We start from the raw sequence: 57,671 nt of genomic DNA, 5'->3' as shown, positions 1-57,671 counted from the left end.
CAGAAAATCCCGGTCAACGCGAGAGGCCCGGATCTTCAAGAAGATCCGGGCCTCTCACTCTGGTAGCGGGGACAGGATTTGAACCTGCGACCTCTGGGTTATGAGCCCAGCGAGCTACCGAACTGCTCCACCCCGCGTCGGTGTGTGTCTTAAGACTACCCGGCTTTGACGGTGGAGGCGAATCAAATGGCTCACTGGGTCCGTGAACTCTTTAGGGGCTCGGTGATGGGGTCGGTGTCGGGCTCCCGGAGGGAGCCGGGGCCGGAGACTCCGACGGGGCCGGAACAGGCGTGGTCGTCGAGGCCACGGCACCTTCCAGCTTCTCCAGTGCCTTCTGCAGCTCCTTCTGAGCCTCGCCGTACTCGGCCCAGTTCGGCGGGTTGGCTGCCAGTGCCTTCTGCGCCTTGTCGTACGCCTGCTGCGCCTCGGTGATCGCCTGGCTCAGCGTGGTGTTGGACTGGACCGGCGTGTTCGGCTTGGTGACATCCGGTTTCGCCTGCTGGGTGTGCTCCCCGAAGACCTGCTTCAGAGCGCCTTCCAGCGTGTCGGCGAAGCCGACCTTGTCCCCGTAGGAGGCCAGGACCCGGCGGAGGATCGGATACGGCTCCTGCCCCGAGGAGGCGGCGGTCTCCACGTATACCGGCTCGATGTAGACCAGGCCGCCGGCGAACGGCAGGGTCAGCATGTTGCCGTAGCGGATCTTCGCCCCACCGATGCCGAGCAGGTTGAGCTCGCCGGAGAACTTGTTCTGGAAGTTGTTCTGCACCTGGCCGGGGCCGGGGATGGTGGTGTTGGAGGGCATCCGCAGGATGCGCAGCTTTCCGTAGTCCGGCCCCGGGTTGGCGTCCACGGCCATGAACGCGGCCAGGTTGGGGCCCTGGCGCGGCACGAACGTGGTGGTCAGGGAGAACGTCGGTTCCTCCGTGTCGGGCATCTTGACCGACAGGTAGTACGGGGGCTGCTTGATGTCCCGGCCACCCGAGGACGGGTCGTTGGGGACGTTCCAGAAGTCCTGACCGCTGTAGAACGCGTTCGGATCATCGATGTGGTAGCGGGACAGCACGTCGCGCTGGACCTTGAACAGCGCCTCCGGGTAACGCAGGTGCTGCTTGAGGCCGTCCGACATCTCGCTCTCCGGCTTGATGATGCCGGGGAAGGCCTTACGCCAGGTCCGCAGGATCGGGTCCTTCTCGTCCCAGGCGTACAGCGTGACCGTGCCGTCGTAGGCGTCCACCGTGGCCTTGACCGCGTTGCGCATGTAGTTGATCTGATCGCGCGGCTGCGGCACCACCAGGCGCGGATCGGTGACCAGGTCCCGCGTCATCGCCTCCAGGCTCCTGCTGTCGGAGTAGGGGTAGGCGTTGGAGGTGGTGTAGGCGTCGACGATCCAGACCACTCTGCCGTCGACGATGGCCGGGTAGGGGTTGTCGTCCAGGCTCAGGAACGGCGCGACCTTGGCGATGCGCTGCTGCGGGTTGCGCTCATAGAGGATCTTGGACTTGTCGTTGATGTCGCTCGACAGCAGCAGGTTCTTCTCGCTGTACTTGGCCGCGTAGAGGAGACGGTTGAGGAACGAGCCGACGGGGACGCCGCCCTTGCCGTCGTAGGTGGTGTTCTGCTGACCGGTGCCGCTGCTCAGCGGGTAGTCGAGCTCCTGCGCCTTGTCGCCACCCACGATGACGTAGTCGGGCGCTCCCGGGGACTCGCCGAAGTAGATCCGCGACTCCTTCAGCCCCGTCCGCTCGACCAGCGGACCGGTCACCGGCATGTCCTTGGCGTCGAAGTTGGGCAGGCCCTGCGAGTCGACCTCGTTGCCCGGCGCGGCCACGAAGCCGTAGCCGTGGGTGTAGACCAGGTGCCGGTTGATCCAGTTGTTCTGCTCGGCGGGCGGCCCGGCGAGCTCTCGCACCGCCACCACGGTGTCGCGCATCTTGCCCGATTCATCCGGGTAACGGTCGACGTCGAGCGGGTCATGGAAGTCGTAGAAACCGCGGATACGCTGCTTCTGCTGGTAGGTCTTGGCGACCAGGTTGGGATCGAGCAGTCGCACGCCGGAGATCGAACTGTCGGCGGTGACGTTGACCTTGGAGACGTCACCCTGCGCCGCGTAGTCGATGACATCGGTCTTGTCGACGCCGTAGGCCTTCCTGGTGGCGTCGATGTTGCGCTTGATGTACATCTGCTCCTTGTTCTGCTGGTTCGGCTTGACCTGGAACTGCTCGACCAGGGCCGGATAGACCCCGCCGATCAGGACGGCCGAGAGCACCAGCAGGCCGAAGGAGACGCCGGGCAGCATGCCGCCGGGCCGTACGACCCCGGCGAAGAAGAGAACGGCACAGATCAGGGCGATGATCGCCAGGATGGTCTTGGCGGGCAGCACCGCGTTGACGTCGGTGTAGGACGCGCCGTACGCGAATCCGCGGTCGGAGAAGACCAGGCCGAAGCGGTCGATCCAGTAGGCGACCGCCTTGAGCAGCACGAACACACCGAGCAGCACCGACAGGTGGATCCGGGCGGCTCGGGAGGCGTGCACGCCGGGCGACTGGAGCCGGAACCCGCCGTACAGGTAGTGCACGAGTGCCGCCGTGATGGCCGACAGCACCACCGCGGTGAACAGGAAGTCCAGCACCATCCGCAGGAACGGGTAGGTGAACATGAAGAACGACACGTCGTACTTGAACAGCGCGTCGGTCTCGCCGAACGGCGTGGCGTTGACGAACTCCAGCCAGGTCTTCCACTGGCCGGAGAACGACGATCCCGCGAACAGGGCGAGAACGGCGACACCGATCAGGAAGATCAGCTTGCGGTGGGGGTCGAGGGCCATCCGGTAGCGGTCGGCGCCACTGGCGCCGCCGAACATGCCCGGGCCGAACATCGGCCGCATCCGGTAGGCGAGCAGCATGTTGCCGCCCACCAGGCCGGCCATCAGTACGGCGCCCACGATGAAGAGCAGGATCTGTGTGATGATCACACCGGAGAAGACCGACGTGTAGTTCACCGAGTCGTACCAGAGGTAGTCGGTGAAGATGCCAGCGAAAAGGAAGAACAACACAACGAGCGCGACGATGGCGATCGCGACGGGAAGTAGCAGTCGTGGCCGGCGGGGCAAGCGCATTGCCCTACCGGCTCCGGGGGTCCGGAAGCTCAAGGCCAACCCCTTGTCGTAAGAGCACGGTCCGTGTTTGGCAACCTACACCGGAGGGGGTTGGGTCGCGCTCAGCCTCTTGGCCACGGTCCGGCCACAACGCCCCACAGGTATCGAATCCACCACTGTCAACGCACGAGACACCGAATCGGTGCCCGGACGCGCGATCTGGTCACCTCGGTGCTGCTGGTGCTCCTGCCGTCAACCGGCGGAACAGCTCGGCGCGGTGCCGGAACCGGTGCGGACCACGTCGATCGCCTGTACGGCGTCGTGAAGGGTCTTCACCTTGATCAGCTTCAGCCCGTCGGGGATCGCCTTGACCGCCTCGGCGCAGTTGGCCGCCGGGGTGAGGAAGACCGTGGCTCCGGATCTGCGGGCGCCCACCATCTTCTGCTGGATGCCGCCGATCGGGCCGACCTCGCCCTCCGCCGTGATCGTCCCGGTCCCGGCGATCGCCTGGCCTCCGGTCATCGAACCCGGGGTGAGCTTGTCCATGATGCCGAGGGAGAACATCATCCCCGCGCTCGGGCCGCCGACGTCGCCGACGTTGATCTTCACCTTGAACGGGAATCTGTATTTGATCTGCATGGTGATGCCCACGATGGACGTGCCGTCCGTATCCGCCGCCGTGGGGATGGCCAGAGTCGTGCTCTGGCCGCCGCGTTTGACGACGAAGGTGACCGTCTGGCCGGGCTTCTGCTTGCGGACGGTCGCGGAGATGGTCTCGCGGTCGACCGCGCGGACCCCGTTCACCGAGACGATCTCGTCCCCGGACTTGAACTTCCCGTCGGCCGGCAGGCCCTTCTGGACGGAGGCGACGCTCACGACGGCGGTGTAAGGGATCTTCAACTCGGACAGCGCCGCCGCGGTCGCGTCGTCCTGGGAGTTGGTCATCTCCTGGGTGTTCCGCTGCTCGACCTCTTCGGCCGTGCTCGTCGGCGGGAAGATCGTCTCCTCCGGCACGACCGCGACGGTCGGGTCGACCCAGCCTCTGAGCGCGCTGAACAGGTCGATCCTGTTGCCCGGCCCCCCCTGGTAGGCGACGGTGACGAGGCTGAGCATGCCCGAGGCCGGGTAGGTCTCGTGTCCCTCGATGCTGATCACCGGCTTGCCCTTGATGTCTCCGATGGTGTTCTCGGTCGGTCCAGGGCTCAGGACGACGTACGGCACGGGCAGCACGGCGCCGACGACGCCGAACAGAAGCGTGAGGAAGCCGGCCACCATCAGGGTCAGCGCTCGTCGGGACATGGACGCAGCCTATGCCGTGCGGCCGGTCAGGGAGATGCACGTACGCGCCGTCATATTCCGAATCGTACGGCTTGCACCTGATCTCACTCGCAAGCCCCGACCCATTCGGCCGAGCCGTCCGCGAAAAGCTGGTTCTTCCAGATCGGCACCTCGCTCTTGAGATCGTCGATCAGCCGCCGGGAGGCTGCGAACGCCTCGGCACGATGGGGACTGGCGACCGCCACGATGACCGCGATGTCGCCGAGTCCGAGGTCGCCGACCCGGTGCACCGCGGCCAGCGCCGTCACCGGGAAGTCAGTGGTGATCTTCTCAGCGACCCGGCGCAGCTCGTTCTCGGCGCTGGGGTGGGCCGAGTAGGACAGCTGTGTGACCGGTTTGCCGTGATCCTGGTCCCGCACGGTGCCGATGAAAATCGTCGTGCCGCCCGCGGCCTGGTCTCCGACGGCGGAGAGCACCTCGTCGACGGAGAGCGCCCGGTCGCGGATATCGAGCAAACGGATGACGTCCACGTCAGAGAGCGTACCGCCCCGGAAGCCGGGCTTTCCGGTCCGCACGGCGTACCGACGGGGTCCCGCGTACGCGCCACCTGCGAGAACGGGACCCGGCCGGGTCTGTCCCGCCGGGGGGAACGGGCACCGGGCGCGGAGCCTCACATACGTCGTTTCTTGCGGGCGACGCGGACGATCGCGGCGGTGCCGAGGACCGCGACGGTCGCGCCGGCCGCGGTGATCGTGGCCTCCTTGCCGGACAGGCGGCGGCCGACGACCGTGTGCCTGCCTTCGCGCAGTTCCAGGAGCTGCTCGAACGCGGCCTCGTTGCTCCACAGCGGTTTCCATCCGGCCGCGCGCAACCCGGCGCAGTCGACCACCCACGGGTAGACGACGTAGTGCAGGTCGGTGGCCGGGGCCGGGGTGATGCCCAGCCGGTGCAGGCGCTGGGCGGTGCCGAAGGTCAGTCCGGCGGGCAGCTCGAACCGGCGCAGGCCGGAGAGTTCCTCCACCTGGTCCTGCTCCAGCCAGCCGTCGCATCCGACGGCCACCACCCCAGAGACGGTGCCGAGCGCGGCCATCTCCAGCGCTGTGACCAGGTCGTCCATATGGCAGAACTGCCAGCGGGGGCTGCATCCCTTGACGCTGAGCAGCCTGGGCGCCTCGAAGTGGCGGGTGACCACGCTGTCCACGCCCGGTCCGACCACGGCGGCGGGGCGCACCACGGTCACCTCAAGGCCGGGATGGCTGCGCAGCGAGCGCCGGACCAGCGCCTCGATCTCCAGGTGGTCGCCGACGATGCCGGTGTCGGGTTCGGCGGCCACCGGGGAGTCCTCGGGCAGCGGAACGTCGTTGTCCGGCGCCGCGCCGTAAACCATGGCGCTGGTGACCAGCACGACGCGGCGTACCCGGGCGGCGGCGCTGGCGGTAAGCACCGTCTGGGCCGCGCGCAGGTTGTAGGCGCGTCGCTCTCCGGGGTCGGCGTCGAGCGCGTAGTCACCCCCCAGATGTACGAGAACGTCGATGTCGGAGATCCGGTTCGCCAAGAGCGGATCCCGGACATCAAGGACTCGCCAGGTGACGTCGGACACATCGCCGCGCTGGTCGTCGATGGCCACAACCCTGCGGAAAGCCGCAGACGAGGCGACCTTCATGAGGAATGCACGGCCGATACCCGAGGCCGCGCCGGTGACGGCGACGACCGGAGGTCGGAGGCGTTTCGAGGTAGGCACCAGGTCCTCACTTTGCACTGACCCGCCATGCGACGGATAACGTGGCGGATGTGGACTCCTCCATCCTGCACGAGGTAGAGCGGTGACTGACTTGCCAGGTCGGGAAAACGACCCCAACGAGAATCCGTTCGCCATGTTCGGCGACCCGGAGCAGATCGCAGCGGCCATGCGCCAGTTCGCCGACATGCTCTCCGCGCCACCGAGCTCAGGTCCCGTCAACTGGGACATGGCGAAGAACATCGCCCGGCACGTCGTGGCCGCCGAAGGCGACCCGAGTGTCATGGAAGGCGAGCGGCGTCAGATCGTGGACGCCCTCAATCTCGCCGACCTGTGGCTGAACGAGGCGACCGCGCTTCCAAGCGGGGTGGGCAATCCGCAGGCGTGGAGCCGGTCGGAATGGATCGAGAAGACCATTCCCGTCTGGCAGCAGCTCTGCGATCCGATCGCGGCCCGCATGGTCGAGACCATGAGCGGCACCCTCGGCGCCGCCGGTCTGCCGGCCGAGGCCCAGGCCATGGCCGGGCCGCTGATGGGCATGATGAAGCAGATGGGCGGCATGATGGTCGGCCAGCAGATCGGCCAGGCCATCGGCTCGCTCGCCCGCGAGGTGATCGGCTCGTCCGACATCGGCCTTCCGCTGTCCGGCGACGCCGCCCTGCTGCCCGGCGGCATCGCCACGTTCAGCCAGGGGCTGGAGACGCCCGGTGAGGAGATCCGGCTGTATCTGGCTCTCCGCGAGGCGGCCCACCACCGGCTGTTCCAGCACGTGCCGTGGCTGCGCGCGCATCTGCTCGGCGCCGTGGAGGAGTACGCCCGGGGCATCACGGTGGACGTGTCCGCCCTGGAGGAGCAGCTACGGGGGCTGGACATCAACAACCCCGAGCAGCTCCAGCAGGCGCTGAGCGGCGGCAACCTGCTCAAGCCCGAGGAGACCGACCGGCAGAAGGCCGCCCTGAGCAGGCTGGAGACCATGCTCGCGCTGGTCGAGGGCTGGGTCGGCACGGTCGTGGACGGCGCCGCCGACGGCAAGCTGCCCTCGTCGACCGCGCTGGCGGAGACGGTACGGCGCCGCAGGGCGACCGGCGGTCCCGCCGAGCAGACCTTCGCCACGCTCGTCGGTCTCGAACTGCGTCCTCGCCGCCTGCGCGAGGCGGCGGCTCTGTGGCAGGCGCTGGAGGCCGACCGCGGCATCGACGGCAGGGACGAGGTATGGGGTCACCCTGACCTGATGCCGACCGCCGACGACCTCGACAATCCCGCGGGATTCGTCCGGGGAGAGCCCCAGTTCGACCTGTCCGGCCTGGACGCGTCCCTGGAGGAGCCCCCCACCGAGGACGACGGCAGGGACGGCAAGGACGACTCCGCGTGAGTCTGCGCGCGCACGCACAGAGCGTGCTCGCCGGCTGGACCGCGCCGACGGCGCAGGAGGAGCTTCTGCGCAAGGAGTTCCTGCGGCATGTGGAGACCCACGAGGACGCCATGTGGCGCGAGTGCGTGCCGGGGCACCTGACGGCCACGACCGCGGTGCTCTCCCATGACGGCGAGCGGGTGCTGCTCACGCTGCACCCCAAAGCCGGCATGTGGCTGCCGATGGGAGGCCACTGCGAGCCCGGTGACATCTCGCTCCAGGCCGTGGCCCTGCGGGAGGCCACCGAGGAGTCCGGCATCCCCGGCCTGCGGCTGCTGCCCGGTCCGCTCGCCCTTGACCGGCACCGGGTCTGGTGTCACCCGCCGCACAGCCATCATCTGGACGTGGAGTACGGCGCCGTCGCCCCGGCCGACGTCGAGGCCGTGATCAGCGACGAGTCGCTCGACCTGAGGTGGTTCCCGGTGGAGGAGATCCCCGAGCTCTCCGATGAGGCGACCCGCCGTCTGGCGCGCCGCGCGCGAGACCTCATGCACTCGCTGTAGCCGGGCTGTCTTACGCTCGTCTCACGTCCCCCTGAGTATCGTCCCGCTCACTGGCGCGACGAGCGGAGCGGGGAAGCGTGAGCGTGGACATCGCAGCCGACGATGGTGTGGGCGGTTCGATCGTGACACCGTCACGGCGGCGTCGGCGGCTCCCCAGAGCCCTCGTCTGGGCGCTGGTCACCCCGTTCTCCGCCTGGGCCGTGGCCAGGGTGGCCGGGCTGGAGCGGGGGTCGCCGGCCACCCAGCTCATGACCGGCACGCCGTATGTGGCGGCGGCCTCGCTCGTCCCCGTGCTCCTCGCCGCGCTGTCGCGCACCCGCGCGGCCGCGGGTGTCGCGCTGGTCACCACCGCGGCGCTCGGCTTCAGCGTTCTTCCACGGGCCTTCGGCTCCGCGGAGGCCGCCTCCGGGACGCCGCTGCGGGTGCTGACCCTTAACGCGTTCTTCGGCCAGGCCGACCCCGAGGCCGTGATGGACCTGGTCCGACGGCTGAACCCGGACGTGCTGAGCACCCAGGAGCTGACACCGGGGCTGGTGGAGAAGCTGGACGCGGCCGGGCTACGGGAACTGATGCCGCACCGGCTGCTGGCCGCGGAGTGGAGCGCGCGCGGCAGCGGCCTGTACGCCAGGTATCCGCTGACCCCGCTGGAGAAACTGTTCCGGCCGATCGGGCACAACATGCCCGCCGCCCTGATCAACCTCCCCGGTGTCAGACCCATCGAGTTCGTCGACGTGCACACCTACGCGCCACTGGGCGACCAGGTGCGCGAGTGGACGGCGGCGCTGGAGGCCTTTCCCTCAGCGGTGCCCGACAGGATCCGCATCCTCGCGGGCGATTTCAACGCCAGTCTCGACCACGCCGCGATGCGCCGCTTTCTCAGCCGGGGATACGCGGACTCGGCCGACAGGGCCGGGCAGGGGCTCACGCCCACCTGGCCCGCCAACAAGCGGGTTGTTCCGCCGCTCATCACCATCGATCACGTGGTGGTGGACCGGCGGGTGAAGGTGAACGAGGTCAGCGTCCACACCGTCCCCGGCACCGACCACCGGGGCCTCTTCGCCGACCTGCGACTGCCCCGGGACTGACGCGGCTCACACCGAGAGCAGCGCCCGGGTGCTGTCCCAGCCTTCCAGGCCGGGATCCAGTCTGGCGAGGTCGCCCGGTGTGCGCAGGCGGTGCCAGCCGGGGCCGGTGGCGACGGCCCGGGGGGCGGGCGCCGAGGCGCGCAGTGCCCTGACCGGGTCGTGGTGGTCGAAGCCCACGCCGGCCCAGTCGGGGTAGGGCAGGTGGGAGGCTATCGCCACGGCGCCGCCGTCGACGGCCGGGCAGACGGCCAGCTGTGCCCTGCCGAGCGCGCGGAAGAGCTTGCCGATCAGCAGGGGGGGCAGGTCGGGCGCGTCGCCGCTCAGCAGGACCGCCTGCTCGCCGTACGGCAGCGCCGCGAAGGCGGCCCGGACCAGGGCCTGCCCGGACAGGTCGGGGATCTCGACGACCGGGGTTCCCGGCCAGACGATCTCCTCCATCCCCGGCACGCTCGTCACCAGAACCGGCGTGACGAAATCGAGGCCGGCGACGAGCTCGTAGGTGTCCTCGGCCACGGCGGCCAGGAACTCGGCGGCGCCGACCCCCGGTGGGGCCGCTCCCGCCGTCGAGGACGTGACGACGACGGCCACCAGCCGCGCCTCCGTCACCATTCCTCCGCGGTGCCGTGGGCCGCCATGGAGAATCCCTCAAGGAAGCCTCGCGCCCGCTCGGCCTTGGGATACTGTTCCACCAGCGCCCAGAACCGGGGACCGTGACTGGGCACCAGCAGGTGCACGAGCTCATGCATGATCACATAATCGACCACCCATGAGGGCATGCCCCGCAGCCGCGTGGAGATTCTGATGGTGCCGTGATCAGGGGTGCATGAGCCCCAGCGGTGCTGCTGGTTGTCCACCCATCGCACGCTTGACGGGCTCGCTCTGCCGCCGAGATAGCGCGCCGACAGCTCGCTGGCCCGATCGAGCAGGTCGTCGTCGGAGGGACGTCTCCGTTGCTCCTTGGCCGCGAGCCGGTCGAGCATCCGCCGTACCCATTGCTCCTCGTCTGTGCTGCTCAATCCTGCGGGAAGCAGCACGATCGTTTTCTCGCCGTCGCGGTACGCGGAAACCGTCCGCCGGCGACGAGAACTTCGACGGACCTCGACTGTCTCGGGGGGCACATATGAACGGTAGCCGAGAATGACGAATTCACACCAGAGGTAGAAGGCGTTCTGGCTGGTCACTCCCTCGTTCGTTGATTTTTTGGCGAGACCGATTCGCTATGGCGGGGACTTATCGAAATAACACGTATATCGGCCGTCTCAGGAGTTGCCGAATCACGGGACCCGCCGTTCTCGCCGGGACCTGCCGTTCCCTCTGCGCCGGCAGCCCTCCGGACATGTCCGGTGAGGTCATGGCGTCCGGCTCGGCGAGAGACTCCCGGCGCAGTGCGCGGAGAGGTTGTCCACAGGGGGTGCGGGGGTTGTCCACAGGCGGCGGGAAACGCGCCCGGGACCGTGCGGGGGCGTGGCACGCTGGCACGCCTCTCCAGGAAAGGCAGCCGTATGAGACCACGTCTGAAGCCCGCGCTGCGCAGGGTGGCGCGTGACGGACGCACCCTGCAGTTCGGTCTGCACCCTCGGCACGCGGTGGTGCTGGCCGACCTCGAACCCGAGGTGCGCCACTGGATCGAGGGGCTGGACGGCATGCGGCATCTGCCGGGGGTGCTGGCCGGCGCGGCCGAAGCCGGGATCGGCGAAGAGCGTGGCAAGGCCCTGCTCGACCTGTTGGTGAGCCGGGGCGTGGTGGACGACGCGGGGACACCGCCTGGCCCGCTGCGCGGGCTCACGCTGGCCGAGCAGGACCGGCTCCAACCGGATCTGGACGTGCTCTCCCTCTCCCCCGGCACGACCGACGGCGGTCTCGCGACGCTGGAGCGGCGGCGGAACGCCCAGGTGCGGGTGTATGGAGCGGGCCGGGTGGGCGCGCAGATCGTCGCGCTGCTCGCCGCCTCCGGGGTCGGCCGGCTCTGCGTCGTCGATCCCGGCACGGCCCGCCCTCAGGATGTCGTGCCCGGTGGGCTGAGCTGGGCGGACGTGGGGGTGGGCAGACAGGAGGGCGCGGTCGCGATGGCCAGGGCCGTGGCATCCTCGGTCACCGCGTGGACCGGTGACGGCGCCGCCCACCTCGCCGACGGTGCCCGCGCGCCCGACCTGGCGATCCTCGCGCCGGTGGAGCCGCTGGACGGCCTGCTGGTCGAGGAGCTCCTCGCCTGGAAGATCCCGCACCTGCTGGTGACCGCTTTCGAAGGATGCGGATCGGTCGGTCCGATGGTGTTGCCCGGGCGGAGCACCTGCCTGCAGTGCCTAGATTTGATCCGACGCGACCGCGACCCTGGCTGGCCGGTCGTCAGCGCCCTCCTCGGCGGCTTCCCCGCAGGCGAAATCGCCTGCGGCACGGTGATGTCATCGCTGGTGGCAGCGGCAGCGGCGGGGCATGCGCTTGCTCTGCTCGACGGGTGCGAGTCAAATGTGACAAACAGCACAATGGATATTTTGCCCGATATGAGATGGAGGCGGCGATCCTGGAGTGTTCACCCTCAATGTCGTTGCTTCCGCGACGGCATGGGTCCGCTGACAATGGTCACGTCGGCTATCTGCCGCTGATAGACACCACCCCGAAGGGAGGGAGCGGCGTCGCGCTGTACGGCGGACACGCCGCAGGCCAAAGGTGAGTGACCTTCCGCGCCGCGCCATTGAGCGCTCCGCCAAGCTGGCGGCCCTCCCGATCGGGTTCGCCGGCCGCACCGCCCTCGGGCTGGGAAAAAGGATCGGGGGCAGGCCCGCAGAGATCGTCGCCCAGGAGATCCAGCAACGCACCGCCGAACAGATCTTCAAGGTACTGGGGGAGCTCAAGGGCGGGGCGATGAAGCTCGGCCAGGCGCTGTCCATCTTCGAGGCCGCTCTGCCCTCGGAGGTCGCCGGACCCTACCGCGCGACTCTGACCAAGCTGCAGGATGCCGCCCCGCCGCTGCCGGCCACGACCGTGCACAAGGTCCTCGTCGAGCAGCTGGGCGATGACTGGCGGGAGAACTTCCAGTCGTTCGAGGACAGGCCGACCGCCGCCGCGTCGATCGGCCAGGTACACAAGGCCGTCTGGCACGACGGCCGGACGGTCGCGGTCAAGATCCAGTATCCGGGGGCAGGCAAGGCGCTGCTGTCCGACTTCACCCAGCTAGCCCGGCTCGGCAAGCTCTTCGCGGTGCTGCTGCCCGGTCTCGACATCAAGGCCGTGCTCGGCGAGCTGCGTCAGCGCGTGGCCGAGGAACTCGACTATCTCCGTGAAGCCGAGGCCCAGCACGCCTTCGCGCTGGAGTTCAACGACGACCCCGACTTCCTCGTCCCGGATGTCATCGCCGCCAACGAGCAGGTGCTCGTCTCCGAGTGGGTGGAGGGCACTCCGCTGTCGCGGATCATCCGCGACGGCACCAAGGAGGAGCGCGACCGAGCCGGGCTCCTTTTCGTCCGGTTCCTGTTCTCCTCCCCCGCGCGGGTGGGCATGCTCCACGCGGACCCCCATCCCGGAAACTTCCGGATCATGGAGGACGGGCGGCTGTGCGTGCTCGACTTCGGTGCCGTCAACCGGCTGCCCGACGGCTACCCGCCGGCCTTCGGAAAGCTGACCCGCATCTTCAACAACGGCGACATGGCGAGCGTGGTCCAGGGCCTGCGCGACGAGGGTTTCATCCTCCCGCACATCGAGGTCGACATGGAGGCGCTGCGCGCCTTCCTCGCCCCCTACGTCGAGCCGACCTCGGTGGAGGAGTTCACCTTCAGCCGGGAGTGGCTACAGCAGCAGGCGGCCCAGGTCACCGACCTGCGCCCCGGCAACGTCGTACGCCAGCTCAACCTGCCGCCCTCCTACGTGCTCATCCACCGGGTCCACGCGGCGGGCATAGGGGTGCTCTGCCAGCTCGGCGCCACCGCCCGCTTCCGCGAAGAGGTCGTCCGCTGGGTTCCCGGCTTCGCCGAGGAGGACCCCGAAGACAGCGTGGCCGTCGCGGGCTGAGTCCCCGCCGCGGACCCGATGACACACCGCCTACCGGCCAGGTGAACATGACCAGGCCCGATGACACACCGCCTACCGGCCGGTGAACAGGGGCGGCACAGCCGGAAGGGGTGGCCCGTTCGGACGGGCCACCCCTTGCCGGACTGTTTCTCCTGCCCGCCGATCCCTACCGGATCAGATGAGGCGCAGGAGCGCGTGACGGAGCCGCGAGGACGCGCGCTCCGCGTCCCGGCGGGCGCGGCGCAGACGCAGGACGCCCGAGACCAGACGCTGCTCCTCCGCTTCGCGGTGGAGCGTCCGTATTCGGTCGCGCACCAGTTCCTCTTGCATAGATGACATGTCCAGGCTCCGGGTGGTGAAGTAGCTCATCGGAAATGGTCCTTTCAGGAACGTTCAGGTTGTGGTTGATCAGGCAGCGAGCGGAGTCTTGCGGGGACGTCCGCGCGGGCGCTTCCGCGGCACGACGGCTCCGCGGAGGACGAGCTCGCCGCCCCAGACGCCCCAGGGCTCCTCGCGCTCGAGCGCGCGGGCCAGGCAGGCCTGCTGGATCGGGCAGCCTCCGCAGAGCGCCTTGGCGAACTCCACGTCCTCCGGAGACTCGGCGAACCAGAGGTCGGGGTCGGTACGACAGGGGATTGTGGCTTCGTCGATCAGGTCCATGACCGTCTGGGCCCCCATCTGTTTCACCTCTCTGTTAGGTGTTGATCTTTGGCTACCTCTGGGTGGGGGTCAGGAATAACGCGGACAAACAGAAAGGCCGCGGATCCTGGGTGCGGATCCGCGGCCTGAAGGCTTTTTCTCTCGGTCAAGTTATGACCGGAGGTCGCCTCCAGGGATACGGACCGCACAGCCCACCGTTTCGGGCGTGCTTGGTCGGTGCGTAGCCACCGGCATCCGGGGTCGGGACAGCCAGGGGTGCCGTCGTCGCGAATGCGGCGAGGGCGGCCACGTGGCCTGCCGGAACCTGGATGCGGGCAGACTGCTCCTGCCGGAGCTGAGCGGCCACGCCAGCCGTGAGGATGGCCTGACCGCCGCTGGGCAGAAGGGTGTTACGGCGCGTGAAGATGAGCCCGGACTGGGCGGACATCAGAATGCTCTTCACAGCGGACTCACCTCCATCTCTAGATCGTCGGACAGGACCGTCCGACTCGCTTGACCATGACCCTAAACCCGGTTCCCGGGGACGGGCAACATATTTTCTACCTGCAGTTTCACAACTAACTCACACGGATCATGGCCTCCTGCACCACCGACACCGCCAGTTCGCCGGAGCGCGTGAACATCTCCCCTCTGGCCAGCCCGCGCGCCGCTCCCGACCAGGGCGACTCCTGGGCGTACATCACCCAGTCGTCCACGCGGAAGGGCCGGTGGAACCACATCGCGTGGTCGAGCGAGGCCCCGGAGACGTTGGAGGACCCCCACGCGAGGCCGTGGGTCAGCAGCACGGTGTCCACCAGGGTGAAGTCCGAGGCATAGGCGGCGAGCACCACGTGCAGCAGCGGATCGTCGGGCAGCTCGGCGTCGTAGCGGAACCAGACATTCGTCTTCGAGCCACGCAACGCCGGGTCGCGCTGGGCCTCCCACGTCAAAGGGGTCACGTACCTGGCGTCCACCGGGCGCGGCCTGCCCAGCCACTCCCGCCACGGTGAGTCCTCCCCCACGGCCTCCAGGATCCGGTCCTGGAGCATGGGCAGGCTCTCCGGCTCCGCCACATCCGGCATGGTCGCGGCCTGGTGCTCGACTCCGGTCTCCATGACGTGGAAGGACGCCGACATGGTGAATATCACCTTGCCGTGTTGGATGGCCGAGACCCGGCGGGTGGTGAACGACCGGCCGTCGCGGACACGCTCCACGTTGTAGACGATCGGGATCGCCGGGTCTCCGGGCCGGATGAAATAGGCATGCAGCGAATGGACGTGACGCTCCGGCGGCACCGTCCGCCCGGCCGCCACCAGCGCCTGAGCGGCCACCTGACCGCCGAACACCCGCTGTATGCGCTCCTCGGGACTGCGGCCCCGGAAGATGTCGAGCTCGATCTGCTCCAGGTCGAGCAGGTCAAGCAGCTCCTTGAGAACCTCGTTCACACATACTCCGTCTAGTCTGCGGCCGCACGACAGAGGGCGAGCACCGCCTCGCCGTACCGCTCCAGTTTGATGCGGCCGATTCCGGTGATCGCCAGTAGGTCCTGCTCGGAGACCGGTGCCCGCTCGGCGATCGCCTGCAGGGTGACGTCAGTGAAGATCACATAGGTCGGGACCTTGATCTCCTTGGCGATGCTCGTGCGCCATGCCTTCAGGCGCTCCAGCAGGGCCTCATCGTAGTCGGCCGGGCAACCGGTGCATCTGCCGAGTTTCTGCTCGGCGGCGGCGGCGAGAGTCTTGGCGCAGATGCGGCAGCTCACCCGCGCGGCGACCATCCGGCGATCCCTGGGCGCGGGCGACGAGGTACGGCTCCGCGCACCCGGACGGCCCGCGAGACCGTCGAGGAAACGGGAGGGTCTCCTCGGACGTCCTCCCTGGGAGCGCGCCAGCGCCCACGACAGCGTCAGGTGGGCCCGGGCCCGGGTGATGCCGACGTAGAGAAGGCGGCGCTCCTCCTCGACCTGCTCAGGTGTCCTGGCATGGATGATCGGCAGCATGCCGTCCGTCACACCGACCAGGAAGACGGCGTCCCATTCCAGGCCCTTGGCGGCGTGCAGCGAGGCCAGGGTCACTCCCTCGACCGGCGGCGCGTGCTGCTCGCTGGCCCGGCGCTCCAGCTCGGCCACGAAGGCAGGCAGGTCCCCGCCCCGTGCGGCGAGGTCTTCGGCGAGGTCGGCCAGGGCTCTCAGCGACTCCCACTTCTCGCGGGCCTTGCCGCCTCCGGGAGCCTGGGGGGTCAGGCCGATGCCGGCGAGGATGTGGTGGACGGTCGGGACCAGCTCGTCGTCGTCCGCCGCGGAACGGGCGGCGCCGCGCAGCAGCACGACGGCCTGGCGGACCTCGGGGCGCTCGAAGAAGCGGTCGGCCCCGCGCAGCAGGTAGGGGATGCCCGCCTCGGCGAAGGCCTGCTCGTAGGCCTCGGACTGGGCGTTGACCCGGAACAGCACGGCGATCTCACGGGCCGGCACGCCGCTGTCGGTGAGCTTCTTCACCGCGCGCGCCACCCCCTCGGCCTCGGCGGGCTCGTCGTCGTACTCGGCGAAGACGGGTTCGGGGCCGTCGGGGCGCTGGGCGATCAGGGCGAGCCGGTGCGGGGTCTTCGCCGTCTCGAGCACCCGGTTGGCCAGGGAGACGACCTGGGGGGTGGAACGGTAGTCGCGGACCAGCTTGATCACGGCGGCGTCGGGATGCTCGATCGAGAAACCGGTCAGGTAGCGGGGGGTGGCTCCGGTGAAGGAGTAGATCGTCTGGTTCGGGTCGCCGACCACGCACAGGTCCGAGCGCCCGCCGAGCCAGGTGTCGAGCAGCAGCTTCTGCAGCGGGTTGACGTCCTGGTACTCGTCCACGACGAAGTAGCGGTACTGCTGGCGGATCTGGGCGGCCACCTCGCGGTGCTCGGTCATCACGGCGGCGGTGAGTTCGAGAATGGTCTCGAAGTCGACCAGGTGCCGGTCGCGGCGGAGCGTCTCGTAGGCGTCGTAGAGCCGGAAGACCTCTTCGGCCGGGACCGGCGGGGTCCGGCCCGCCTTCCCCGCGGCCTCGGCGTAGTCCTCAGGACCGACCTGGGTGACCTTGGCCCACTCGATCTCGGAGGCGATGTCCCGCAGCTCGGACCGGTCCGGATTCCTGCGGATGGCGCGGCAGGCGTCGATCAGCAGCGGAAGCTTCGACTCGATCACCCGGGGCGGGTCACCGCCGATGACCCGCGGCCAGAAGTAGGTGAGCTGGCGCAGCGCCGCGGCGTGAAAGGTGCGCGCCTGCACCCCCGGCGTGCCGAGCTGCCGCAGCCGCTGCCTGAGCTCTCCCGCCGCACGTGTGGTAAATGTCACAGCCAGAACGCTCTGGGCGTCGGTCACCCCGCTGTGCACGGCATGCGCGATGCGATGCGTGATCGCCCGCGTCTTCCCGGTGCCCGCCCCCGCGAGCACGCAGACCGGACCGTGAAGAGCCTGCGCCACCTCACGCTGTTCGGGATCCAGCCCCACCAGAACGTCGTCGGGCTCCACGGAGACTCCTTCACGCTGTCAAGGGGTTGGATGAAACATCCTCCCAGCCAGTGGCCAAACATCGTTCATTCTGTCAACATGCCGCCGTCAACCTATGTCGTTCGCCGAGATGCGCAAACAGACCATTCCCCCCACAATGGGGGTGAACTGTGGCCTGGGGGAAGGAAGAGACTCGTGCGAACTGTGGCAACCGTGAGTGCGCTCGCCCTGGCGGCGTTGATGATCGGCCCCACCGCGGTGCACGCGTCTTCGGTGGCACACGCGGCCTCCTCTCTCTCACCGGCCAGCGCCACCGTGACAGCCGAGAGCGCCGGTAAGGGAAGGCAGGGCGAGCCGACGCCCACCGCCACCCCAACTCCCCCTCCGGCGACGGCGACCGACCCGCTGGTCCAGAGCGTCTCCGTCGACACCATCGCGTACGGCCCGCACATCCGGCAGCGGATGGACGTCTGGCACCAGACCGACGGCCTCGTGCGTCCGGCCGTCTTCGTGATCCACGGCGGCTGGTGGTCGTCCGGGGACAAGAAGCAGCTGACCGCGGTGGCCCAGAGCTACGTCGAACAGGGCTACACGGTCTTCAACCTCAACTACCGCCTCTCCGGTGACGCGGCCTGGCCCGCCCAGCGCACCGACACGTTCAACGCCATCGCGACGGCGCGCAGGACCGCCCCCATGTGGGCCTTCGACCCGGACAACTACGTGGTCGTCGGCTTCTCCGCCGGAGGCCACCTGGCCACCGCGGTCGGCACCTACAAGGACGGCCAGCCCGGCCTGCGCGGCGTGGTCGGCATCTCCCCGGTGATCTCCCCGATCACGGCCTACAACGAGGGCGCCGACACGGTCGACGCGAACAGCCGCAAGCTACGCGAGTCGGCCATCCGTCTCGCCGGGGGCTGCGAGCCCGCCAAGTGCCCCAAGATCTGGAACAGCATGGAAGTGCCGCTGCACGCGAGCCGCGGCGACGCACCCGTCCTGACCTTCCACGCCGAGGACGAGTTCGTGTCGGTGGAGCACAGCCTCCGCCTCCAGACGCGCCTGGCCCGGTTCGGCGTGCACATGACGGTGCGGACCGAACCCGGATCCGATCACAGCTCGCTGGTGTACCGGCTCCCCGGCGTGGCCGAGACGGTGCACGCCTGGATCGCGGCCAGACTTCACTGACGGCGGGAAGATGAACGGCTCTCACTTTGTTGCCAGTGAGCGCCGAACATCACATGAGGGGATTTCCACAAAATGGCGCTCACTGTTTACACCACCACCTGGTGCGGCCCCTGCAAGCGACTGAAGTCCCAGCTCACCCGCGAGGGCATCTCCTACCAGGAGGTCGACATCGAGCGGAACCCCGAGGCCGCGCAGTTCGTCATGAGCGTCAACAACGGTAACCAGGTCGTCCCGACCGTGCTGTTCGAGGACGGCACGGCCGTGACCAACCCCTCGGTGATCGAGGTCAAGGCCCGCCTGCGCGTCTGATCACCAGTCGCCGGTCAGGCGCCCGCCGTACCAGGTCTCGATCAGCCTGCGAGCGATCGAGACCTCGGACGGCAGACGCACCTCACCACTCTCCAGGGCGGCCAGCAGCTCGGCACGGCTGAACCAGCGCGCCTCGGCGATCTCCTCGGGATCGAGGACGAACTCCGTCGAGGTGGCCCGAGCGAAGAAACCGAGCATCAGGCTGCGAGGGAACGGCCAGGGCTGGCTGCCCAGGTAACGGGGGTCCGTGACGTGCACGCCGACCTCCTCGACCACCTCGCGGGCCACCGCGTGCTCCAGCGACTCACCCGGCTCGACGAACCCGGCGAGCACCGACAGCCGGCCCTCGGGCCACTGCGGGCCCCGGGCCAGCAGACACCGGTCCTCCTCGTCGTGGACCAGCATGATCACCGCGGGGTCGACCCGGGGAAAGTGCTGGCTGCCGTCATTGGGGCAGACGCGCACGTGCCCACCCGCCCGCACCTCGGTGCGGCTCCCGCAGCGCGGGCAGAACTCGTGGCTGGAGTGCCATGCCTCCAGCGCGACCGCGTAGACCAGCAGCCCGGCGTCCAGATCTCCCAGCAGCGACCCGACCTGGCGGAGCCCGGCGACGACGGGCTGTCTCTCCCGCAGCGCGGAGGGAGTGAGCGGGGTGACGCCCCTGCTGGACGAGCCTCCGTGGGCGACGCCCGCCAGCGGCGCCGACACGGCGAAGTAGACGACACCCTCGGCGTCCACGCCGAGCAGGTAGCGCTCACCCTCGGGTGCTTCGGCCGTGGGCAGCAGCACCAGCGCCGCCTGCTCCCCGTTCCAGCGGATCAGCGCCTGCCCGTCGTCGACGACCACGACCCGGCTCGCGCCGTCCGCCCACGCCCGCTTGAGCCACTCGGCGTCGCCTCGGAGCATCGCCGAACGGTCGATCGCACTGCGCGCGAGCAGCAGCGGCCCCAGTAGTCCTTCTTGTGTCGTGATATCCACGCCGTCCCCGCTTCCCAGACCGATTGGACATCCTACGCCGCAGAGCAGGGCCGCCCTCCGGTGTCCTCGTCATCTCCTCGGGTCGTCCCGCAGTGCCTCGTCTCGCCGCCGAATACGCGATCGCACCCCCGCGATGATCTCGGTCAGGTTAGGATGCTCCAAGTTAGGTTAGGCTTACCTGATATCGGAGGTCCCTGCATTGCGGCTGTACCTCACCGCGCTCAAACCGACCGACGCGGTCACGGACGGGTTCCTCCCGGCGGCACGCGCGCTGGGCTGCGACGTCACGATCCTGACCGACCGGCCGGAGCACCATGTGGACACGGGGACCGAGGTGCTCCACTGCGATGTCCGCGACGCGCGAGCGATGATCGACATCATCGCGCATCATCACACGCCGGATGCTGTTTTCTCCAACTCCGACCACATCCAGGCGGAGACCGCCCTCGCCGCCGCCTACTTCGGCCTGCCCGGCAAGGACTGGCGGGCCTGCGTCGCCACGAAGAACAAGGCGCTCACCCGGCGCCGGCTGGCGGCGGCCGGAGTCGAGACCGTCCACTCCGTCCGGCTGGCCCCGGGCGACCCGGTGCCACCGGACCCGCCGTTCCCCGCGGTCGTCAAGCCGCGCGAGGGCGTGGCCAGCGAGGACGTCGTGCTGGTACGGGACCTCGGCGAGCTCACCGCGGCCGTGCGGGCGATCCGGAACCGGCGGCCGGGCGAGACACTGGTCGTGGAGGAGTATCTCGACGGCCCCCTGCACACACTGGAGACCCTCGGCGACGGCAAGAGCGTCCAGGTGCTGGGCGGCTTCCGGACAACCCTGGGGCCACTGCCGTACTTCGTGGAAGAACGGCTCGACTGGGAGCCCCCACCCGCGCGCGACCACGTGCTGCGAGCACTGGACGCGCTGGGGGTGGGCTTCGGAGCCTGCCACACCGAGTACGTCATGACGTCCGCCGGACCGCGGATCATCGAGGTCAACTACCGGGTGATCGGCGACCACTGCGACTTCCTGCTCGGCAACCTGCTGGGCGTCCCGCTGTTCGAGCACATCCTCGGCGTCCACCTGGGGGCCGGACTGCCCGAGCCCGGCAGGCCCGAAGGGCACGGGACCATACTGAGCCTGGTGGCGGACCGGCCCGGGACCGTGGCAGCCACCCCGGGCACGGTCGTGCCGGCCGACGGCGACCGGGTCCGGCTCTGGCACCGTCCGTTGCGCGCCGTGGGCGACCGGATCGACCTGAGCCACACCAACCGCGACTACCTGGGCATCGTCCGCGCGACCGGGCCCGACCGGGCAGGCGTCGACGCGGCCGTCACCGCCTTCACCGCCCAGCGCCCCTGGGTGATCGCTTGACCGGCGGACGCTCGCCAAGCGGGCGCGAGCCGGACAGACGTGAACCACGCAGGCGGAAGCCCCGCGGACGCGAGCCGTACCTGGCCGCCCGCGTCCTGAACGCGCTGCTGCGCGAGGACTACGGCGGCCTGGCCGGGCGGGTGACCCGCAGCCGGCACGGCATAGCGCTGCTGCTGCCGGGCGGTCGCCGGGTACGGCTGACACCGGGCTCGCTGTTCCAGGACTTCGTGGTGGCCCCGGAGGAGTCACTCCGCCTGGAGGAGGTCCTGCGCACCCTGAGGGAGATCGCCGCCCCGGCCGACGCCGCCGGAGTCGAGGCGTTCACCCGCGAGTGCCACGAGGCACTGCGCGCCCTCGACCTCCACGACGCCCACCGCGACGAGGTACTCGCCCGGCTGAGCCACGGCTCCGCCACCCGGCCCGGACAGGACACCGTCACCACACGACCGGCCCCCGACGCCCCTGCCCGTCACGACGCCTCCGTCCCGCGCACCGCGCTGCTGGACGCCGTGCGCTACGAGACACTGGCCGCCTCCGTCGACCACCCGGTCTATCCGACGGCGCGCTGCCGGGCCGGACTGTCGGACGGGGAACTGACAGCCCACGCACCCGAGTTCGCCCCCGCCTTCGAACTACGCTGGGCGGCCGTACCCCGGGAACGCGCGGCCGGGGCGGCGATGCCGGACGCGCCGGAGCTCCCCGCAGTCGGGTTGCCGGGCGGGCTCGCCGAGACACACGTCCTGTTCCCCGTCCACCCGCTGACGGTTCCGGAGGTCGGGAAGATCCCATGGGCGATCATGGGGCCGGAGCCGTACCTGAAGGTCAGGCCCACACTGTCGATGCGCACGGTCATCGTCGACCGGCACACGCACCTGAAGCTACCGCTGGCCACCAGCACCCTCGGGCTGCGCAACCGGCGATCGATCAGACCGGACACACTGGCCGACGGAGCACGGGCCGAACGCCTGCTCCGCGCGATGCCCGACCCCGGGGTGCTCATCGCCGACGAACAGACGTACGGCCACGCCGGCCACGAGTACCTGGGCTGGCTCGTCCGCCGCCTCCCGGCGGGTCAGATCGTGCCGGTGGCCGCGCTGACCGCCCCGCTACCGGGCGGCGGGCTGGTCGTGGAGGAGCTCGCCGGGCGGTGGTACGGCGGGGACGTGACGCGGCTGCTCACCGAATACCTGCGGCTGCTGTTCGGGCTCCACGTGCGGCTCTTCGTCCGGTACGGCACGGCGCTGGAGGCCCACCAGCAGAACCTCTCGCTGGTCCTGGGGAACGGCCCCGCCAAACTGCTGACCAAGGACAACGACGGGCTGCTGACCTCACCGGACCGGCTGCGCGCGGCGGGGCTGGCGGTACCGGACTTCACCGACACGCGGATGCTGACCGACGACCCGCACGCACTCGCCGACGTGTTCGTGACCATCACCCTGCACCTGGCCGCCGCCGCGGTGACGTTCGGCGCGCTGCCGCCGCCGCAGGCCTCCCCGCTGGTCCGCGACACACTCGCGGAGGCGCTCGACGAGCACGGGAACGACCCGATGGCCAGGCTGCTGCGGGCCAGGACCCTCGACGCCGCCCGGCTCGTCGGCAAGTCGATGATCACCGCCGGAACCCTGGTGGACAAGGCACGGACCGGAGCCCGCGACGTGAACAAGTTCTACGGCACCAGCGGCCCCAACTACCTGCGCCAGTCCCCCATGGCCATCCCGGCCACGACCACGCGAAGGACACCCCGATGACCGGCCTCGCCGTCGACGCCCCTCCATCCGCCGTCGCCGAGGAGGCGTCGCTCGCGGCACTGCTGCGCTGCTGCGTCAGGGAGGTCGCCGGACCACGCGGACAGGTCTGGCACGCCGAGCCGTACGTGCTGCTGCGCGTCGCGGACACCCTGCTACGTGCCAGGACGTACGGCGGGCTCGCACTGCGATTCGAGAGCGCGCCCGAGTGGCTGGAACGCGGTTCCTGGCAACCGCTCTCCACCGACCTGCTCGTCCGGCTCGTCGAGACCGAACTCGGGGGCGTCAACGACGAGTTCGCGGTCCAGGTCGGTGCGAGCCGGAACGCCATCGCGGCCCTGCTCACGGCCCGGCGCGACACCCCGCCCCCGGCCGACCCATGGCTGGCCTCCGAACAGGGACTCGTCTTCGGGCATCCGTTCCATCCCAGCCCGAAGGCGCGCGGCGGCACCGGCTGGCTGCGCTACGCGCCCGAGGCACACGCGAGCTTCCCGCTCCGACTTCTCGGGGTCCGCGACGACGTACTGGCCGAGGCGGGCGACACCGGCCCGCTCGACGACCTCGGCCCGGCACCGCACGGCTACACGGTGCTCCCCGCACACCCGTGGCAGCTCGACCTGCTCGCGGCGGACCTCGCCGCCCCGCTGGCCGACGGACGGCTGATCGACCTGGGGCACAGCACCCGACTGGCTGTCCCCACCTCGTCGGTCCGCACGGTCTACGAGCCGCAGATCGACCGGTGCCTGAAGTTCAGCCTGGACGTGCGGATCACCAACTGCGTCAGGAAGAACTCCTGGTACGAACTGGCGGGCGCGGTCGAGCTGACCCGGCGCCTGGGGCCGGTGTTCGAGGACCTGTCTGCCAGGTTCCCCGGCACCCGCTGGCTCCCCGAACCCGGCTACCGCTCCGCCGACCTGGGCAACCGGCTCCTGGAAGGGCTGAGTGCGATCGTCCGCGCCAGCCCCTGGTCGGTCTGCCGCCCCGGGGTGACCCCGCTGCTGAGCGGCGCGCTGGCCATCCCCGGCAGTCCGCCGGCCGAGCCGGTGCGCTGGTGGCGGGCCTACGTGGAACGCGTCGCGCTGCCCGTGCTCGACGCCTACCTCAGCCACGGCGTCGTGCTGGAACCCCACCTGCAGAACGTCCTGGTCGGCGTGGACGCGGCCGGGCTGCCGGTGGAGGCCGTCTTCCGCGACATGGAGGGCACCAAGCTCGTCGCCGGCCGCCACGACCTGTCCGGGCTGCCGGACCGGGTCGCCGACGCCCTCACCTACGACCCGGCCGACGGCTGGGACCGGGTGGTCTACTGCCTGATGGTCAACCACCTCGCCGAGATCGCCGCCTCCCTCGCCGGGCCCGGATCGACACGGGAGCTGTGGACGGCGGCCCGGGAGGTGCTGGCCGGATACGCCGACTCGGTCGGCCGGCCACGGCCGCTGTCGGACCTGCTGGCGGGGGTGCCGCTGCCCGCCAAGGCCAACCTCTCGGTCCGGTGGGCGCGCTCGGCCGACCGCGCGGCCGGATACGTACCGGTGACCAACCCCCTGGCGTGAAGAACAACGAGTTCAGATGACGGAACGAGGGCTTCTCACCTGAACCCACCAAAGAGGGAGAAGACCACGACGACACTGCTCGACCTGAACATCGAACATCAGGTGATTTCTTCGATCAGCACGGGCACCGGATGGCGAAGTCAGCCGATGCGAACTCCTGCTCATCGATGTCCAGTTTCCACTCATACCGCTTACCCGCTTCCAGAGAAAGCGGCATAATATTCACTGCGAAACTGCTGTGAATATCTGTCATCCGAATGAAGTCATCGGCATCGGCGCCCATGCTGATGCCGAGCTCACCCTGATACTCAACGGGAGAGTCTCCACCATCAAGTGGGGCCATCACGGGCTTTTCGTCGGCATCCACCAGGCGCAGCGTGAAGGAATGCGATGTGGACGCTTCCTCCCATGGGACACGCAAGAACACAGCCACGGTCATCTGCGGTGCGACGGAATCCGTTAGAGACCAGTCGGCGCCCAGCATGTGCATCTTGCCCGTCCCCTGGTCGTGTTGGGCCGAGTCGCACAGCATGATGAAAGCTTGCACTATGCGGTCACCTTCGGCTCCGCGAAGACGCTTCGGGGGAGGACTTCAAGCCCGGCAGCGAATGTGGTTCCCGTCGGACCGCTGGTCGAGACGACCAGCGCGGGCGCCGAACGGGTCGTTGCGGCAGTGGTCGAGCCCGAGCGGACAATGTGATGCACGGACGCTCCGACCGCCAGCGCGTAGCGACGGATCGTTGAGAGATGAGGGTCGCCGCCCAGACGTTCGAAGTCCGAGACCGCCGGTTGGCTACGGCCCATCCGCTCGGCCACCTGGGCCTGCGTGAGACCCTGGGCTTTGCGCAGTTCCACGAGGCTCTCGATGAGCCGCATGTCCCGGTCGATCGCCCTGTTCTCCCGCTGGACATCAGGATCGTCTAGATCGATGCCGAGCAGCTCAGCAACCTGTGGATCCATCACCGTCGACCTCCCTGTATCGGCTTCACCTTATATCCTCCGCAACCAGTCAGCCAGCCGCTTCCTGGCAAGGTCAATGACTCGATCCTGAGCGCCTTGACTCCCTTTTTGGTGAAAAGCGAGCCCCAGGAGCACATGTTCCTGTTGAGGGCCGAGAGCGTAGTAAAGGCGATACTCATTGCCTACGTAACTGAGCCGAGCCTCATAGAGACCCTTGCCCAGAGAGCCGGTGTCTCTAGGCAGGTGCTTCCCCAGCTGGATCCTGGTCATCAGCGACCCAAGCTCCTTGAGCGGAGGGCCACCTTCCAACACCTTGTGAAACTCGTTGCTGACTACCTGCTCCCCAGAGGCAGAGGTATACAACAGCCAGGCGGCCTTCGGCTTCTCCAACACCTGCACCCTCGTCCTGCGGCGGTAGCGATCGAGACAAGGCTGCCGAATGTATCGCCTGACTCTTGACGCCGCAGACCGATTGAGCGGATATCGGCCCGCGGAAGCCCCTCGATGGAGCCGTGCGAGCCCGGGGCGGCATCACAGAGTCTCCGGCAACAACGTCAAGGCCATGACATGACGTGGCCGTACAGCGGTGAAATGACGGCAGTCGATGGTGGCAACCTTCGAGATCTCCAACCGCTCCGCCAACGCGATCACTGAAGCATCGACCAGTCCCAGCCGCAGATCGTCGTAAATTTCGACGAGCCGTGCGGTGCGGCCCACGTCCTCAGCCATCAGATCCACCAGTTCGAGCTCGCCTCGCGCCACCGATGCCAGGAACGCGGCCTCACTCTTGGCGCCGAGATTCTTCTCCACGTGCCAGGACCTCTCGGTCAGCACGGTCACGGGAAGCAGAAGCCGGCCGGACAGCGTGGAAAGCAAATGCGCCGATAATTTGTGAGCGGCGGGGCAAGCGTTCTTGGCTTCTGTAAGCTGAACTTCACTGATATCCATGACGTTCGCCAAGCCTTCGGTGGCGACGTAATGAAGCGCCGATAAGAGCAGGTCATCTTCCATGGGTTTTTCCCTCGGCAGCAGAGTGTCCCCAGCCCTCCTCATGGGGTTGGCAGCTATGACCTTGACGGCCTGCGGCGGGCCCCAGTGGCAGGACATCAATACGGCGGCGCTGTCAAAAGACGAGCGGACGTTGATCGTGGAAGTGCTCCTCGCAACGCCAGAAGATGCCGCCTCGCAATGCGAAAAGGTGACGGACACCGAAATAAAAGAATCCTCTTCGCAAGTGATCATCGGGATCGAAGTAAGCAACAATTGCCCGCACACGTGGAACGACACCCTGGCCATAGGGTACGTGCGTTTCGTGAAACTCGAATTAAGGCAACCACTTAGCGGGCGAACCGTCTTGGACAACACGCGCCATCAACGCGTCAAGATCGACTGATCGTCCGACAGTTCGTAAGTCGTGGCGGACCTGGCGTCTGGGCCGATAGGCAGGCATCCGATGCCAGGTCCGCTGTTGAGACGCGCCAGACGGTGCCGGGACACCATGAGCGAGATGCCCCATATGGCCGAGCCGGGACGGTTCCGATTGCCACGGACAGACCAGGTCGGCTCGCTGTGGCTGAGTCGTTCGGTGGTCTCGGGGAGCGCAAGGCGGAACCGGCGCAGCGACTCCAGCGGATTATCGGCCATGGCCACGTGGTCCTTCGCGGGTGAGAGGATCATGATCCATGACCGACAACCGCGTTTCCCCTCCCTTCGTCGGCGACGAGCGCGCCATGCTGAACAACTGGCTCGACTGGCACCGTGAGACCCTGGCCGTCAAGTGCGCGGGGCTCTCGGAGGAGCAGCTCCGCGAACGCGCCGTGCCGCCGTCGACCCTGTCGTTGCTCGGTCTGGTCCGCCACATGGCCCACGTGGAGCGCGCCTGGTTCCGCCATGTGCTGAACGACGAGGACGTCCCGCTCCTGTACAAGACCGCCGACCCCAACGCCGAATTCAACGACGTGGACACCGCCTCAGCCGAAGAGGCTTTCGCCACCTGGCGGGCCGAGGTCGAGCACGCCCGCAGGCTCTCGGCCGAGGTGCCGCTGGACGCCATCGGAAAGCGGCAGCGCCACGGGCAGGACTGCTCCCACCGCTGGATTCTCGTCCACATGATCGAGGAGTACGCCCGGCACAACGGCCACGCCGACCTGCTGCGCGAGCGGATCGACGGCGTCACCGGCGAATAGACCAATCCCTGCCGTGATCACGCACGGATTCCCGCCCGGCGGCGACGGACTGGACACGCCTCAGCCGACGGTGGGGACCGACTCCAGGAGGGCGATCAGGCCCCGTTCGTCGAGGAGGTTGACGGGTCTGACCGTGGTGTTGAGGCGGACGTAGTGGAAGGCCGCGCTCACGTGGTCCAGGGGGACGGCGGCCAGGTGGGACCAGGCCAGGCGGTAGGCGGCGAGCTGGACGGCGGCTGCCGCCGCGGCCTTCTTGCCCTTGGGGCGCTGACCGGTCTTCCAGTCGACGACCTCGTAGCGGCCGTCCGGGGTCTCGAAGACGGCGTCCATCCGGCCCCGGACCAGCCGGTCGGCGATCATCGTCTCGAAGGGGACCTCGACGTCCAGGGGCTCGCGGCCGGCCCACTCGCTCTCCTCGAAGCGGTCGCACAGCTCTTCGAGCCGGACGTCGGCCTCCTCGACGTCGTCGGACGAGCCGGGCAGCTCGAACTCGTCGAGCAGCCGCTGCTGGCCCCAGCGGGACTCCAGCCAGCGGTGGAAGGAGGTGCCCCGGCGGGCCAATGGGGTGGGTTTCTTGGGCACAGGACGGCGGATCTGCCTGGCCAGGGTCTCGGGGTCGGAGGCCAGGGTGACGAGGGAGGAGACGGTCAGATGGGTGGGCAGCTCCACCCGGCCGGTGCCACGTCGCCGTACGGTCGCCCGCTCCCTGAGCAGAAGCTCGGTGTCGCGCTCCCAGGCCTTGGCCCGTTCCCTGTCCCAGCCGCGTAGCTCCGCCAGGACCGAGGGCCGCTCGCCCTGTGGCTCCTGCTCCCCCGTGCGCTCGTGTTCGGAGATGGCCGGGGCGTCCTGCCGGGTCGGGGAGAAGCTCGTGCCCTCGTCGAACTCCTCATCGTCGTAGAAAGCATCGTCGTAGAGAGCATCGTCGGGAGCGTCGGGGAAGGGAATCTCCTCGTCCTCCGGCGGGGTCTCGGGGAACGGGATGTCCTCCGGGGAGGCCGGGAAGCCGTGGACGGGTGGGCTGTCCTGGGCCGTGGTGAGGGTCGGGGCGGTGCCGGTGAGGGCTGCCAGGGCTGCTTCGACCAGGGTGGCGCCGTCGAGGACGGCCGCGTAGCGGACGTCGTCGGGGGCGACGGGCCAGGTGGCCTCGGCGGGTTCGGCGAGGAGGGGGTTGGTGGCGTCCCGGCCGGCGTCGGGGGCCCAGACGGCGGCCTGGCCGCAGGTCTCGCGGATCTCCACCAGGAACTCGGAGGGCGAAAGCGGTTTGGACGCGCTGCCCCAGCGGTAGCCGGAGGCGATCAGGAGGTAGTGGGCGCGGGTGACGGCCACGTAGGCCAGGCGGCGTTCCTCCAGCAGGTCGCGGTCACGGCAGTGCTCGTCGAACTCGGCCAGCTCATCCTTGGTCAGCCCGCCCAGCCGGGGCAGGTCGGAGGCGTCGCCGCGGAGCGGGTAGGGCAGCTTGCGGGGGTTGTCGGTCCATTTGGGGCTGGTGGTGGGCCGTGCCGGGAACATGGTGCCGACGGCCAGCGCCCCGTTTCTGGACACGGTCTGGGACATGCCGGGGATCACCACGACCGGCCATTCCAGGCCCTTGGAGGCATGCACGGTCATGAGCTTGACGCTGTTGCTCTCCCCCACCCGTCCGGCGTCCAGGCCGTTCTCCTCCTCGTCGGCTGCCGTGAGGAACGCCAGGAACGCGCCCAGCGTGGGGTCCTCGGAGTCGCCGGCGAACCGGGTGGCGGCGTCCAGGAAGGCGTCCAGGTCGGCGCGGGCGGCGAACGGGCCGATGGCGGTGCCGCGTGCCGCGACCTCGATGTCCAGGCCGAGTCTGCGCTCGATCTCGACGATCAGGTCGGGGAGCGGCTGGCCGGCGTGGGCGCGCAGGATCCGCAGCTCCTGCGCCATGGCGAGCAGCCGTACCCGGGCCAGCGGGGCGAACAGGTCCTGCCATTCGGGGCGGTCGGGCAGTTCGTCGAGGGCGTCGATGAGGCTGCCGCGTTCCTCGGTCATGTCCGCCACGGCCTGGTCCAGCGGGTCGGCGGCCGGGGCCCCGCCCTTGCGAGTCTCGCGGTTCAGGTCGCGGGCCCGTTCGCCCAGCTCCTTGAGGTCGGCCGGGCCGATCCGCCAGCGGGGTCCGGCCAGTAGCCGGACCAGCGCGTCTCCGGCGGTCGGGTCGTAGAGGACGCGGAGGGTGGCGACGATGTCGGAGACCTCCGGGACGGTCAGCAGGCCGCCCAGGCCGACCACCTCGACCGGGATGCCGCGGCTCTCCAGTGCTTTGCGGAGTGCGGGGAACTGTGACCGTTTGCGGGCCAGGATCGCCACGTCGTGCGGTTGCAGGCACTCCGGGCCGCCCCACATGCTCTGTCTGGCCTTCTTGCGCTCGCCGTCGCCCCAGGGCAGGCCGTCGGGCGCGCTCTCGCTGCCCAGCAGGGTGGCGATCTCGGCGGCGATCCAGGCCGCCTCGTCGTCGGCGGTCTCGTGGAAGGCGCACTTCACCTGGCCGCGGTTGATCCGGTTGCCGCCGGGCACGAGCACGGGCACCTCCCGCGCCTCCACGCGGAGCGGGAGCTGCACGCGGGCCGCGACGTCGAGTACGGCGTCGCCGTTGCGGAAGCTGACCGACAGTCTGCGGACCGGGGCGGGCTCTCCGGAGGCGGTGGTGAAGTCGCGGGGGAAGCGGGTGAGGTTGCCGGCGGAGGCGCCGCGCCAGCCGTAGATGGACTGGCAGGGGTCGCCCACGGCGGTCACCGGGTGGCCGCCGCCGAACAGCGAGCGGAGTAGGACGAGCTGGGCGTGGCTGGTGTCCTGGTACTCGTCGAGGAGGACGACGGCGAACCGGCCGCGTTCGATCGCGCCGACCTCGGCGTGCTTGGCGGCGATCCGGGCGGCCAGTGCCATCTGGTCGCCGTGGTCGACGACCTCGCGGCTCCGTTTGAGCCGGTTGTAGACCTCGACCAGGGGCAGCAGCAGCTCTCTGACCCGCTGGGTGTCCAGCGGTCTACGCTGGGCGAGGATGGGTTTGCCGGGCAGTTCGCCGTACCGTTCGGCGAGCCAGGCGCCGATCTCCCGCACGTCCTGGGGACTACGCAGGTGCTCGGCCATCTCCCCGGCCAGTTCCAGGATGGCCTTGGTGACGGTGGAGGGGGCCCATTCGATCTGCTCCATGGGTCCGTCGTAGGCGCTGACCACCCGGCTGGCGAGCTGCCAGGAGACGGCGGGGCTGACCAGGCGCATGGTCGGTTCGAGCGCCTCCCGCAGGGCGTGGTCGGTGACGAGCCGGGACGCGTAGGCGTGGTAGGTCGAGATGGTCGGCTCGCCCTCCAGCAGCTCGGCGGGGACCTGCTCGGCCGCGACCAGGCCGTTGAGCCGCTCGCGGACGCGGATGGAGAGCTCTCCGGCGGCCTTCCGGGTGAAGGTGAGGCCGAGCACCTGTTCGGGGCGGACGAGGCCGTTGGCCACCAGCCAGACGACCCGCCCGGCCATGGTCTCGCTCTTGCCGGACCCGGCTCCGGCGACCACCACCATCGGTTCGAGGCCGGCCTCGATCACCTCGATCTGTTCGGGGGTGGGGGGGAGGATGCCCAGTTTTCCGGCGAGCTGGCTCGGGCTCAGCACGGGGCGTCCCCGCAGGCCGTACGGCCCGGCACTGCGGCGTCCCCGCAGGTGGTACGGCTCAGCACACCTGGTCCCCGTTCTTGCTGACCGGGCAGCTCGCCCGTACGGCGCAGGTACGGCAGCCGTCGTTGACCTTGGCCTGGAAGGACGTGTTGGACATGCCGACGGCCACAGTGTCGACCATCTCGCGAGCCCATCTGGGGTCGGCGTCCTCCGCCAGAGGCCGCTGGCGCTGCTCCTTGGCGTCCTTCCTGCCGGCGGCGTCGCCGACCTGGACCAGGGCCGCGCCGCCGGGCTCGGTCATGCCGTGCCGTTGGAAGGCTCCCAGCAGCACGGCGAGCTGGTAGACGCCGAGCTGGGGGTGACGGTCGAGGTCGGCGTCCTTGGCGCCGGTCTTGCCGGTCTTGATGTCGATGATCACGGCGCGGCCGTCGTCGTCGCGTTCGACGCGGTCGACCCGGCCCTTGATCTGCACGCTCTCCGACACCATGGCGGTGAAGGCCTCTTCGGTGCTGATCAGCTTGCGGGGGTTGTCCCGGTGCCAGCGGACGAATTTGGAGATCATCTGCTCGGCGATCCGGCGCTGTTTGCGGTTGTACCAGAGGCCGCCGAAGTCCAGCCCGTTCCAGATCTCGTCCAGGCGTTTGCCGAGGGTGTCCTCGTCGGGCATGCCTTCGGTGGCGAGCACGGCCAGCGCGTGGATGACGGTGCCCAGTCCCCTGGCCGCGTCGGTGCCGCTCGCGCCCACGGAGGTCTCCAGCAGCCAGCGCAGGCCGCACTTGGTGAAGTTCTCCACCGCCGAGGGCGAGATGCTGACGACGTCGCCGGGCCAGCTCAGCGGGCGGTCGTCGGAGATCGGGGTGAGGGCGTACCACTCGTTGGGGTGGGCGCCGCGCACGCCGGCGGCGGCGAGTCTGGCCAGGTGCTCGGCGGCGGCCTGGCGGAGCGGGGCGGGCCGGCTCGTGTCGGAGACGGCCTGCCGCAGGTCCGCGACCAGGGCGGGCATGCTGAGCCAGCGGGAGCGCTCGTCGACGACCGTCTCCTCGGTCGCGCCGGGCACCAGCTCGGTGAGGAACCGGGAGGGCCGCTCGTCGCTGTCGTCGCCTCCCACGGCGGTGACGATGAGCCTGCTTCTGGCCCTGGTCGCCGCCACGTAGAAGAGGCGGCGCTCCTCGGCCAGGAGCTGGGAGGAGAGCGCGGCCGAGACGGCGGCCGGGTTCTCGTGTTCGGAGCCCTCGGCCCTGGCGACCATGTCGTCGGTGCTGAGCAGGGAGCCACGCAGCCGCAGGTCGGGCCAGGCCCCTTCCTGCACTCCGGCGGCGACGACGACGTCCCATTCCAGGCCCTTGGAGCGGTGTGCGGTCAGGATCCGGACCGCGTCGGTGTCGGGGGCGCGTTCGGCGAGGGAGTCGCCGGGGATCTCCTGGGCGACCAGGTCGTCCACGAACACCTCGACGCCCGCGTGCGGCAGCCGGTCCACGAACCTGGCCGCGTGGTCGAACAGCGCCACCACCGCGTCGAGGTCGCGGTCCGCCATGGTCCCCCGGACCCCGCCGCCGACGCTGATGTCGCTCCATCTGCGGGCCAGTCCGGTGGCCTGCCAGACGGTCCAGAGCACGTCTTCGGCGGTGCCGCCCTGCCGTACGGCCTCGGCGGCGCCGGAGATGAGCCCGGCGAGCCGTTCGGCGGGCAGTGCCACGTGCGGCTCCACCCGGACCAGCTCGCGGGCGTCCTTGAGCGCCGCGACCAGCAGTTCACCCGAGGAGCGTGGCTTGGAGAGGTCACGTTCGACGGATCCGCCGATCAGGTCGCCGTCGTCGGGGGACGGTCCGGAGTCGCCGATCAGGTCGTGGTCGTCGGGGGGCGGTTCGGAGAGGTCGTGTTCGGCCGGGTCGTGGCCGCCGAGGTGGGCCATCGCCTCGTGCTCGGCGATCCGGAGGGCCCTGCGGAGGCGGCGTACGCCGATCATGTCGGTGCCGCCGAGCGCGCCGGTCAGCAGTTCCTCGGCCATCGCCTCGTCGAGGGTCTCGGGGTGGAGGGCGACCTGGATGAGCCTGATCAGCGGTCGCACGCCCGGCTCCTGGAAGAGGGGCAGCTCGCCGCCGCCCACCACGACCGGCACGCCGGCCGTGACGAGTGCCCGGCGGAGCAGCGGCACCTGGCGGGTGGCCGAGCGGACCAGCACGGCCATCCGTGACCAGGGGACGCCGTCGAGCAGGTGGGCTCGGCGCAGGGTGTCGGCCACGACCGCCGCCTCCTGGGTGGCGCCGTCGGTCACCACCACCTGGACCTCACCGGGGTCGGCGTCGGCGAGGGGGCGCAGGTCCCGGTGGGCGACGCCGCCGGGGATCGCGGGCAGCCGGGCGGCGACGCGGCGGGAGGCCCTCAGGAGCTCGGCACCGCTGCGGCGGCAGACGCGCAGGGCGATGACGGGCGCGTTCTCGCCGTCGGCCCGGGGGAAGCTCTCCGGGAACCGCATGATCCCGCGTACGTCGGCGCCGCGGAAGCCGTAGATCGACTGGTCGGGGTCGCCGACCGCGATGAGGTCTCGGCCCTCTCCGGCCAGCTGCTGGAGCAGGAACTCCTGGGCGGGGTCGGTGTCCTGGTATTCGTCGACGAGGACGACGTCGTAGGCGGACCGTTCGCGGAGCCGTACCTCGGGGTCGGTGAGCAGGCCGCCGGCGGCGCGGATCAGCTCCGTGTAGTCGAGCACCGGCTCCATGTCCAGGTCGAACCTGGCCTGGTAACGGTCGGCGAACCGGCCGGCGGCCGCCCAGTCCGCCCGGCCGTGGCGGCGGCCCAGCTCGACGAGGTCCTCTCCGTCGAGGCCTCGCTCGGAGGCGCGGGCCAGGAAGTCGCGGAGCTCCTGGGCGAACCCCCGGGTCTTGAGCGCCTCGCGCATGTCGTCCGGCCAGTGCGGGGCGCCGTCCTCCAGCTCGCCGTGGAGCAGGCGGCGGATCTCCAGGAGCTGCTCGGGGCCGGTCAGCAGGCGGGGCGGCACGCCTCCGGCGAGCACGGCCTCGCGGCGGAGCAGTGCGTAGGCGTAGCTGTGGAAGGTGAGCGCGAGGGGGGTCCGGGTGGTGCGGCGCATCCGGCCGGTGATACGTTCGCGCAGTTCCTCGGCCGCCTTGCGGCTGAAGGTGAGGACGAGCACCCGTTCGGGGTCCACGCCGCGGCGCTCGATCCGGTCGACCACGGTCTCCACGATTGTGGTGGTCTTGCCGGTTCCGGGCCCGGCGAGCACGAGCAGCGGGCCGCTCTCGTGGGCCACCACCGCACGTTGGTGCTCGTCAAGCACAGGGGCAGCAGTTCTCCCCGCGCTCTCATGGCGCACCAAACGCCAGCTCTGACCACTCACAACTCGCCATTCCACCAGATCCCGGGCAGTGATCGTGCCGAGTCCGCGAGTGTCGCATGGCGGACCCCTGGCCGGGCGCTCCGGATGATTCCGTCCGCCCAGCCGGTCTCCGATGATCGTTGGAAGCGTACGCCCAGCTCGGATCGGCTCAGGAGTCGAAGACGTGGTCGACCAGGCGGGCGGTCGCCTTGCCGTCGTCGCGGGGGGCGTAGAGGAGCCGGAACCGTTCGTAGCGCTCGGCGTGGGCGGCGGCCACCTCGTCGATGGTTCGCATCGCCTCGATCACCTCGGTGCCCGTGGTCAGCAGCGGCCCGGGGGCCTCGGCGGCCAGGTCGAGGTAGAGGCCTCGCTTGGACGAGTAGCGCTGCAGGTCGTGGGTGAAGAACAGCATGGGCCGGCCGGTGGCGGCGAAGTCGAACATGACGGAGGAGTAGTCGGTGATCAGCACGTCAGTGATCAACAACAGATCCGCCATATCCGGATATGTCGTGACGTCGAGCCCAAGGCCGTCGGGCATGTTGGGCGCCGCCTGCATCGAGTGCGCCCTGACCAGAAACTCGTGACCCGGGCCGAGCGCCCGCCGCGCCTCGGCCAGGTTCAGCCGCAGCGAGGCGTTCTTGCGGTCGTAGTCGCGGAAGGTCGGGGCGTAGAGCACCACCCTGGCGCCCTCGGCGATGCCGAGCCTGCGGCGCACCCGGGCGGCCAGCTCGTCCCTGTCGGGGGCGGACAGCACGTCGTTGCGCGGGTAGCCGCTCTCCAGGACCTCGCCCTGGTAGCCGAACGCCTTGCGCAGGATCGGGGTCGCCCACGGGCTCTGTGAGACCAGCAGGTCCCAGCCCCGCACCTCGACCGCCTGACGGTGCCAGGCCGGCGGCTTCGGGTCGCGGGACATGTGCGGCAGGTCGTTGCCCAGGCGCTTGAGCGGACTGCCGTGCCAGGTCTGCACGACCATCTGGTCATCGCGCGCCCGGAACCACGGCGGCAGGAAACCGTTCGTCACCACGTACCGCGAGCGCGCGAGCACCGCGTAGTGCTCGCGGCTGCCCGCACGGACCACGGTCGGCCGGATGCCGGAGCCGGCCCCGAGCTCCGCCGACCCCGGCGGCACGAACGCCCCGTCCTTGACCACCCAGATGTGCTCGCGGTCGTCGCCGCGCCGTACGCGCTCCTCGTAGATCGCACGGACGTTGCCTTCGTACTGCCGTCCGTCGTAAGCGACGTAGACGGTCGCGTCGTTCAGCTCGCGGGTCCGCTCGGCCGGGTAGAACGAGCGCCGCAGGGCGAACAGGCCGCCGGCGCCCCTCTCGTCGTCGGGCAGGTCCTCGGCGACGGTCAGCACCGGCACGTCGAACCGGGTGGAGACCAGACGGTATTTGCGGCCGTCATGGACCTTCGGCTCCTCGTCCAGCGAGTCGAGGATGGCGTGGTCGACGCGGAGCGGCACGATCTCCCCGGAGGATTCGCGGACCGCCATGCTCCAGCTCCCGCTGCCCAGCGGCACGGTCTCCCCGAAGCGGGGCATCGCGGCGGGCGAGAGCAGCATCGAGAAGCGGTCGTCGGCACGCTCCAGGGCCACGGTGTGGATCAGCCCGGTGCGGTGCCGCAGCGTCAGCTCGGCAGGCCCGGAGCCGGGGTAGGAGCCCTCGAGGGAGAGCGTGCCGTCCTCGTCCCAGGTCGCCGCGGAGATGACCGGGCGGATCCGGTGCGCGGAGACGATCACCCGGTCGCGCCGGTCGCCCAGCACGGTGATCTCCCGCTCGCCGACGACCGAGCGGCTCTCCGCCGCCCGGCCGCGCATGACGGCGGCCGCGGGGTCGCCCTTGGGTTCGACCCAGAGCCTGCCGCCGTCGCGCTCCTGGAGCAGGGAGGGTACGGCGAGCGGCACGACGACCTCGGTGCCCCCCTCGACGGGGGTGAAGTCGGCCGACATCCGGTGGCCGTCCAGGCGCGCGTGGCCCTTGCTCTGGCCCTTGCCCGGCAGGAACACCTTCAGTTCCAGCCGGTCGCCGTCCAGCCGTACCTCGGTCAGCTCGGCCCGGGTGGGCTGTAGCACGACCTGCAGGGCACGGTCGGAGGTCCAGACCGGGCGGACCCACCAGCCCCCGCCCAGGTCCAGGCCCCGGGGGCGCTCGGTACGGCCGCTGGAGGGCCCGCGGAGCAGGCCGACGGCGCGGGCGCCCCTGCTCCAGATCACGATCTCGGCACGCCAGGTGGTGGTGTCGCGCACGACGGCCCGGCGGCGGAGCAGCCGCTTGCCGCCGCGCACGACGGCCCGCACGGCGGCACGCCAGCGCAGCGCCCAGGGGGACAGCTCCGCGACGAACCCGGACCAGTCGTAGTTACAGCCGGCCTCCTGGGCGCCGTAGGTGGCCTCCGGGTGGAAGACCCTGCGGGTGCGCAGTCGCACCGGGGGCAGCCAGCGCGGGCCGCGCAGCACGACGGTGGCCCGGTTGAAGCGGGGGCCACGGACCGAGAGTCCGGCCAGATGGGCATGGCCGCTGACCCGCAGCCGGCCGCCGGACCAGGAGATGTCCTCGACCTGGGTCATCGGGATCAGGTCGGCGGCGCGCAGCCGGAACATGGCCTCCGGGAGCTCGTCCTGGAGTGGCAGGTCGGCATACCAGCGCAGCTTCCTGCGGACCCGCCTGGACGGCTCCGCGGCGGCCGTCGCGATCTTCTGCAGCGCGTCGCCGTCGGCGAGCTCGTCCACCTCCCGGTGCTCGACCAGGTGGAAGGCGATCCTGCGGGCCACCGGCAGTTCGCGCTTGACCCGCGCGTCCACCCCGGCGAGGTAGGGCTTGAGGAGCGTGACGAACTCACGACGACGGGCTGCGCCGCGCTTGACCGCCAGATCCAGCCGGGAACCGAGAGGACCGGCCAGGGCGTCGGCGTCGAACCGGCGACGCTCGGCCGGGGTCAGCCCCTCGGCCGACACCGCCGCCATCATCGATTGGAGCGGTTCTCCCCGGTCACATAGATCTTGAACAGCCCGTAGACGGTCGGCGACGGAATCGCCTCCGGATCGTGCGGGTGTGACGCCGGTGGCCATGGGGAAGGCACCGCCTTTCGGACAGAAGCTGTCCCGGGCCATGTTAGTGCGCCAGACGGAGCCAATTACTCCGCATTTGCTGGCAATCCAGCCCATCGCGCCACACGTATATCAACGCGGGCGCCTTTCAACGGGGTCCGTTCCTCCTGCCATCTGGCCAGGCACCTCTGCTCGTGGCCGGGCGGCGGGGTCCCGTCGGCGTGCACGACCCGCCACCAGGGCACGCCGCCGCCCCAGGTGGACATGACCTTCCCGACCTGGCGAGGGCCTCCCTCGCCGAGATATTCGGCGATGTCGCCATAGGACATCACCATGCCGCGCGGAATGCGTTCGACCAGGTCGAGCACCCGCTCCGCATACGGAGTCGGGTGCCCTACCGGCTCCATACGGCTGGCCCGGCCGCGAGTATTTCGTCGAGTTTGCCGAACTCGTAGGCCGCGGAGCCATTCAGCTGCTCGACGAGGCCACCACGGATCGCGTAGGACTCACCGTCCTCGCCGACCAGGCGCGCGCCCAGCAGCGCGGAGACCCGTGCCAGCTGGGCCACCTGCCAGTCGGACCCGGGCGCGCCGGACAGCCTGCCGTCCCAGACGGCTATGGCGTGAAGGCCGTCACCATGGCGCGCCAGGACCTCGCCCTTTTCCTGTGAACCGCGGAACTCGAACCCCGCCTGCCCCAGCACAGTCGCGAGTTCCGCGAAGGCGAGAGGCGCCGGGCGCTCCACACGCAACTCGTACCCCATGAGGGGCGACCCTAGCGAATATCTGACGGCCTTCGGGCCATCGGAGCCGTCATCGGCCTCACCGCGTCCGAACAGTGTCCAAAACGCGTTCCAATCGAATTCAATTCAGCACCTGTTTCTCAGCTTTCCGCCGGTTCACGGCCACGGTCCCGCTCGCCCGGTCACATGTTTCCCCTCCGCCGGTACGGCGTGCTCCGACCGCCGGCTGAGCATCACCACGGCCCCTGTGAACGCGAGTAAGCCGCCGAGCAGGCCCGTGCCGTACAGCCAGAGCCGGACCGGTTCGGGGCCGGGCGGGGCGGGCTCCTGGGGCTGGGGGCCCGTGCCGAAGTATCTGCCGGCGAGCGCCGGCGGCTCCGCCGTACGGCTGATCAGCTCTCCGGCTCTGGCGAGGGCCGCGCCGGCGTCGACGATGCCGAACCCGATGTGGTCGTCGTATCCGGCGGGGGGTGCGGATCTGGCGGTGGAGGTGAGGGCCTGCGACACCAGATACGGCGGGATATCTGGATATTTAGCTTTTATGAGTGCGGCGACCCCCGCCACCAGCGCGGTCGCCGAACTGGTCCCCTCCGAGAAGCCGTACTCGCCGCCGGGAGTCACCACCGGCACCCCCACGCCCGGCGCGGAGACCAGAACCGACAGGTTGTCGCTGCTGAACGGGGCCGGCCTGCCCGCCGAGTCGATGGCGCCCACCCCGATCACACCGGAGTATCCGGCGGGAAAGTTCCAGAAGGAGGTGGCGTTGTCGATCGCGTAGTCGGAACCGCCGTCGTTGCCGACTGCCGCGACCAGCACCACACCCCGCGACAGCGCGTAGGAGACCGCCTCCCGCTCGGCCCTGTGCGGCCCGTAGGCGCCCAGGGACATGCTGACGACCTTGGCCCCGTGGTTGACGGCGTAGCGGATCGCGCGGGCCAGCGGGCTGTCGGCCCCCGTCCGCTGATCCTCCTTCGGCAGGACGGTCTGGTCCCCGTTCCCCTCCAGCAGGACCACCGGCAGCGAGAGGATCCGGGCCTCGGGCGCGGCCCCGAGAAGACCGCCGTCCCCTCTGCCCGCTCCGGCGATGAGCGAGGCCATCGCGGTGCCGTGCCAGTCCTTGGAGAGATCGCCCTCCGGCGCCGCCGCTCCCGTCTCGGGCCCGGAGACGACCCGGCCGCGCAGCTCCTCGACGCCGTCGTCCACCTTGCTGTCCACCAGGGCCACGGTGACGCCCGCCCCCCTGGTGACCTTCCACGCCTGCTCGACGTTCATCGCCCGCAGCACCCAGCGCTGGTCCTCGCGCACGTCGGCGGCGCCCGCCGGAGCGGCGACCATCACGGAGAGTGCGGTCAGGGCGCTCGCCGCCCAGAACCGCCGGTGCCTCAGCACACGTTTCCCTGGGTGCACCGGGGTACGGCGCTGGGCTGGTCACCCAGGGCTCGGGCGATGCGCCCGGCGACGGCCTGCGCTGTCGGCCACAGCTCGCTGTGCAGGATCTCCTCGCGGGGGATCGACTCCCGGGTGCGGCCGTCGCGGTAACCGGCGGTGGAGAAGACGATGTAGGGGCCGACCGGGATCCAGCCGTTGCGCTGCCGCTGGGCGGCGCCGAACAGCTCGCTCGCGGTGCCGGGAAACGCCACGGGCCGCACCCCCACACGATCGTCCACCGGGAGCTGGGCCGCCGCGGCGATCTGCGCCTCCTCGTCCCGGAGCACCGCGATACCCACGGTGATGACGAATGTGGACGTCTGGTCCGTGTAGGAGGCCCGCAGCAACGTGCGGCAGCCGTGCTGGGCGAGGACGGAGCCTGTCGCGGCGTCGACGCCGGACCTGCAGGGAACCTCGGGGGCGAGGCCGATCCGCCGGGCGTACTGCTGGGTACGGCCGAGACCGATGTACTGCAGCTCCGTGGGGAAGACCAGGTCTGCCGGCCAGGTGTGCCAGCGCCCGGCGATGTCGTCCTTGATGTAGCGGGTCTGCTCGGCGGGCGTCAGCGGCCGGGCCTCGGTCTCACGGAACAGCCCGGCCGCGCCGGTGAGCACGTCGGTCGCGGCGACCGCCAGGATCGTGCCCATCAGGATCAGGAAGATCACACGGAACCGGATGCCCCGCTCCAGGGTCGCCAGCTCCACCCGCTCGGCCGCCAGGCGGTCGCGACCCGCCGCCGGCCATGCCCGGACCCGCCGGGCGGTGCCGGAGGCGGGTGTGCGTCGCGCCGGAGCGCTCCTCGCCCGTGGCACCCGGGAACCGGGCGGCGGCCAGCCGTCGCGGGCAGGAGGCGCCGAGGCTTGCGGGCGCCGTCCCGGCTCCTGATGCCGCCCGGGCTTCGACATACCTCGATGCTACGTCGCAGGGCCTCACCACCCCATCGCCGGAGTGTATTTGTGCCATCGCTCTCCGTGCGGGACGGCGTCTCGTGCGGGCCATGGCCGCCCGGTCAGGGGGCCGTGACCGGAGGCTCGGCCGTGGTCGCGGACCTGCCCCCGGACCCGTTCCCCGGACTGTCCCTGGACCGCCCCCGGCCGACGAGGACGACGATCCCGGTCAGGGACGCGAGCACGCCGAGTCCGGCGATCCCGGCCACTCCCCCGTACAGTGCGATCTTGTTCTGGTCCCGGTGGATCACCCGCACCGGCTCCGCCCCGCCACCCAGCGGGCGCGCGGGATCGTGACTGCCGGCCCCCTGGGCGGTGAAGGTGTGGCGGGAGATCCTGGCGGCCTCGGCGAGCGCCCGGGGGGCGTTGACCACGCCGAAGCCCATGCCGGTGTCGTAGCCTCCGGTCGGCTGCCGGATCGCCCCGGCGGTGAGCGCCTGCGCAACCAATCCAGGCGACATTTTTGGATATTTCGCTTTAATCAGTGCGGCAACGCCGGAGACCAGCGCGGTCGCCTGCGATGTCCCGCGGCCTACCCAGTACTCGTCGCCGGGTCCCGCGCCGAGGATGTCCACCCCGGGCGCGGCCACCAGGACCGAGGGGTTCCGGTTGGAGAACGAGGCCCTGCGTAACCCGCGGTCCACCGCGGCGACCGAGACCACCCCGGGGAAGGCCGCCGGGTAGGAGTAGGGGGCGTAGCCGGTGGAGTCGGGCTTACCCGCCCCGTCGTTACCCGCCGCCGCGACGAGCACGACCCCCCGGGAGATCGCATAGCGGATCGCCGCCCGCTCCTCCCTGGTCGCCAGCTCCTTGGAGATCGACATGTTGATCACGTCCGCGCCCTGGTCCACGGCGTACCTGATGCCTTCGGCCACCACGTTCTCGAACCGCGGGGCGGTGTTGAACTTCCGGAAGCCCGGTTCCTCGTCCTCCAGGATCACCCGCACCGACAGCACCCGTGCCCTGGGCGCGACGCCGATCACCCCGTCGGCCCTGCCGGGCCCGTGCCCGTGCCCGGCGATGAGCGACGCCATGTAGGTCCCGTGCAACCGCAGGGGGTCGGCTCCCGGCGGGTTGGCCCCCCTGGTGAAGTCCCTGCCCTCGGTCACCGAGCCCACCAGGTCGCGATGGTCCGGGTCCACCCCCGAGTCCAGCACCGCCACCGTCACGCCCCTGCCCTCGGAGATGCGCCAGGCGCCGGGCAGGTCAAGGGTCCGCAGGACCTGGCGCTGGCTGCCCCGGACGTCGTCGGCATGTGCGGCGGATGCGGACCCCAGCGCGATCAGGGCCAGCACCACGGCGACGCCGGCCTGTCTCAACATCGCCACTCCTCGGAGACGCAGTCGGGGCGCAGGGGCGTGGACAGGTCCGCGAGGATCCCGTCGGCGATGTCACCGGCGAAGGTGAACATGGTCGGCCGCTGCTCCCCCGCCGCTCTGCCGGGACGGCCGTCGGTCTGGCCGATCGTGGCCAGCACCACGTACGGCCCGGCCTGCCGTACCAGGCTGCTCTGCCGCCCCGCCGAGGTGAAGCGGTCGGCGACCGTGCCGGGGAAGGCCAGCGCCTTGAGGCCCGGGGAGGGACGGCCCGCCCTGGGCAGCGCCGCCTTGGCCGCGACCGCGTCCGTCTCCCCCGCGAAGGCCACCACGCCGACGGTGACGACGACGCCCTGGAGCGCGTCGATGTAGGTGGCGCGCAGGATGCTCCGGCAACCCGCCCGCCGCAGAACCTCCGTGAGCCTGGCGTCCACCCCCTTGTCGCAGCGGGTCTCCGGCGAGATTCCCACGCGGCGGGCCTTCTCCTCACCGCCCTGCTCGGCGGCATAGCCGACGGTCTCGGGGAAGATCCGCCCCGCGGGCCACGCCTGCCAGCGCAGGGCCATCTCGTCGGCGGTGGCACGCTCCAGCTCCGCCCGGCTGGGACCGCGGGTGAGCTCCGCCCCGGCGGTGCTCGAAGCCACCCAGGCCACCACCGCGCAGATCAGCGTCAGCGCGGACACCATGACCAGCGCCGGCCACAGAGGCCGCCACTGACCTGGGGCTCCGTTCACGCCCTCGACCTTAATGCGACAAGGCGGGTGTCATCTGCCGTTCCGTCTGGATCCGACGCATCGGGAAAAGGCCGCCCGGGGGAAATGTCCGCCCTTCCACTGGGACTCCACCCTCGAAACGGAGCGGCGCCCCGGGGAGCGGTGCTCCACCGGGGCGCCGGCCGTGGACGACGGGGAGATCTAGTAGGTCGGCAGGCTCGGGTCGACTGTCTTGACCCAGCTCAGCACGCCGCCACCCACGTGGACCGCGTCGGAGAAACCGGCGTTCTTGACGATCGCCAGGCACTCGGCGGACCGGGCGCCGGACTTGCAGTGGAGCACGATACGCCTGTCCTGCGGGAGCTTCTCCAGCGCGGAGCCGTTGAGGAACTCGCCCTTGGGGATGAGCACGGCACCCGGGATGGACACAATCTCGTACTCGTTCGGCTCACGGACGTCGATCACGTAGATGTTCTCGCCCTGGTCCTGCCAGGACTTGAGCTCGGCCGCGGTGATCGTGGAGCCGGAGGCGGCCTCCTGGGCCTCCTCGGAGACGGCGCCGCAGAACGCCTCGTAGTCGTCCAGCAGCTGGGTGACCGTGGGGTTCTTGCCGCAGAGCACGCACTCGGGGTCCTTGCGGACCTTGACCGAGCGGTAGTTCATCTCCAGGGCGTCGTAGATCATCAGACGGCCGACCAGCGGCTCCCCGATGCCGGTGAGAAGCTTGATGGCCTCGTTGACCTGGATGGAGCCGACCGACGCGCACAGCACGCCGAGCACGCCGCCCTCGGCGCAGGAGGGGACCATGCCGGGGGGCGGGGGCTCGGGGTAGAGGCAGCGGTAGCAGGGGCCGTGCTCGGCCCAGAACACGCTGGCCTGGCCGTCGAACCGGTAGATCGAGCCCCAGACGTACGGCTTGCCGAGGAGGACTGCGGCGTCGTTCACCATGTAGCGGGTGGCGAAGTTGTCGGTGCCGTCCACGATCAGGTCGTACCGGGAGAAGATCTCCATGACGTTGTCGGTGGTCAGCACCTCGTTGTGGACGACCACGTCCACCAGCGAGTTGATCTCCCGGACGCTGTCCGCGGCGCTCTCCGCCTTGGGGCGGCCGACGTCCGACTGACCGTGGATGACCTGACGCTGCAGGTTGGACTCGTCGACGACATCGAAGTCGATGATGCCGAGCGTGCCCACGCCCGCAGCCGCGAGGTACAGCAGCCCGGGCGAGCCCAGACCGCCGGCGCCCACACAGAGCACCTTGGCGTTCTTCAGGCGCTTCTGCCCGGCCATGCCTACGTCGGGAATGATCAGGTGGCGCGAGTAGCGGCGCACCTCGTCGACGGTCAGCTCGGCTGCCGGCTCTACCAGCGGTGGCAACGACACAGTTCTGCTCCCGTTTCAGGGGGTCCTGAGGTGCGTGCTGGGCACAGCACGCACCACTCACAACCTAACGCGGTGCCTCAGTCATTCCCAATCGAGACGGAGGCCGTCTCACCTATCAGACGCCGCGCCTCACGGGCCACCCTCTCGGGCATCTCCATCTGCGCCACGTGCCCGGCGTCGGGCAGCAGCAGCAGCCGTACCCGGGGGAACGTCCGCCCGGCCCGCGCGGCCATGCGCGGGTTGACGAGCCGGTCATGGCGGCCGTGGATGACGAGCGTGGGCGCGGTCACCTTGGCCGCCTGCCGCCACAGGTTCTCCTCGCCGCGCCTGAAGTACTCGGCGACCAGGCCCCGCGCCGAACCGACCAGTGCGGTCGCCGCGTACGGCAGGCCGTCCCTGCGGCGCAGTTCCTCGGTCGCCTCCCGGAGCCGCTCCGGGTGGAGCCGGCCGAGGTCGGCGTAGCACATGCCGAGCGTGACGTTGAGCCTGCGCTCGGCGGGCAGGGCACTCAACTGCGTCGCGGCCCACTCGCCCAGCCTCGGCACCGCGGACAGGGCCACCCGCGCCGGGCCGTACCGGGGGAACAGATCGGGCAGGGCCGGTGAGACGAGCGTGAGCGAGCGGACCAGGTCCGGACGGGTCGCGGCGACCCGGACGGAGACCGCGCCGCCCATGGAGTTGCCGAACAGGTGGACGGGGGCGTCGGCGACCCGTTCGACGAGGGCGCTGACGGCCCGGACGTAGGCGTCGATGGAGTAGTCGCCGTCGGAGGCCTCCGGCGAATATCCGGCTCCCGGCAGGTCGATCGCGTGACCGGCGACCACATCGGACAGTTCGCCCATCAGGTCGGTCCAGTTGGTCGCCGAGCCCGCGAGGCCGTGCACGTAGACGGCGGTCTCGCGGGGACCGGGCGGGGTCGACCTCACGTGAACCCGCTGCTCCCCCAGGCTGATCAGCCGGCCAGGCCAGCTCGGGATCGGCTCCGTACTCACGTTTCCTCCCTCGTTCGCCTCCGGTTCGACGATAGCCGCCCGCCGCGCAAGCTCATGCCAAAACACGACATTAAAGACATTTAGCAGCAAAGCAATTAATAAGAGTCTAACATTGTTGATAAAGAGATAACATGCGGGTAAAAGCCGCCAATCTCCGTTTGTCACCCAACGTGGGCGGAAATCAAGACTGCGAGGGGTGGACCTTTATGGACCATCCAGGGCATTTTCCAATCACTCCGGAAAATGTCAGTGAGGGCAACCGATCCTTTCAAGGGAGAAACGCAATGCCCATGTTCAAGAGCGTCTTCGCAGGACTCGCGATCAGCACGGTGATGGCCGGCGGAATCATCGGCCTCGGCGCGGCGACCACCGCGACCGCCGCCAACGCGGCCGTGGCCCAGACCGCCGTCGCCGGCTTCCAGACCTGCGGCGGCTGCGGCGGCGGCTGCGGCTGCAACCGTGATCGCCGCTTCGAGCGCAGGCACTTCAGGCTGAGGATCCACACCAACAACCGCAACCACAACGACGTCAGAGCCGACAACGACCAGGCGCAGGCCCAGCGCGAGTTCCAGTTCCAGCGCAGGAACGAGAGGAACGAGAACCGGCGCAACCAGGGCAACCAGGGGAACGCCGCCGCGGCCACGCCTCCCATCACCGGCGGGCTCTAGTCGCTCAACCGGGGTCGCGCTCCAGCCTGAGCGCGGCGCGTGGCCGAGACATCTGACCACGCGCGACCGGATCCACGGCCGTGATGAGCTCGGGCCCATGGCGGAGGGGCCGAGCGCCCGTATTCGCTGAGATTGCCGTTATCCACGGAAAGGCAGCGGCCACGGAGGGAATGCGGGCTCCTCGAAACAGGTTCGGCTACCCGGCGCTCAGCCGGTGGTGGCACCGGTCGTCCACGGCATTCCAGGTGGGGGCTCCGCGATTTTCGAAACGCGGAGCCCTCGATTCACGGAAGTCGCGTTTCACCGGCGGAAAATCCGTGCCGACCGGCCCCCGCACAGGAGATCATCTCCTCTTCGGGGCGTTCTCTCCGGCACGCTCGGCCGGTGTTCTTTCTCCCCCCATGTCCTTTCGGCGATTGTTCCTTACGGCTTCGACATCGGCAGGCGGCGCGGCCATAAGATCGGCCGTCGCCTCCTTTCTCGTGAGGACGATTCCCATGGTCGATAAATAGATAGCTGGCATCAAAGGCCAACGATCTCCGTTTATCGACCAGTGTGGACGGAAATCAAGAATCTCGGGGATGGCTCACTATTGACCATCCAGGACATTTTCCAGTCACTCTCGAAAATGTCAGTGCGGGCAACAAATCCTTTCAAGGAGGAAACGCAATGCCCATGTTCAAGAGCGTCTTCGCAGGACTCGCAATCAGCACGGTACTGGCCGGCGGAATCATCGGCCTCGGCGCGGCGACCACCACGACCGCCGCCAACGCGGCCGTGGCCCAGACCGCCGTCGCCGGCTTCCAGACCTGCGGCGGTTGCGGCGGCTGCGGCGGCTGCGGCCGCCGCGATTTCCGCCGCGAAAACCACCGTTTCAGGCTGCGGATCCACACCAACAACAACAACCGCAACTTCGTCAGGGGCAACAACGACGAGGCGCAGGCCCAGCGTCAGTTCGAGTTCAACCGCCGCAACCGGAACGCGAACGACGACGACTAGTCCGAACGCGCCACGTGGTCGAGACGTCTGACCACGCGCGACCGATTCACGGTCGCGACGAGCTCCGGCCCGGGGCGGAAGGGCCGGGCGCCCGCGTTCGCTGAGACCGCTGCCCTCGACAAGAAGACGGCGACCGCACAGGGAACACGGGCACCTCGAAACGGGCTCAAGAATCCGGAGCTCAACCGAGGACGACACTGATCGTCCACGGCACTCCGAGTGGGGCTCCGCGGCTTTCGAAGCGCGGAGCCTCCCTACTCCGCGGAAAGCGCATTTCTTCACCGACGACATTCACGCCGGACGGTGCGCTTTTCCTTACACGGGGAGCCTTCTCCTCCGCTGGGGCGGCCTACCTAAAAACAATCCTCACCATCGACAAAAATATGACCGAGATTAAAATCCATCAATCTCTGTTTATTGTCCGACATGGGAGGAAATCAAGTCTATGAGGATGGGCCGTCACGGACCATCCAGGACATTTTCCAGTCACTCTGGAAAATGCCAGTGCGGGCAACACATCCTTTCAAGGGGGAAACGCAATGCCCATGTTCAAGAGCGTCTTCGCAGGACTCGCAATCAGCACGGTACTGGCCGGCGGAATCGTCGGTCTCGGCGCGGCTACCACCGCGACCGCCGCCAACGCCGGCGTGGCCCCGACCGCCATCGGCATCCCGGCGTGGGGCGGCTGCGGCGGCTGCGGCGGCGGCTGCCGCCGCGATCACCGCCGCGAGCACTTCAGGCTGCGGATCCGCACCCACAACGACAACGAGAACATCGTCCGGGGCAGGAACGACCAGGCCCAGGCCGAGCGCCAGTTCCAGTTCGATCGGGAGCGCAGGAACAACAGGAACGAAGAGGACTAGTCCGAGCGCGGTACATGACCGAGGCGTCTGACCACGCACGGCCGGATTCACGGCCGTGACGAGCTCCGGCCCAGGGCGGAAGGGCCAAGTGCCCGTGTTCGCCGAGACCGCCGTCCTCCACAGGGAGACGGCGACCACGCAGGGAACACGGGCACCTCGGAACGAGCCGAAAAACCAGGAAACAGCCGAGGATGAAATTTATTGTCCACGGCGTTCCGGACGGGGGCTCCGCGGCTTTCGAAGCGCGGAGCCCCCGCTCCATGACAAGCGCATTTCCAGCCGAGGTATTCATATCGGATGGCCCCCTTTTCCTTTACGGGAAGCCCTCCCCCCTTCCGCGCCACTCTTTCCGGCAGGCCCGGTCGGCGCCTCCCTCTCCCCGCGCCCTTTCGCCGCGCACTTTCCTGGTGGTCTCCACACCGGCGCGCAGCGTGGCCATCCGATCGACAGGCGCCCCCTACCGGCGGGACACCTCCCTAAAGGCGATCTTCGATGTCAATCGAAAACCACGATCGAGATTAAAGGTCATCAATCTCCGTTTATTGTCCGATATGAGCGGAAATCAATATCGTGATGGATGGGCCACCATGGACCATCTTGTGCATTTTCCGTCGTTTTTGCGAAAATGCCAACGAGGCGACACGTTTTTCAAGGGGGAAAACACAATGCTCAAGCTCAAGAGCGTCTTCGCGGGACTCGCAGTCAGCACGGCGATGGCCGGCGGAATCGTCGGCCTCGGCGCGGCGACCACCGCGACCGCCGCCAACGCCGGCGTGGCCCCGACCGCCGTCGGTTTCTCGGCGTGGGGCGGCTGCGGCGGCGGCTGCGGGCGGCGGTGTGGCGGCGGCTGCGGCGGCTGGGGCGGCCGCCGTGAACACCATCGCATCAGGGTGCGGATCGTCAACAACAACCGCAACACCAACATCGTCAGCGGCGGCAACAGCAACGGCCAGTCGCAGCGCAACCGTCAGTTCCTGTTCGACGACCGTGAGGACGGCGCCGAGCGTGCCGCACTCGCTGAAGGCTTCTGATCTTCCAGCCGGGTCGCACCCTGACCTGAGCACGGTAGGTGGTCGAGACGTCCGGCCGCACGTGAGCGGACCACGGTCATGACGAGCTCCGGCCCATAGGCGGAAAAGGGCCGGGCGCCCGTATCCACCGGCAACCGCCGCCCTCCACGAGAAGGCGACGGCCCAGCGGGAAACGCGGGCACCTCGAAACATGCGCACGACCCGCGTCTCAGTCAAGGTGACATCGGTTACCAACCGCATTACGGGTGAGGGCTCCACGGCTTCTCGAAGCGTGGAGCCCTCATTCCATGGGAAACCGGCCCCTCCGACCGGCGCTCATGCCGGACCGCGCGATTTTCCTCTGCGGGAAACCGTCTTCTCCTCGGCACCCTGATCATCCACGGACTCGGCCGGCGCCTTCTCCCCGGCCGGCGTTCTTCCGCCGCTCCCTTTCTTGGCCGCCTCGACACTGGCACGCAGCGCGGCCATCAGATCGGCCGGCGGCCCCTCCTGGACCGGAGCCTCGGCGCGGACGACCTCCCTACCGGTGATCTTCGCCTCGATGACCTCGTGGAGCGCCTCCCGGTAGGCGTCCCTGTACGCCGAGGGGTCGAAGTCCGCGACCATCATCTCGATCAGCGACTCCGCCATCCTCACTTCCTGGGGCCGGACGTCGACGCCCTCCTCCAGAAACGCGAAGTCCACCGGACGCACCTCGTCCGGCCAGAGCATGGTCTCCAGCAGGAACACCCCGTCCCTGACCCGGAGCGTCCCGAGCGACTCACGCTGCCGCAGCGCCACCTTGACGATCGCCACCAGGCCGGACCGCTCCAGCGTGTCACGGAGCAGCACGTACGGCTTGACCCCGACGGCGTCCGGCTCAAGGTAGTAGGCCTTGTCGAGCATGATCGGATCGATCTGGTCCGCCGGAGTGAACTGGAGCACCTCGATCCTGCGCGAGGTGGACAGCGGCAGGTCCTCGAAGTCGTCGTCGGCGAGCACGACCAGGTCGCCGGCCGGGAGTCCGTAGCCCTTGGCCACGTCGGCGAACGGGACCTCGTCCCCGCACACCTGGCAGACCCGGCGGAATCTGATCCGGCCGGCGTCCTCCCTGTGCACAAGGTGGAAGGCGACGTCGCGGCGCTCCGTCGCACTGAACAGCCTGACCGGGATCGTGATCATCCCGAACGAGACCGTGCCTCTCCAGATGCTCCGCATGTCGTCTCCCTGTCCTGGAGCTTCCCCTCAATTTTCGCACGTATGTTCGGAAATCATGTCAAGCCGGATACAAACCCTCACCAACAGGGCAGGTACCCGTCATGGCAGATCCGATGCCATGCCTTTCTCAGCAGGCGGGATCGGACGCCGTACGCTTGGCGATGTCCGGTGTTCGCAGGAGAACGAAGCAGAGCGGATGTCAGAGATGGATGTGCGCGACGACAACCTGCACGACGGAGAGCACGGAGACGCCCTCCCCGAGGAGATCGGGATCGAGACGACCGAGGCCGACGCGGCCGAACAGCACCGCCCGGTGCGCGAGAACATTCCCGACCAGCCCGAGGAGACCTCGGCCGAGACACCGGAGGCCGACGCGGCCGAACAGCACCGTCCGGTGGAGGAGGAGGGCCCGGAATGGCCCGACCACATTCCGCTTGAGGCCGATCCCGCGGACACCGCCGAGCAGAGCCGTACGGTGGAGATCGACGAGGACGACTACCGCTGAGCCGGATCACGCATATCGCTGACCTGGGTTACCCGCGCGTAGGATGATTTACGACAGCAGAAGTACCCGCGAGGAGAACGCCGTGACCGCTACCCCGGACGCCAAGCCCCGGGGCACCCGGCTGCCCCGGATCGCCCGTCGCCGTCAGCTGCTCAGCGCGGCGCAGGAAGTCTTCGTGGAGAACGGTTACCACGCGGCGGCGATGGACGACATCGCCGAACGTGCCGGGGTGAGCAAGCCGGTGCTCTACCAGCACTTCCCCGGCAAGCAGGAGCTCTACATCGCCCTGCTCGACCTGCACGTGGACGACATGATCGCCCGCTGCCGTGACGCCCTCGCCTCCACCACGGACAACAAGCAGCGTGTCCAGGCCGCGATCGGCGCCTTCTTCGACTTCGTCTCCGGTCAGGGTGAGGCGTTCCGCCTGGTCTTCGAGTCCGACCTGCGCAACGTCGCACCGGTCCGCCAGCGGATCGAGCGCAATCTCCGCGAGAGCGCCGAGATGATCAGCCAGGTCATCCAGGAGGACACCGGCTGCTCAAGCGACGAGGCCCGTCTGCTGGGCGTCGGCCTGGTCGGCATGGCCGAGGTCAGCGCCCGCTACTGGATCAGCAGCAACGGCTCCATTCCCAAGGACGCCGCCACCCAGCTCATAGCCCGGCTGTCCTGGCGCGGTATCTCGGGCTTCCCCCGCACGACCGCCGACCACTGACGCCCCTGCTTCCGTGACACGCCTGTTCGCTTGACGCGATCAACCGGCGCGTCGCGCGCCCGATAGCGCGACCATGGGACGAGCAGCCCTCGTCGAAAGGGAGCACTATGGAAATCAAAATCGGCGTGCGTTCCGTGCACCGTGAGCTCGTGGTGGAGACCGACCTCTCGGCCGAACAGGTCGAGGAGGAGCTCAACAAGGCGGCCGCCATGGACCACGGCGTCTTCGGCATCACCGACATCAAGGGCCGCAGGGTCCTCGTCCCCCTCTCGTCACTCGGTTTCGTCGAGATCGGCGAGGAGGAGGCCCGGGCCGTCGGCTTCGGCGGCACCCTCTAGAAACATCCCGTACGGCTCGCGCCGGGTCGGCGTTCCCCCGTCGGCCATGGCGCGGGCCGGCACGGCTCAGCCGCCGGAGCACCCGTCCCGGCCGCCCAGCCCGCAGCCGTGCGGGCGGCGGGCCCGGTGAACGCGATGCCGCCCCAGGCTGATGGCCGGACAGTCCGCTCCGCCCCTGCGCAACACAGCGCGCGAGCTCCAGGGGTTCGGCCCACATCTCGTCAAGGAACTGCCGTAGCGGCGCGAGGCCCTCATGTCTCGCACGCTACAACCGTTGGGTACCTTCACGCTGCTCGATCCGGAGACCCGTATCCTCCCGGCGTCCCTCCAAGGCGCGCGCCACCGGGGAGCAAGCCAGGCCCCTCAGGGCTTCGGGGTCAGTCCCATCGCGGCCATCCGCCTGCCGTGCGCCTCGGTCAGCCGGGCGAACATCCGGGTGATGTCCTCTCCCGCCGCCTCCGCCAGGAGCCTCGCGAGTTCGGGCCGGGCCGCAGCCACGTGCTGGCCCTGGCTCAGTGCCTCCCCCACCATCCGTCTGGCCCACAGCGCCAGCCGCCCGCCCTGCGCGGGGTCCTCCTTGAGGGCCGCGCTCACCCGTTCCACGGCGAACTGCGACCGTCCCTCGTCCGCGAGCACCTCTTCGACGAGCCGCCGCGTCTCGGCGTCCACGCGGGCGGCCGCCTCACGGTAGAAGTCGAGCGCGATCCCGGTGCCGACGTATGCCTTGACCAGGACCTCCAGCCAGTCTCCCGGCGTGGTCTGGGTGTGCCAGCCGTCCAGCGGCCCGACGAACGGAGCCATCGCCTCCTCCGGGTCCACCCCGAGTGAGGTGAGCCGGTCGTGGAGCAGCCGGAAGTGGGCGTATTCGGTGGCGGCCAGGTCGCCGAGCGCCGCCCTGTCGCCCAGTGACGGGGCATGCCGGGTGGCGTCTTCGGCAAGGCGCAGGAAGGCGGTCAGCTCGGCGTAGGCAAGGACACCGAGCAGGTCGGCGACGCCGGCGGGAGAGTCACTCATGCGGGCAGCCTACGAGCTGGTTCATGAAGGCATCTTACGAGTCGACTCGCCCGGCAATTGAGCAGGAATATCAAGAAATCGGTTCCGCGTTGTGGTATCGAGTACACTGCTCTGAGAAAGTGCGACCGCACTGTGTTAATCCGGGAGATCTGCTCCTGGACGCCCCCGAAGTCGGCGTGACGCCGCAGCGGTCGCTGATGACATGAGAGGGCTGGCCCTTCCGCGAGGACCCGGCACGGGGAAACTTTCTGCCCGTGGTCCCGGCAGGACTGCCTTCAACGGAGATTTAGGCAGGCCAAGCTGACGACGTTCCGAGACCTCGGAGTAACACCGGAGATCGCCGACGCCCTCGAGACCGAGGGCATCATCGAGCCGTTCCCGATTCAGGAAATGGCACTCCCCCTGGCCCTCAACGGCCAGGACATCATCGGCCAGGCGCGCACCGGCACCGGCAAGACCTACGCCTTCGGCGTGGCGATGCTGCAGCGTGTCGGAAAGCCCAGGAAGAACCGTAAGAAGCCCCGCGGGCTGGTCGTCGTACCGACCCGCGAGCTGGCCGTACAGGTCACCGAAGATCTGGTGACGGCCGCCGGCAAGCTCGGCTCGCGGATTCTCACCGTGTACGGCGGGCGCGCCTACGAACCTCAGATCGAGGCGCTCAAGCAGGGGGTCGACGTGATCGTCGGCACCCCGGGGCGCCTCCTCGACCTGGTCAAGCAGAAGCACCTCGACCTCGGCCAGATCGGCGTGCTCGTCCTCGATGAGGCCGACCGCATGCTCGACCTGGGCTTCCTGCCCGACATCGAGCGCATCATCAAGCTCATCCCGGATGAGCGGCAGACGATGCTGTTCTCGGCGACTCTGCCGGGCGAGATCGTCGCCCTGTCCCGTCGCTACCTCACCCGTCCCACCCACGTACGGGCCGAGAACAACGACGCCGAGGCCGAGGCGACGCCGCAGACGACCCAGTTCGTCTGGCGGGCGCACCGGATGGACAAGATCGAGATCGTGGGCCGCCTGCTCCAGTGCGAGGGGCGCGGGCTCACGATGATCTTCTGTGAGACCAAGCGTGCCTGCGACATGGTCGTCGAACAGCTCAAGGAGCGCGGCTTCGCCGCCGCGGCCGTCCACGGGGACCTGGGTCAGGGCCAGCGCGAGCAGGCTCTGCGGGCCTTCCGCAACGGCAAGATCGACGTCCTGGTCGCGACCGACGTCGCGGCGCGCGGTATCGACGTCGACGACGTCACGCACGTGGTCAACTACGACTGCCCGCAGGACGAGAAAGCCTACGTGCACCGGATCGGCCGCACCGGCCGGGCAGGCAAGACCGGCGTCGCAGTGACCTTCGTGGAGTGGGAGGACCTCACCCGCTGGAAGGTCATCAACAACGCGCTGTCGCTCGACTTCGCCGAGCCGGTCGAGACCTACTCGACCTCCCCGCACGTCTTCAGCGACCTGGGCATCCCCGCGGGCACCAAGGGCGTGCTGCCGCGCGCCAACCGGTCCCGGGCGGGCCTGGCGGCCGAAGAGGTCGAGGACCTCGGCGAGACCGGCCGGGCCCGCTCCCGCGGTCCCCGCAGGGGACGCGAGGAGGAGCGGGAGGAGCGCCGTGAGCGCCCCGCCCGCACCCGGGAGCGCCGCCGCACCCGCGGGGGCCAGTCGGACGCGGTCGAGACCGAGGTCGTCCAGAGCCCGATCGCCGAGGTGGGGGTGGACGTGACGTCCCATGACGACCGGCCCGCCGAGACCACGCCCCGCCGGAGCAGGACCCGCAAGGCCGGCCTCAACCCCGAGGTGAGCCTCGCCGAGGGGGCCGGAGCTCCGGCCCGCAAGGAGCCCGTGGTGGAGCAGGACGAGCTGCCGCACCACAGGCACGAGCCGGTGACCGAGATCGCGCAGTGGGAGGACGAGGCCGTGGACCGCTGGAACGACGAGCCCGTGACCGAACCCGCCCCCCGGCCGCAGCCAGAGAAGATCATCCCGGCGAGCCCGTTCGCGGTGATCTTCCAGTCGCCGGACCTGGCGACGGACGACGACGAGATCGCCCCCTCGGCGGCCTCGGAGCGGGCTCAGAGCCGCCGTCGCCCGCCGAGCAGGGGCCAGCAGCGGGGCGCACGCCGCCCGATCTAGCAGTACCAACGGAAAAGGGGCGCGACCATGCCGGTGGCGCCCCTTTCCCATGTCATGAGACGCACAGAGCCATGTCACCAAGAGAGGTATCGTGGGGCCACGTGAGTACGCCGCGATTTCTGACCATGCCTCCTGGCGTCCGATCCCGTCAGGTCGACACGACGGTGGGCTCCTTCGCCGTGCTGGAGGCCCTGCCGGTCAGCGGCGTCCCGGAACGCTGGCCCGCCCTGCTGGTCCCCGGACTCACGGGCAGCAAGGAGGACTTCATCGCGGTCCTGCAGACGCTCGCCCAGTCGGGGCGCCGGGTCATCGCGGTCGACATGCGCGGGCAGTTCGAGACGGACGGTCCTGAGGACCCCCGCGCCTACACCTGCGCGGCGCTCGGCAACGACATCGACGTCCTCGCGCAGACGATCGGCGGAGGTGAGCCCCTCCACCTGGTCGGACACTCCTTCGGCGGCCTGGTCACCCGGGAGGCGGTCATCGACGGCCGCACCAAGTTCGCCTCCTACACGCTGATGAGCTCGGGTCCCGCCGCGATCGTCGGCGTACGCGAGCGCGCGTGCCGGATCATGCTCGCGGAGCTTCCCGAGTCCGGCCCGGACCACCTGTGGCACACCCGGATGGAACCGGAGGCCCTGGCCGCGGGGGTGCCGGACGACATCATCGCGTTCCTGCGCAAGCGGCTGCTCGCCAACTCCCCGACCGGCATGGTCGCGATGACCCGGGAAGTGCTCTCCGCGCCGGACCGCTGCGACGAGCTCACCCAGATCGAGGTCCCCACCCTGGTCCTGTACGGCGAGCACGACGACGGCTGGCCACCGCGGACGCAGTCCGAGATGGCCGATCAGCTGAACGCCGAATGTGTGGTCGTCCCCGGCGCCTGCCACTCCCCCGCGGTGGAGGCCCCGGAGACGACGGCGGCCGCGCTCACCCGGTTCTGGAACGCGGCGGAGACACGGTCGCCGGGCTGAGGGCCTCCAGACCGGAGAGGGCGTGCCTCATCCAAGGCACGCGCCCCGGCCGCTGAGCCTCGCTGCCGGCCGGTGGACCGGATCCCGCCGGGAGGCGCTCACCTCCATCCTCACCGTCAGTCGGCGAGACCGTCCCAGGGCCGGCGATCGTCCGAGGCGGCCTGGCCTTCCGGGCAGTGCCTGCGGAAGTCGCACCAGGAGCAGAGCGGGCCGGTCCTGGGCGGGAAGAGCGCATCGATGTCCCGGGGGACCTCCGGCGGGGTGCGGTCCGCCCTCCTGCCGCGTGCCGTACCGGACCAGGCCCGGTAGCGGCCTTCTGCCTCGGAGGCCTCGGTCGCGATCTCCTCGGCCCGGTTCAGATGCCGGCCCAGGGACTCGTCGGTGTGCTCCCACTCCGCGATCGAACCGGTCGGCAGATGGTGGAGCTCGACCCGGTGACACGGGCGGTGCAGCATCCGGGAGGAGGCGATGGCGTAGACGGCCAGCGCGAGCGAGGAGCGGGCGTCGTCCGCGGTGAGGGGCCGGCGGCCGGTCTTGTAGTCGACCACGACCAGTTCCTCACCCCGCCGGTCGAGCCGGTCGACACGGCCGGAGACGGCGATGACGGAGGTCTTGGTGGCCACGGTCCGCTCGACGCCGACCGGCTCGTCGGAGGGGTCGAGCCCGGCGACGTATCCGGCGGCCATCTCGCAGGCCCGGTCACGCCAGGCAGCCGACTGCTCGGCGTCGCGGAACCCCTCGTTGATCCACCCGCTGGTGACCAGGATGGCCGCCGTCGCCGGTGTCCGCCGCGCGTAGGGCTCGCGCCACCAGCCGGCCAGGGCGTTGTGCACGCTGGCCCCGACGCTGTTGTGCGCCCAGGGCGGCCCCTTCTGCGGCGACGGCCGGTCCAGGTAGGTGAACCGGTGACGCCGGGGGCATTCCAGCCAGGTGTTCAGCCGCGACGGCGTACAGGAGTACAGCCGCCGCGGCATCCCCTCAAAGGGAAGCTGGTCCACGGAGGACTACTCGTCGAGGAGTTTCAGGTTGATCTTGGCCGCCCGCGTCCCGTCGCTCAGCGGGATCTCGGTCTTCTCGGTCACCTCGCCGCGGGTCAGCGAGCCGGACAGCCATGCGTCGAACTGCGGCTCCAGGGCGCCGATGGTGGTCTCCTCACCGTGCGCGGGCAGCACGCGGGTGCTGTGGCGCAGGGTGAACAGCCTGCCGCCGATCGCGGTGAGCTGGTCGGCCAGCGCGGGATAGTCCCCGCCGAGCTTGCCGGGCCCGTCGGCCTGCAGGGACTTGCCGGTGAAGACCGCGTCAAGTGCCTCGCAGTACAGCGAGACGCCGCCCTGGGAGACGCCGGGGGTGGACATGACCTCCAGCTCGACGTCGGCGACGCCGAACATTCCCTCGTCCTCCATGTCGATGTCCGGCCAGGTGTCCGGCCAGGTCAGCCGCCACAGTGGCCGGTCCTTGGGGTTGAGGGCGACCACGGCCTCGTCCCGCGCCGCCACCTCGATGGCCGCGCCCACGTGGTCGGGCAGACCATGGGTGCAGATGACGGCCAGCACCTCCCGCTCGCCGACCTTCTCCAGGATCTTCTCCGCGTCCCGCGCGGGGTCGATGACGATGACCTCCTCATCGTCACCCACGATCCAGGTGTTGTTCTCGACCTTGTGCTCGGCACCGTCGACGTCGACGAGGCCCTCGGTCACCACTCGTTCGATACGCGCTGTCACGCTTCCGAACTTTACTGCCTCGCTCCACCCCGCGGCTCGGGCGTGGGTAACGGATAGCCCTCCTATTCTCCCTATTCGCCCGACTATTCACCTTTCATTGCCTGACACGGCCTACCGGCGCCTCAGATCTCCTCGCCGCCCAGGCGCGGGGAGAACGCGCCGAAGGGCAGGTCGAGAGCCTGGTCCTGATCCCGCAGGTCACGCAGGGAGAGCTCGTTCAGGGTGATCAGGTAGCCCGCCTCGGCGGGCCAGACGACCACCCACAGCCAGTTGCCCAGGGCCTCGCCCAGGTAGACCGCCCGGTCCGGAGCGGCGTCGACGCACCACAGCGCGGCCGGATGGCCTCTGGCGTGGATCTTGGCGTGTGACGGACCCTCGTCGAACCCGGCGCCCGGGTCGGTGCCCTCCAGCCCGGCGAACCCCGCTCCCAGGCCCACACCGGGCTCCTCGGCGATGATCAGCATGTCGGCCGGCCCGTGGGTCAGCGAGG

General features: G+C 69.6%; 51 protein-coding genes, 1 tRNA gene and 1 pseudogene (1 of these 53 running past the window's edge). 21 read left to right on the top strand and 32 right to left on the bottom strand.

Annotated features, from left to right (window positions below; all coding sequences use genetic code 11):
• Positions 1–60: 60 nt before the first annotated feature.
• From ACIN94_RS05175 to ACIN94_RS05155, 5 genes are all read right to left on the bottom strand, one after another.
• Positions 61–137: transfer RNA gene (locus ACIN94_RS05175), tRNA-Met, on the bottom strand.
• 74 nt (positions 138–211) lie between these two features.
• Entirely contained in the window at positions 212–3,115 is a 2,904-nt protein-coding gene (locus tag ACIN94_RS05170; protein ID WP_400699893.1) for a UPF0182 family protein, read from the bottom strand.
• A gap of 231 nt (positions 3,116–3,346) precedes the next feature.
• On the bottom strand, positions 3,347–4,393 hold the full coding sequence (locus ACIN94_RS05165; protein WP_400699891.1) for a PDZ domain-containing protein: 1,047 nt from the start codon (positions 4,391–4,393) through the stop codon (positions 3,347–3,349).
• A gap of 83 nt (positions 4,394–4,476) precedes the next feature.
• Positions 4,477–4,902 carry a molybdenum cofactor biosynthesis protein MoaE gene (locus ACIN94_RS05160; protein ID WP_400699889.1) on the bottom strand — a complete coding sequence of 142 codons (426 nt, stop codon included), beginning with the start codon at positions 4,900–4,902 and terminating at the stop codon, positions 4,477–4,479.
• A 140-nt stretch (positions 4,903–5,042) separates the two neighbouring features.
• Positions 5,043–6,116 carry an NAD-dependent epimerase/dehydratase family protein gene (locus tag ACIN94_RS05155; RefSeq protein ID WP_400699968.1) on the bottom strand — a complete coding sequence of 358 codons (1,074 nt, stop codon included), beginning with the start codon at positions 6,114–6,116 and terminating at the stop codon, positions 5,043–5,045.
• Positions 6,117–6,195: 79 nt separating this feature from the next.
• On the opposite strand from ACIN94_RS05155, the gene ACIN94_RS05150 reads away from it, so the two are divergent.
• The 3 genes from ACIN94_RS05150 to ACIN94_RS05140 all read left to right on the top strand — a co-directional run bounded on the left by ACIN94_RS05150 (position 6,196) and on the right by ACIN94_RS05140 (position 9,109).
• Positions 6,196–7,482: a zinc-dependent metalloprotease gene (locus tag ACIN94_RS05150; protein WP_400699887.1), complete on the top strand. Its 1,287-nt coding sequence runs from the start codon at positions 6,196–6,198 to the stop codon at positions 7,480–7,482.
• Positions 7,479–8,024: an NUDIX hydrolase gene (locus ACIN94_RS05145; RefSeq protein ID WP_400699884.1), complete on the top strand. Its 546-nt coding sequence runs from the start codon at positions 7,479–7,481 to the stop codon at positions 8,022–8,024. Before ACIN94_RS05150 ends, ACIN94_RS05145 begins: the two co-directional genes overlap by 4 nt.
• A 77-nt stretch (positions 8,025–8,101) precedes the next feature.
• Entirely contained in the window at positions 8,102–9,109 is a 1,008-nt protein-coding gene (locus ACIN94_RS05140) for an endonuclease/exonuclease/phosphatase family protein (RefSeq protein WP_400699880.1), read from the top strand.
• Between the two features lie 6 nt (positions 9,110–9,115).
• Here the strand turns inward: ACIN94_RS05140 and ACIN94_RS05135 are convergent, their stop codons facing one another.
• Positions 9,116–9,715 carry a DUF2064 domain-containing protein gene (locus tag ACIN94_RS05135; RefSeq protein ID WP_400699877.1) on the bottom strand — a complete coding sequence of 200 codons (600 nt, stop codon included), beginning with the start codon at positions 9,713–9,715 and terminating at the stop codon, positions 9,116–9,118.
• Complete coding sequence (locus ACIN94_RS05130; RefSeq protein WP_400699874.1) at positions 9,712–10,143, bottom strand: M48 family metallopeptidase; 432 nt, start codon at positions 10,141–10,143, stop codon at positions 9,712–9,714. The genes ACIN94_RS05135 and ACIN94_RS05130 overlap by 4 nt, the downstream gene beginning before the upstream one ends.
• Before the next feature lie 468 nt (positions 10,144–10,611).
• On the opposite strand from ACIN94_RS05130, the gene ACIN94_RS05125 reads away from it, so the two are divergent.
• Together ACIN94_RS05125 and ACIN94_RS05120 are read left to right on the top strand one after the other, a co-directional pair.
• Entirely contained in the window at positions 10,612–11,712 is a 1,101-nt protein-coding gene (locus ACIN94_RS05125; RefSeq protein ID WP_400699871.1) for a ThiF family adenylyltransferase, read from the top strand.
• A gap of 64 nt (positions 11,713–11,776) precedes the next feature.
• A complete protein-coding gene (locus ACIN94_RS05120) occupies positions 11,777–13,114 on the top strand; it encodes an ABC1 kinase family protein (protein ID WP_400699863.1) in 1,338 nt (445 codons plus the stop codon).
• Between the two features lie 174 nt (positions 13,115–13,288).
• On the opposite strand, the gene ACIN94_RS05115 is transcribed toward ACIN94_RS05120, so the two are convergent.
• The 4 genes from ACIN94_RS05115 to ACIN94_RS05100 form a co-directional block, all read right to left on the bottom strand.
• Complete coding sequence (locus tag ACIN94_RS05115) at positions 13,289–13,483, bottom strand: hypothetical protein (protein ID WP_400699861.1); 195 nt, start codon at positions 13,481–13,483, stop codon at positions 13,289–13,291.
• 39 nt (positions 13,484–13,522) lie between these two features.
• A complete protein-coding gene (locus ACIN94_RS05110) occupies positions 13,523–13,792 on the bottom strand; it encodes a WhiB family transcriptional regulator (RefSeq protein WP_184753756.1) in 270 nt (89 codons plus the stop codon).
• A gap of 539 nt (positions 13,793–14,331) precedes the next feature.
• A complete protein-coding gene (tesB, locus tag ACIN94_RS05105) occupies positions 14,332–15,198 on the bottom strand; it encodes an acyl-CoA thioesterase II (RefSeq protein WP_400699857.1) in 867 nt (288 codons plus the stop codon).
• 11 nt (positions 15,199–15,209) lie between these two features.
• Positions 15,210–17,261, bottom strand: a complete 2,052-nt coding sequence (locus tag ACIN94_RS05100; RefSeq protein WP_400699855.1) for an ATP-dependent DNA helicase UvrD2 — start codon at positions 17,259–17,261, stop codon at positions 15,210–15,212.
• Between the two features lie 174 nt (positions 17,262–17,435).
• On the opposite strand from ACIN94_RS05100, the gene ACIN94_RS05095 reads away from it, so the two are divergent.
• Both ACIN94_RS05095 and ACIN94_RS05090 read left to right on the top strand, forming a co-directional pair.
• Positions 17,436–18,422, top strand: a complete 987-nt coding sequence (locus tag ACIN94_RS05095) for an alpha/beta hydrolase (RefSeq protein ID WP_400699853.1) — start codon at positions 17,436–17,438, stop codon at positions 18,420–18,422.
• Between the two features lie 72 nt (positions 18,423–18,494).
• Positions 18,495–18,731, top strand: a complete 237-nt coding sequence (locus tag ACIN94_RS05090; protein WP_400699851.1) for a mycoredoxin — start codon at positions 18,495–18,497, stop codon at positions 18,729–18,731.
• On the opposite strand, the gene nudC is transcribed toward ACIN94_RS05090, so the two are convergent.
• Positions 18,732–19,709, bottom strand: a complete 978-nt coding sequence (gene nudC, locus ACIN94_RS05085; protein ID WP_400699849.1) for an NAD(+) diphosphatase — start codon at positions 19,707–19,709, stop codon at positions 18,732–18,734.
• Between the two features lie 199 nt (positions 19,710–19,908).
• On the opposite strand from nudC, the gene ACIN94_RS05080 reads away from it, so the two are divergent.
• Genes ACIN94_RS05080 through ACIN94_RS05070 form a run of 3 tightly spaced genes read left to right on the top strand, consistent with a single transcriptional unit; the run spans position 19,909 to position 24,361 of the window.
• Positions 19,909–21,066: a siderophore biosynthesis protein gene (locus tag ACIN94_RS05080; RefSeq protein ID WP_400699846.1), complete on the top strand. Its 1,158-nt coding sequence runs from the start codon at positions 19,909–19,911 to the stop codon at positions 21,064–21,066.
• Positions 21,063–22,814 carry an IucA/IucC family protein gene (locus ACIN94_RS05075; RefSeq protein WP_400699844.1) on the top strand — a complete coding sequence of 584 codons (1,752 nt, stop codon included), beginning with the start codon at positions 21,063–21,065 and terminating at the stop codon, positions 22,812–22,814. The genes ACIN94_RS05080 and ACIN94_RS05075 overlap by 4 nt, the downstream gene beginning before the upstream one ends.
• Positions 22,811–24,361: an IucA/IucC family protein gene (locus ACIN94_RS05070; RefSeq protein WP_400699841.1), complete on the top strand. Its 1,551-nt coding sequence runs from the start codon at positions 22,811–22,813 to the stop codon at positions 24,359–24,361. The genes ACIN94_RS05075 and ACIN94_RS05070 overlap by 4 nt, the downstream gene beginning before the upstream one ends.
• Before the next feature lie 115 nt (positions 24,362–24,476).
• On the opposite strand, the gene ACIN94_RS05065 is transcribed toward ACIN94_RS05070, so the two are convergent.
• The 4 genes from ACIN94_RS05065 to ACIN94_RS05050 form a co-directional block, all read right to left on the bottom strand.
• Entirely contained in the window at positions 24,477–24,908 is a 432-nt protein-coding gene (locus ACIN94_RS05065) for a DUF6941 family protein (protein WP_400699838.1), read from the bottom strand.
• On the bottom strand, positions 24,908–25,321 hold the full coding sequence (locus ACIN94_RS05060; protein ID WP_400699966.1) for a helix-turn-helix domain-containing protein: 414 nt from the start codon (positions 25,319–25,321) through the stop codon (positions 24,908–24,910). The genes ACIN94_RS05065 and ACIN94_RS05060 overlap by 1 nt, the downstream gene beginning before the upstream one ends.
• Before the next feature lie 30 nt (positions 25,322–25,351).
• Positions 25,352–25,633: a type II toxin-antitoxin system RelE/ParE family toxin gene (locus tag ACIN94_RS05055; RefSeq protein ID WP_400699964.1), complete on the bottom strand. Its 282-nt coding sequence runs from the start codon at positions 25,631–25,633 to the stop codon at positions 25,352–25,354.
• Positions 25,634–25,852: 219 nt separating this feature from the next.
• A complete protein-coding gene (locus ACIN94_RS05050) occupies positions 25,853–26,332 on the bottom strand; it encodes a type II toxin-antitoxin system VapC family toxin (protein ID WP_400699835.1) in 480 nt (159 codons plus the stop codon).
• A 55-nt stretch (positions 26,333–26,387) separates the two neighbouring features.
• On the opposite strand from ACIN94_RS05050, the gene ACIN94_RS05045 reads away from it, so the two are divergent.
• Together ACIN94_RS05045 and ACIN94_RS05040 are read left to right on the top strand one after the other, a co-directional pair.
• On the top strand, positions 26,388–26,714 hold the full coding sequence (locus ACIN94_RS05045) for a hypothetical protein (protein WP_400699832.1): 327 nt from the start codon (positions 26,388–26,390) through the stop codon (positions 26,712–26,714).
• Positions 26,715–27,003: 289 nt separating this feature from the next.
• Positions 27,004–27,507, top strand: a complete 504-nt coding sequence (locus tag ACIN94_RS05040; RefSeq protein WP_400699829.1) for a DinB family protein — start codon at positions 27,004–27,006, stop codon at positions 27,505–27,507.
• Positions 27,508–27,567: 60 nt separating this feature from the next.
• Here the strand turns inward: ACIN94_RS05040 and ACIN94_RS05035 are convergent, their stop codons facing one another.
• The 11 genes from ACIN94_RS05035 to ACIN94_RS04985 form a co-directional block, all read right to left on the bottom strand.
• On the bottom strand, positions 27,568–31,122 hold the full coding sequence (locus ACIN94_RS05035) for a UvrD-helicase domain-containing protein (protein WP_400699826.1): 3,555 nt from the start codon (positions 31,120–31,122) through the stop codon (positions 27,568–27,570).
• Between the two features lie 58 nt (positions 31,123–31,180).
• Entirely contained in the window at positions 31,181–34,420 is a 3,240-nt protein-coding gene (locus ACIN94_RS05030; RefSeq protein WP_400699823.1) for an ATP-dependent helicase, read from the bottom strand.
• 208 nt (positions 34,421–34,628) lie between these two features.
• Positions 34,629–37,427 (bottom strand): CDP-glycerol glycerophosphotransferase family protein, encoded by a 2,799-nt coding sequence (locus ACIN94_RS05025; protein ID WP_400699821.1) that lies wholly within the window; start codon positions 37,425–37,427, stop codon positions 34,629–34,631.
• A gap of 167 nt (positions 37,428–37,594) precedes the next feature.
• Positions 37,595–37,915 (bottom strand): MGMT family protein, encoded by a 321-nt coding sequence (locus ACIN94_RS05020; RefSeq protein ID WP_400699818.1) that lies wholly within the window; start codon positions 37,913–37,915, stop codon positions 37,595–37,597.
• Positions 37,903–38,271 (bottom strand): hypothetical protein, encoded by a 369-nt coding sequence (locus ACIN94_RS05015; RefSeq protein ID WP_400699815.1) that lies wholly within the window; start codon positions 38,269–38,271, stop codon positions 37,903–37,905. Before ACIN94_RS05015 ends, ACIN94_RS05020 begins: the two co-directional genes overlap by 13 nt.
• Before the next feature lie 135 nt (positions 38,272–38,406).
• Positions 38,407–39,639, bottom strand: coding sequence for a S8 family serine peptidase (locus ACIN94_RS05010; protein WP_400699812.1), 1,233 nt, complete (start codon positions 39,637–39,639; stop codon positions 38,407–38,409).
• The gene (locus ACIN94_RS05005; protein WP_400699810.1) at positions 39,633–40,583 is read right to left on the bottom strand and encodes a hypothetical protein; all 951 of its coding nucleotides are present in this window, start codon (positions 40,581–40,583) and stop codon (positions 39,633–39,635) included. Before ACIN94_RS05005 ends, ACIN94_RS05010 begins: the two co-directional genes overlap by 7 nt.
• Positions 40,584–40,687: 104 nt before the next feature.
• The gene (locus ACIN94_RS05000) at positions 40,688–41,947 is read right to left on the bottom strand and encodes a S8 family serine peptidase (RefSeq protein WP_400699807.1); all 1,260 of its coding nucleotides are present in this window, start codon (positions 41,945–41,947) and stop codon (positions 40,688–40,690) included.
• The gene (locus ACIN94_RS04995; RefSeq protein WP_400699805.1) at positions 41,941–42,675 is read right to left on the bottom strand and encodes a hypothetical protein; all 735 of its coding nucleotides are present in this window, start codon (positions 42,673–42,675) and stop codon (positions 41,941–41,943) included. Before ACIN94_RS04995 ends, ACIN94_RS05000 begins: the two co-directional genes overlap by 7 nt.
• A 180-nt stretch (positions 42,676–42,855) precedes the next feature.
• Positions 42,856–44,037 (bottom strand): adenylyltransferase/sulfurtransferase MoeZ, encoded by a 1,182-nt coding sequence (moeZ, locus tag ACIN94_RS04990; RefSeq protein WP_400699802.1) that lies wholly within the window; start codon positions 44,035–44,037, stop codon positions 42,856–42,858.
• Between the two features lie 77 nt (positions 44,038–44,114).
• A complete protein-coding gene (locus ACIN94_RS04985) occupies positions 44,115–45,029 on the bottom strand; it encodes an alpha/beta fold hydrolase (protein ID WP_400699799.1) in 915 nt (304 codons plus the stop codon).
• 284 nt (positions 45,030–45,313) lie between these two features.
• Here ACIN94_RS04985 and ACIN94_RS04980 point away from each other — a divergent pair, with 284 nt between their 5' ends.
• The 4 genes from ACIN94_RS04980 to ACIN94_RS04965 all read left to right on the top strand — a co-directional run bounded on the left by ACIN94_RS04980 (position 45,314) and on the right by ACIN94_RS04965 (position 48,590).
• Positions 45,314–45,697 (top strand): hypothetical protein, encoded by a 384-nt coding sequence (locus tag ACIN94_RS04980; protein WP_400699796.1) that lies wholly within the window; start codon positions 45,314–45,316, stop codon positions 45,695–45,697.
• A gap of 669 nt (positions 45,698–46,366) precedes the next feature.
• Entirely contained in the window at positions 46,367–46,696 is a 330-nt protein-coding gene (locus ACIN94_RS04975; RefSeq protein ID WP_400699793.1) for a hypothetical protein, read from the top strand.
• Between the two features lie 539 nt (positions 46,697–47,235).
• Entirely contained in the window at positions 47,236–47,559 is a 324-nt protein-coding gene (locus tag ACIN94_RS04970) for a hypothetical protein (RefSeq protein ID WP_400699790.1), read from the top strand.
• A 407-nt stretch (positions 47,560–47,966) separates the two neighbouring features.
• Positions 47,967–48,590, top strand: coding sequence for a hypothetical protein (locus ACIN94_RS04965; RefSeq protein WP_400699787.1), 624 nt, complete (start codon positions 47,967–47,969; stop codon positions 48,588–48,590).
• A gap of 315 nt (positions 48,591–48,905) precedes the next feature.
• Here ACIN94_RS04965 and ACIN94_RS04960 read toward each other — a convergent pair whose 3' ends face one another.
• Positions 48,906–49,787 carry a Ku protein gene (locus ACIN94_RS04960; RefSeq protein WP_400699784.1) on the bottom strand — a complete coding sequence of 294 codons (882 nt, stop codon included), beginning with the start codon at positions 49,785–49,787 and terminating at the stop codon, positions 48,906–48,908.
• 196 nt (positions 49,788–49,983) lie between these two features.
• Here ACIN94_RS04960 and ACIN94_RS04955 point away from each other — a divergent pair, with 196 nt between their 5' ends.
• From ACIN94_RS04955 to ACIN94_RS04945, 3 genes are all read left to right on the top strand, one after another.
• On the top strand, positions 49,984–50,292 hold the full coding sequence (locus tag ACIN94_RS04955) for a hypothetical protein (protein ID WP_400699781.1): 309 nt from the start codon (positions 49,984–49,986) through the stop codon (positions 50,290–50,292).
• A gap of 82 nt (positions 50,293–50,374) precedes the next feature.
• Entirely contained in the window at positions 50,375–51,004 is a 630-nt protein-coding gene (locus ACIN94_RS04950; RefSeq protein WP_400699778.1) for a TetR/AcrR family transcriptional regulator, read from the top strand.
• A 107-nt stretch (positions 51,005–51,111) separates the two neighbouring features.
• Entirely contained in the window at positions 51,112–51,342 is a 231-nt protein-coding gene (locus ACIN94_RS04945; protein ID WP_400699775.1) for a DUF3107 domain-containing protein, read from the top strand.
• A gap of 363 nt (positions 51,343–51,705) precedes the next feature.
• On the opposite strand, the gene ACIN94_RS04940 is transcribed toward ACIN94_RS04945, so the two are convergent.
• Positions 51,706–52,356 (bottom strand): ferritin-like fold-containing protein, encoded by a 651-nt coding sequence (locus tag ACIN94_RS04940; RefSeq protein WP_400699772.1) that lies wholly within the window; start codon positions 52,354–52,356, stop codon positions 51,706–51,708.
• Between the two features lie 390 nt (positions 52,357–52,746).
• On the opposite strand from ACIN94_RS04940, the pseudogene ACIN94_RS04935 reads away from it, so the two are divergent.
• Positions 52,747–54,150: pseudogene (locus ACIN94_RS04935) on the top strand (DEAD/DEAH box helicase); the annotation flags it as partial.
• 437 nt (positions 54,151–54,587) lie between these two features.
• Entirely contained in the window at positions 54,588–55,460 is an 873-nt protein-coding gene (locus tag ACIN94_RS04930) for an alpha/beta fold hydrolase (protein ID WP_400699769.1), read from the top strand.
• Positions 55,461–55,576: 116 nt separating this feature from the next.
• Here the strand turns inward: ACIN94_RS04930 and ACIN94_RS04925 are convergent, their stop codons facing one another.
• From ACIN94_RS04925 to ACIN94_RS04915, 3 genes are all read right to left on the bottom strand, one after another.
• Entirely contained in the window at positions 55,577–56,434 is an 858-nt protein-coding gene (locus ACIN94_RS04925; RefSeq protein ID WP_400699766.1) for a RecB family exonuclease, read from the bottom strand.
• A 30-nt stretch (positions 56,435–56,464) separates the two neighbouring features.
• Entirely contained in the window at positions 56,465–57,181 is a 717-nt protein-coding gene (locus tag ACIN94_RS04920) for an MBL fold metallo-hydrolase (protein ID WP_400699764.1), read from the bottom strand.
• Positions 57,182–57,303: 122 nt separating this feature from the next.
• Positions 57,304–57,671, bottom strand: partial view of a DUF6758 family protein gene (locus ACIN94_RS04915; protein ID WP_400699761.1) — the 3' portion only. It continues 274 nt past the right edge of the window; only the last 368 of its 642 coding nucleotides appear in the window; its start codon lies off the right edge, out of view; its stop codon occupies positions 57,304–57,306.

Origin of the sequence: Streptosporangium sp. NPDC087985 (assembly GCF_044741965.1) — a bacterium.
Lineage (GTDB): Bacteria > Actinomycetota > Actinomycetes > Streptosporangiales > Streptosporangiaceae > Streptosporangium.
This window is presented reverse-complemented; position numbering and strand designations above follow the sequence as displayed.

Coding starts and splice junctions, on each gene's coding strand:
- ACIN94_RS04975 (WP_400699793.1), top strand. CDS start 46,367: ATGCCCATGTTCAAGAGCGTCTTCGCAGGACTCGCAATCAGCACGGTA.
- ACIN94_RS05165 (WP_400699891.1), bottom strand. CDS start 4,393: ATGTCCCGACGAGCGCTGACCCTGATGGTGGCCGGCTTCCTCACGCTT.
- ACIN94_RS04960 (WP_400699784.1), bottom strand. CDS start 49,787: ATGCGGAGCATCTGGAGAGGCACGGTCTCGTTCGGGATGATCACGATC.
- ACIN94_RS04945 (WP_400699775.1), top strand. CDS start 51,112: ATGGAAATCAAAATCGGCGTGCGTTCCGTGCACCGTGAGCTCGTGGTG.
- ACIN94_RS04925 (WP_400699766.1), bottom strand. CDS start 56,434: ATGCCGCGGCGGCTGTACTCCTGTACGCCGTCGCGGCTGAACACCTGG.
- ACIN94_RS04940 (WP_400699772.1), bottom strand. CDS start 52,356: ATGAGTGACTCTCCCGCCGGCGTCGCCGACCTGCTCGGTGTCCTTGCC.
- ACIN94_RS05045 (WP_400699832.1), top strand. CDS start 26,388: ATGACCTTGACGGCCTGCGGCGGGCCCCAGTGGCAGGACATCAATACG.
- ACIN94_RS05125 (WP_400699871.1), top strand. CDS start 10,612: ATGAGACCACGTCTGAAGCCCGCGCTGCGCAGGGTGGCGCGTGACGGA.
- ACIN94_RS05170 (WP_400699893.1), bottom strand. CDS start 3,115: ATGCGCTTGCCCCGCCGGCCACGACTGCTACTTCCCGTCGCGATCGCC.
- ACIN94_RS05090 (WP_400699851.1), top strand. CDS start 18,495: ATGGCGCTCACTGTTTACACCACCACCTGGTGCGGCCCCTGCAAGCGA.
- ACIN94_RS05005 (WP_400699810.1), bottom strand. CDS start 40,583: ATGTCGAAGCCCGGGCGGCATCAGGAGCCGGGACGGCGCCCGCAAGCC.
- ACIN94_RS05115 (WP_400699861.1), bottom strand. CDS start 13,483: ATGAGCTACTTCACCACCCGGAGCCTGGACATGTCATCTATGCAAGAG.
- ACIN94_RS05025 (WP_400699821.1), bottom strand. CDS start 37,427: ATGATGGCGGCGGTGTCGGCCGAGGGGCTGACCCCGGCCGAGCGTCGC.
- ACIN94_RS05040 (WP_400699829.1), top strand. CDS start 27,004: ATGACCGACAACCGCGTTTCCCCTCCCTTCGTCGGCGACGAGCGCGCC.
- ACIN94_RS04980 (WP_400699796.1), top strand. CDS start 45,314: ATGCCCATGTTCAAGAGCGTCTTCGCAGGACTCGCGATCAGCACGGTG.
- ACIN94_RS05050 (WP_400699835.1), bottom strand. CDS start 26,332: ATGGAAGATGACCTGCTCTTATCGGCGCTTCATTACGTCGCCACCGAA.
- ACIN94_RS05070 (WP_400699841.1), top strand. CDS start 22,811: ATGACCGGCCTCGCCGTCGACGCCCCTCCATCCGCCGTCGCCGAGGAG.
- ACIN94_RS05015 (WP_400699815.1), bottom strand. CDS start 38,271: ATGGGGTACGAGTTGCGTGTGGAGCGCCCGGCGCCTCTCGCCTTCGCG.
- ACIN94_RS05110 (WP_184753756.1), bottom strand. CDS start 13,792: ATGGGGGCCCAGACGGTCATGGACCTGATCGACGAAGCCACAATCCCC.
- ACIN94_RS05000 (WP_400699807.1), bottom strand. CDS start 41,947: ATGTTGAGACAGGCCGGCGTCGCCGTGGTGCTGGCCCTGATCGCGCTG.
- ACIN94_RS04955 (WP_400699781.1), top strand. CDS start 49,984: ATGTCAGAGATGGATGTGCGCGACGACAACCTGCACGACGGAGAGCAC.
- ACIN94_RS04970 (WP_400699790.1), top strand. CDS start 47,236: ATGCCCATGTTCAAGAGCGTCTTCGCAGGACTCGCAATCAGCACGGTA.
- ACIN94_RS05020 (WP_400699818.1), bottom strand. CDS start 37,915: ATGGAGCCGGTAGGGCACCCGACTCCGTATGCGGAGCGGGTGCTCGAC.
- ACIN94_RS05060 (WP_400699966.1), bottom strand. CDS start 25,321: ATGGATCCACAGGTTGCTGAGCTGCTCGGCATCGATCTAGACGATCCT.